Source organism: Gordonia sp. OPL2 (assembly GCF_003797825.1).
Lineage (GTDB): Bacteria > Actinomycetota > Actinomycetes > Mycobacteriales > Mycobacteriaceae > Gordonia.
Genome location: NZ_RKME01000006.1, coordinates 1 through 57,671 on the forward strand (window position 1 = coordinate 1; position 57,671 = coordinate 57,671).

Here is a 57,671-nt window from a genome sequence, read left to right on the forward strand (position 1 = left end):
GACCCGATCTACCCCCGACTGCCCGCCAATGCTCGCAGGAAGAAGCCGAGGTTGGCCGGGCGCTCCGCGATGCGGCGGACGAAGTATCCGTACCACTGCTCGCCGTAGGGGATGTACACCCGCACCCGGAAGCCGTCGTCGGCGAGCCGGCGTTGTTCGTCGGCGCGAATCCCGTAGAGCATCTGGTGTTCCCACGAATCGGGGGTCCGCTGCGCCTCGACCGCGATGGTCCGGGCGGCAGCGATCATCACCGGATCGTGGCTGGCGACCATGGGATATCCGTTGCCCTTCATGAGGATTCGCAGGCACCGCTGGTACGCCTCGTCGACCAGATCACGAGTGGGGTAGGCCACGGACGGTGGCTCGGCATATGCGCCCTTGCACAACCGGATTCGCGCCGCGGTCTCCGCGAACTCCGCACAGTCGTCCTCGGTGCGTCGCAGGTAGGCCTGCAGGACGGTGCCGACGTCCGGGAAGTCGCGTCGGAGGGCACGGACGATGGCGAGGCGTTCGTCGACGGTCGTGTGGTCCTCGGCATCCACGGTGACGAGCACCCCCGCCTCGTCTGCGGCCGCGGCGATGGTCCGCGCGTTCTCCTCGGCGATCTTGGCTCCGTGATCGGCAAGGGACTGACCGAGGGCGGTCAGTTTCACCGAGACCTCCAGCCGGGCCGTGGCGACGCCCGATTCCGGCAGGGCGCCCAGCGCGCCGATGAGGTCGAGGTACGCCTCCACCGTCGCCGTGGCCTGCGACTCGTCGGTGGTGTCCTCGCCGAGGACGTCGACGCTGACCGACAGCCCGGCATCGAGTTGTGTACCGATGGCGCCCAGCACATCTCGCTGCGTCTCGCCGGGCACGAACCGTTCGACGACACGGCGGGTCACGCCGAGTCGCTGGGACGAGTTCTTGATGCGGTCGCTGTGGGATGCCGCGACGATCACCGGTCGCATCGCGGTGTCGAAGAACGTCATGAGCGATCGGCCTCCATGTGCGGATAGGCCGACGACGTCGGCGGCACGAACGTCTCCTTGATCGTCCGGGTCGACGTCCAGCGCATCAGGTTGGCCTTCGAACCGGCCTTGTCGTTGGTGCCCGACGCCCGCGCCCCACCGAACGGCTGCTGACCGACGACGGCCCCGGTCGGTTTGTCGTTGACGTAGAGGTTGCCGGCGGCCTGACGCAGTAGATCCGATGCCGTGCCGACGGCATCGAGGTCGGTGGCGATGATCGATCCTGTCAGTGCGTAGCGCGCGGTGGAATCGACCAGCCGCAACGTCTGCTCGTAGTCGGCGTCGTCGTAGACGTGCACCGACAGGATGGGCCCGAAGTACTCGGTGGAGAACGCCTCGTCGGTCGGGTCGTCGGACAGCAGCACCGTCGGCCGCACGAAATACCCCACACTGTCGTCGCAGGCACCACCGGCCGCAACGGTCATGTGCGGGACGGTCTTCGCGCGGTCGATGGCGGCGACATTCTTGTCGAAGGCCCGTCGATCGATCAGCGCGCCGCCGAAGTTGGACAGATCACGGACGTCGCCATACCTCAGGTCGTTGGCCTCGCCGAGGAAGTCATCGCCCATGCTGTCCCACACCGACCGTGCGATGTACGCACGGGAGGCCGCAGAACACTTCTGTCCCTGGTATTCGAACGCCCCGCGGATCAACGCCGTACGCAACACATCCGGATCGGCCGACGAATGCGCGACGATGAAATCCTTGCCGCCCGTCTCGCCGACGAGCCGTGGGTAGTTGCGATAGCGATCGATGTGGGTGCCGACCTCGCGCCAGAGGTGCTGAAACGTGGCTGTTGAGCCGGTGAAATGGATGCCCGCGAGATGGTCGTCGGCGAGGACGACCTCGGACAGGTCCACACCGTCGCCGTGAACCAGGTTGATGACGCCCGCGGGCAACCCGGCGGCCTGCAGCAACTCCATCGTCAGTGCGGCGGCATGCGCCTGCGTCGGCGACGGCTTCCAGATCACCGTGGTGCCCATCAGCATCGGCGCGGTCGGCAGATTGGCTGCGATGGCGGTGAAGTTGAACGGCGTGATGGCGTAGACGAATCCGTCGAGCGGACGGTGATCGAGCCGATTCCACACACCCGGCGACGACACCGGCTGTTCCGCGAGGACCTGCCGGGCGAAGGCGACATTGAAGCGCCAGAAGTCGATGAGTTCGCACGGGGCGTCGATCTCGGCCTGCTGCACGGACTTCGACTGGCCGAGCATGGTCGCGGACGCGATGCGTTCGCGCCACGGTCCGCTCAGCAGGTCGGCGGCCCGCAGGAGCACACCGGCGCGCTCGTCGAAGGACGTCTCGGCCCAACCCGGTGCAGCCGACCGCGCGGCGTCGACGGCGGCGCGTGCATCGTCGTGGGTCGCGTTCGCGATGGTGCCGAGCACCTCGTGATGCGCGTGGGGCTGGACGACGTCGATCGCTTCGCCCGTCCCACGGTGCTCGCGTCCGCCGATCACGTGCGGCAGCTCGCGGGGAGCGGCCGTGCTCTGCCGATCGAGTTCGGCGACGATACGACGGCGTTCGGCGGTACCGGGGGCATAGGTGTGCACCGGCTCGTTCGATGGCTGTGGGGGAGAGGTGATCGCATCCATGGGTTCAGTCCACCCGGCCGGCGGCGACGAGAACATGTCCGATCGGTCATCTCGGCCTCCGATTTCTTGTCCGATCGGACAAACCGGGCGATACTGTCGGGATGACGGCACCGGTGGGAGTGACTCTCGGTCGGCTGCTACTCGCGCTCGATCGCACGCTGGCCACTCTCTCCGTAGCGCCGGCAGGCCTGGACGTGCGCGTCTGCTCGCCCGCCCTCCTCGACGTCGACGATGTCCGATTGGGACTCGGTCGGGCGGCGCGCGGCTCGGATCTCTTCCTCGTGGTCGGTGTACCCGATACCGACGTTCTCGCCTGGCTCTCCGGACTGGGAACCCGCGTGCCGGTCGCGATCTTCTGCAAGGAACCCTCCGATGATGTGATCGTGCGTGCGGAGAGCTCGGGCATCGCCGTGGTCACGATCGATCCGCACGCCCGATGGGAACGCATCTACCACCTGGTCATGCGCGTGCTGGAATCCGCCGACGCCGATCCGCTGCACGCATCGGGCGAGTCGATGCGATCGGGGGCGACCGGCGACCTGTTCGACCTGGCCGGCGAGGTCGCCCGACGAACCGGCGGCCTGGTCAGCATCGAGGACGAGCGTGCGCACGTGCTGGCCTACAGCAGCGCGGGTGACGAGGCCGACGAGCTGCGCAGGCTCTCCATCCTCGGACGCGAAGGTCCGCCCGAGATGATGGCATGGCTGCGCCGATGGGGCGTGATGGATGTGCTGCGGACGACGACGGACATCGTGACGGTCGCCGCGCATCCCGATCTCGGGGTGCGGTCGCGTCGGGCCGTCGCGATCCGCGGACCTGCGATGGGATCGTCGGCGTTGGGTGAGTTCCTCGGTGTGTTGTGGTTGCAGAGTGGGGGTGACGATTTCGCCGACGACACCGACGAAGTCCTCGTCGGTGCGGCCGCCGTCGCCGCGCGGATGATCTCGCGAGGCCGGTCGCGGGGGGATGCCCACGCCGACGTCGTGCGCAGATTACTGGGCGTGCGAGGTGAGGTCATCGACGCCGATCACCTCGGCGCAGGCCTCGGCATCGCGCCGGAGGCGCCGGTGGTGGTGGTCGGACTGGCGCCGACCGACGGCTCCTCACCCCCGCTCGGTGGGGCGGTCGAGTTGTCGGCGCTCACGTTGCACGCCAGCGCCTTCAGCCCGTCGTCGGTGACGACCACGCACGGAGCTCGCGCGTATGTCGTTCTCCCGCAGGCGTCATCGGCGGCGACAGTCGCATGGGCGCACGCGGCTCTGGCGGCGGCGGAACGCCAGTTCGGTGCACGGCTGCGGGCGGTCGTCGCGGGGCCTGCGACGGGACTGGCCGCGGTCCCGACGTTGCGCGGACAGGTCGATCGTGTGCTCGACGCGGCCGAGCGTGAGGGTGAATTGATCGGCGACGTGGCCACCGTCGAGGAATCGCAGATCGGTGTGTTGCTGGGGGAGATCGTCGCCCACCTCGCGACCAACCCCGAGCTCGTGGACAGCCGCGTCGTGGAGTTGGCCGAGTCCGACGCCCGCACCGGCACCGATTTCACCGGGTCCCTGCGGGCCTATCTGGACCATTTCGGTGACGTGCGGTCGGCCGCTGCTGCGCTGCACGTGCATCCGAACACGTTGCGGTATCGCATTCGTCGCGTGCGCGCCCTGACCGGGATGGACCTCGACGACCCGGCGACCCGCCTCGTCGTCGCGCTGTCCCTGCGAGTCATCTGAGAGTGGAGATCCTGACATGACCGGTCGAGACGAAACCATCCGGACTGCCCTGCGCGGCGAACGGGCCGAGACCGTCGGCCTGATCGAGCAGTTGTCGTCGCGGCTCGAGGCGGTGATCGAGGCGACCGCGGATTCCAGCTCCGACGACGAGCACGATCCGGAGGGCTCGACGCTCGCGGTCGAACGCGGACAGCTGGTCGCGCAGCTCGAGCGTTCCCGCGTCCGGCTCGACGAACTCGACGCGGCTCTGGACCGGGTGGGTGCCGGCACCTACGGTCGGTGCGAGATCTGCGGTCGGGGGATCGGCGAGGCGCGGCTCGAGGTGCTCCCGGCCGCGCGGCTGTGCGTCGACTGCGCGACGAGGAATCCGTCGCGCCGATGGTGACTCCACCGAAACACATGGGGAGCCGACATTCACGGTGGGCATCGCCCCTGTGAATGTCGGCTCCCCATGTGGATGCGGCCGGACCGGCTGCCCGGGATCAGAGGATGGTGAGCATCTCGTGGTAGGTCGGCAGCGGCCAGAGATCGTCGGCGACGACGGTCTCCAGCTTGTCGGCGACCGTTCGCACGTCGGTCATCGCCGGGATCAGTGACTCCAGCGCGTACGCGGCTTCCGCTTCGACCGTCTCCCCGTGGAATCCGTCGATCGCGGACTCGAGTGTGAGCATCGCGGCGTACAGGTCCTTGGTCGACTTGGTCAGCGACAGCAACACCGGGTGATCGGTCTCGATCCCGGCGGCCTTGAGGCTGGCCGCGGTCCCGGCGAGCTCGCCCTGATAGCGGTTGGCAGCCGGCAGGATCATCGTCTTCGCGATCTCGAGCGTCTCCTTGGCCTCCACGAGCAGGGCGAGTGCGTACTGTTCCAGCACGACCTCCTTGCGTGCCAAGAGCTCCCGGTTGCTGAGGATGCCGTAATCGTTCATGACGGCCTTGATCGCGGGCTCGTCCAACTGGGCCATCGCGTCGACGGTCGTGCGCAGGTTGAGCAGACCGCGGGAGGCCGCCTCCTCCTGCCACTCGTCGGAGTACCCGTTGCCGTTGAACACGACCTTGCCGTGTTCGACGATGATGTCCTCGAGCAGTTTCTGCACCGCGGAGTTGAACTCGGTGCCCTCGGACAGCTGCTTCTCCAGGAAGGTCGCGGTGTAGTCGAGGGAATCGGCCAGCATCGCGTTGATGGCGATCATCGGATCGGCGATCGACTGATTGGAGCCGGGTGCGCGGAACTCGAACCGGTTGCCGGTGAACGCGAACGGGCTCGTGCGGTTGCGGTCGCCGGCGTCGGCCTTCAGCGGCGGCAGGGTGTCCACACCGAGTTCCAGGACACCGGTCTGCTTGCTCTCCTTGGCTCCGCCCTTGGCGATCTGGTCGAACACGTCGGCCAGCTGATCGCCGAGGAAGATCGAGATGATCGCGGGCGGTGCCTCGTTCGCGCCGAGGCGGTGATCGTTGGATGCCGAGGCGATCGACGCCCGCAGCAATCCGCCGAACTTGTGGACACCGCGAATGATCGCGGCACAGAACACCAGGAACTGCTCGTTCTCGTGCGGGGTGTCACCCGGGTTCAGCAGGTTGCCCTGATTGGAGTTGCCCAGCGAGAAGTTGACGTGTTTGCCGGAACCGTTGACCCCGGCGAACGGCTTCTCGTGCAGCAGGCAGACCATGCCGTAGCGTTCGGCGACCTTCTTCATCGTGGTCATCATCAGCTGCTGATGATCGTGGGCGAGATTGGACTTCTCGAAGACGGGGGCGAGTTCGAACTGCCCGGGGGCGTCCTCGTTGTGCCGTGTCTTGGCAGGGATGCCCTGCTTGAACAGTTCGCGGTCGAGTTCGATCATGTAGGCCAGCACCCGGTCGGGGATCGCGCCGAAGTAGTGGTCGTCGAACTCCTGACCCTTGGAAGGCTTGGCGCCGAGCAGGGTTCGGCTCGCGGTCATCAGATCGGGGCGGGCGAAGTAGAAGTGGCGGTCGATCAGGAAGTACTCCTGCTCGGCGCCCGCATACGAGACAACGGTGTCGATGTCGGTGTGGCCGAACAGACTCAGCACACGCATCGCCTGCTTGCTCATCGCCTGCTGGCTGCGCAGGAGCGGGGTCTTCTTGTCCAGGGCCTCGCCGGTCCAGGAGATGAAGATCGTCGGGATGCAGAGCGTGTTGCCGTTCGGGTTCTCCAGGATGTATGCGGGGCTCGTCACATCCCATCCGGTGTATCCGCGCGCCTCGAAGGTGCCGCGCAGTCCGCCGTTGGGGAAGCTCGACGCATCCGGCTCACCCTGCAGCAGCGTCTTGCCCTGGAACTCGGCGAGCGATGCGCCCGAGGAATCCGGTTCGAGGAACGAATCGTGCTTCTCGGCGGTGAATCCGGTCAGCGGGTAGAAGACGTGCGCATAATGCGTCGCACCCTTCTCGATGGCCCAGTCCTTCATGGCGACGGCGACGTAGTCGGCCAGCGTGGGGTCGAGCGGAGCGCCCTTGTCGATCGTCGCCGCGACAGCCTTGAAGACGTGCTTGGGCAGACGGTTCTTCATCACCGACAGCGAGAAGACGTTGCGCCCGAAGGTATCGGCCAGCGGTTCCGGGAATCCGTCGGTCTCCACCTCGTAGGTCGTCACGGCCTCGATGGCCTGACGGCGGGACATACTGCCACTCATGGTCACTCCTGGGATCGTCACCTCGTCCTCGGCGTCGGGAGTGCATCGAGGGCGGTTCGTGGTGTTGCGAGCGATACGACGCTATGGTCGCCACGTACCCGCACCGTTTCCCCTGTGTGACGTGCGTGAAAACAGCTACGGCTCAGCGCAGGGAGGCCTCGTCGCCCATGACCGCGCCCTCGCGTCGCGGATCCGCCCCACCGATCCAGCCGCCGCCGTCGCGCATCAACGCACTCAGGCCACTGGACTGATCGTCGACGGACACCTGCTCGCCGCGTTGCCGGAGTCCGGTCACCAGCGGATCGTGGGCGCCGTCGTCGGCGGTGTCGACCAGCGGATGCTCACCGCCCACGTTCGACTCGGGGGTGTTGGCCGAGCCGAAGTCGATCATCGACACGGCCTGTTGCGGATCGAGTCCCCAGTCGAGCATCCCGACCAGCGCCTTCACCACGAACTGGATGATCACCGCACCGCCCGGTGACCCCAATGCGCCGACGACCGCGTCTGGCTCGCCTCCGGTGCCCGGCGCCATGACCAGCGTCGGCGCCATCGACGATCGGGGCCGTTTGCCGGGCGACACGCGATTGGCGAGCAGTGCCCCCGACTCGTCACGCGGTTCCGCCGAGAAGTCGGTGAGCTGATTGTTCAGGACGAAACCGTCGACCATGTGGAAGCTGCCGAACGCCGATTCGACGGTCGTGGTCATCGACGCCACGTTGCCGTACTTGTCGGCGACGGTCACGTGGCTGGTGCCGTGCTCGGTTCCGGGATGGCTGCCCAGCGGGACGTCGCCGAGATCGCCCGGTTCGGCCTCGCCCAGCGATGTATCCGGTCTGATCAGCGCGGCACGCTGTTTCAGGTAGGCCGGATCGAGCATGGTCGCGACACCGCGACCGGGCAGCGGGACGTAGTCCGGGTCGGCGATGTATTTGTCGCGGTCGGCGTAGGCGAGTCGTTCGGCCTCGTTGACCAGGTGTACCGCCGCAGGATCGGGGCGGCCCCCATCGCGATCGAGCGCGGTCGGACCCATCGACGGGAGGTCGAAGTTCGAGAGGATGCCCATCGTCGACGCGACCGTGATGCCGCCCGACGACGGCCCGGGCATCGCCACGATCCGGTGGCCGCGGTACAGGGTCGAGACCGGTTCGCGGTCGACCGCGCGGTACCCGCGGAGGTCCTCGGTGGTCATCAGGCTCGGGGTCATCCCGCCCGCGGTGGAGCGGGACTTGTCGACGATGGCCGTCGCGAGCGGTCCGTTGTACAGCGCGTCGGCGCCGTCGGCGGCGAGCGCGCCGAGGGTCTTCGCGTAGGCAGGGTTGACCAGGCGGGTGCCGGCAGCCTTGGGCGAACCGTCGGGGTTCAGGAAATATGCCCGCGCGTCCTCGTCGACGGCGAGGTCGTCGGCGGACTCGGAAATCGCCGACGCGAGTCGAGGGGAGATGTCGAAACCGTTGTCGGACAGCTCGGTTGCCCGATCGAAGAGCTGCCGCCAGTCGAGTCTGCCGTAGCGCTCCTGCACCATCTCCAGCATCCGGACGGCGCCCGGGACACCGATCGAACGGCCGGACGCGCGTGCATCGGGCACAGGTGCGCGGCGGTCGGTGTCGCTGATGAAGCGCAGGTAGTCCTCGGTGGCCGCGGCCGGGGCGGTCTCGCGCCCGTCGAAGGCCCGAACGGTGTGCGAGGCGGCGTCGTAATACAGGGCGAAGGCCCCGCCGCCGATACCCGAGGACTGCGGCTCGACGAGACCGAGCACGGTCTGTGCGGTCACCAGGGCGTCCGCCGCGGTGCCACCGTCGCGGAGCACGGCGCATGCGGCCTCGGTGGCCAGCGGGTTGGCGGTCGCAGCGGCATACGTCGCGGTGGCGACCGGCCGCATCCCGGTGCGGTAGCCGGTCGCCACCTCCGGCCGAGTCGCGATGTCGGCGGTCGCCGAAGCGGTTGCGGAGGAATCGATCTGACGGCCGGTGGGGATCTCGCCGCAGGTCACCGGGGTGGCCTGGTCGTCGGGAGTGTCCGAGCACGCGCCGAGGAACAGGCCGAGGCAGAGCGCGGCAGCCGCCCATCGGCGACCTCTCACTCGTGATGCGCGTGCCATGGGTTTCCACACTATCGGCGCGAGTCCACCTCTGTCCGGTGGTTGGGACTGCGGTTGAACGGCCGCAGAGATCAGTCTGCGGCGGTACGCAGTTCGGATCCGGTGATGGTCACCGCTGCGATGACGATCCCGACCACGATGCCGATGAGGGTGTCCACGACACGATCGATCGCCGCCTCCGGCGTGAGCCCCGCACTCAGCGCCGTCATCAGCAGTGCCATCGGGGTGACCGCGGTCGAGGCGATCGCATAGTTGACCGGCGCCCAGATCTCCGCGGCGATCTGGCATGCGACGATCGCGACGACCGCGCCCCAGTAGCCGAGCCCGAGGCCGAGCAGGGCGGCGGCGACGACCGCGCCCGCGATGTTGCCGAGCAGCCGCTGCAGTCCGCGCTGCACGGTGATGTGATAGCTGACGCCCTGCATGGCCGCCATCGCACCCATCGCCGCCCACATCGGGTGGGAGAGTCCGACCGCCATGGCGATCGCGGCGCTCGCGGCGATCGCCGCGGCGATCCGGGCCGCGTTGACCAGGAGGGCGTGGTGCGGCCGGCGGCCCAGCGTCGTCCAGATCGATTCGTACCGTACCGTCGCCGAACCGGCATCGAGTGCATCGTCGACGCGGCCGCGGATGCGGTTCCATGCACCGCGCACCAGCCAGGGGGACAGCGATGCCACCGCACCGCAGACCGCGCCCAGAAGCGACGCCACCGCCGCTCGGGACAGGTCGGACAGATCGGCGGCGAATCCCATCGCGCCGTTGGCGGCGAACACGAAGACGACTGCTCCCGGGCCGGCGACCCGCAGGGTGCCGATCAGCAGGGCGGCGACTGCGCCCCACAGCGCGATCGTCGTGACCTCGATCGTCGGGGAGGCGTGGGTGACGCCGAGAACGCTGCCGATGAGCACCGATGCGACGATGCCGATGCCCAGCGCGGCGAGGCGCCCCACCCGCACGGGGTAGGGGTCGGGTCGGCAGAACGCCGACACCAGTGCGCCGAGCGCCGCGAACCCAGCGACGTCGCGTGCACCGACGAGTCCGCCGACGACCAGGACGAACCCAACGGCGATCCCCACCCTGATCGGGACCCCGACGGACGCGCGGCTCATGTCGACGGCCATCGTCGAGCGCCACGCGTGGGGACTGACCGCGTGCGCTAGGGCGCCCCGGCGGTGACGGACGTGCTCGACGACGGTGGTGCTCATCGCCGGTACTTTATCACTATTTTAGTAGTGAAATAAATGTGAACACGCTTACGATGGCAGCGTGAGCACGCCAGAGGCGCCCGACCTCGTCGACCGGATCCAGGAGGAATGGGCGCGCTCCTATCCGGACCTCGATGTCGCGCCGATCGGTGTTCTCGGCCGAATCCAGCACATCGCCACCGCGAGCAGCCACCGGCTCGACCGGGACCTCGAGCCGCTCGGGGTGTCGAGGTCGGAGTACGACGTGCTGAGCGCGCTCGCGCGGGTGGATCGTCCGTTGCGTGCCAGCGAGGTGGTCTCGACGACGCTGCTCAGTGGCGCATCCATCACCAAGATCACCGAGAATCTGTCCCGTCGGGGTCTGCTGCACCGTCGTCGGTCCGAGCGTGACGGCCGAGTGGTGCTCCTCGAGGTGACCGACGACGGACGAGAGCTGGTCGACACCGAACTGCCCCGTCGACTCGCCGATGACGAGCGCGCGCTGTCGGGTCTGACCGCGGCCGAACGCGACTCGCTGGCCGCACTCCTGCGGAAGGTGTCCCGCGCTGTCGGGGGCTGACGCGCGGCCCTCCGACGTCGGCGCCGGAGGGCATAGTGGGGACATGGAGTTGTACGACGTCATGCGGACCACCTTCGCCGCGCGCGAGTTCACCGACGATCCTCTGCCCGACGAGGTGCTGGCGCGCATCCTCGACAACGCCCGATTCGCACCGAGCGGTGGCAACCGCCAGGGTGCGCACATCGTCGTGATCCGTGACGCGGCCACCAAGCGCCGGCTGAGCGAGTTGGGTGAACCGACGGTCCGTCGATACGTCGCGCAGAAGAAAGTCGGCGAGAATCCGTGGAACCCGGTCCATCCCACCACGGTCACCGACGACGTCATCGAGAACACCTCTGTCCCGGCGAGTTTCGTCGAACCCATCCGTACGGCCCCGGTGGTGCTCGCCGTTGCGGTCGACCTCACCCGCGTGGCGGCCGTCGACCAGGACCTCGATCGTGTCGGTGTGGTCAGCGGCGGATCGGTGTATCCGCTGGTCTGGAACATCCTGCTGGGTGCGCGTGCGGAGGGGTTCGGCGGGACGATCACGACGATGGCGGTCCTGCAGGAGGATCAGGTCCGCGACCTGCTCCACATCCCGGACACCTTCGCGCTCGCGGCAGTGGTGCCACTCGGCAAGCCCGTGAAGCAGTTGACGAGACTCCGCAGGCAGCCGGTCGAGGAGTTCGTCACGCGAGAGTCGTTCTCCGGACCGGGCTTCGGCGTCTGAGCCTCTCACCTGCCGCCACAGCTCACGACGTGCTCAGCGCACCGCCCGACCGTATCCAGGCGGTGAGGCCTCCCTCGACGACGGTGGCGTCGCGGTCGGCATCCATCAGTGCGCGCGCCGCGGCCGGCGACGCGAGACAGTACGGCCCCTGGCAGTAGGCGATGATCCGTGCGTCGGCGGGCTGGGTGTCGAGCAACTCGCGGATCTGGTCCTGCGGCACCGAGATGGCCCCCGGGATGTGCCCGCGCTCGAACTCCTCGCGGTCGCGGACGTCGACGATCAGCACGGAGTCGTCGTCGAGCATCGCGGCCAGATCGCTCGCGGTGACCGGGACCAGGTCGCGGTGATCGGAGAAATAGGCGTCGATCTCGGCGCGGACCGCGCTCACGTTGTCGGCGGCGAACCGTGCGAACGTCCCGAGGATCGCGGACACCTGCGGTGAGGCGATGCGGTAGTGGATCCGCACGCCGTCGCGTCGATTGGTGACCAATTGTGCAGATCGGAGGATCTGCAACTGCGACGAGGTGTTCTTGAGGCCGAAACCCGATGCGGCGGAGAGATCTTCGACGGTGCGCTCGCCCTCCTCGAGGATGTCGAGCAGCCGGAGGCGGACGGGACTGGCCAGCGCCTTGCCGACGCGGGCGAGCTCGGTGTAGATGCCGAGTTCCGGAAAGCCGTCGTCGGCGGCGCGCTCAGACATGACGGCCCCGGGTCGTCGTCTCGGGCAGCGGCGGGTCGTCGGCGGGGGCTGTCGCCGGGCTCGAGCGGCGCAGCGACGCGAGTGCGGTCGCGACCCCGACGGCGGCGAGTGCGGCAAAGCCGAACGCGAGGAACCGGGCGGACACCACATCGGGGTCGCCGTCGGCGCCGACGATCGCGCCCACGGACACCAGCAGTCCGGCGATCGCCGAACCGAAGGTGTTGGCGACCATCTGGACGGTGTTGACGCCGGCCGATGCCCGTGCTGCCTCGGCGTCGTCGGTGGTGATCGTCATCGCGGCAGTTGCGATGTGCGGGAACGCCATACCGATCCCGGTGCCGGCGATGAACAGGGCGACGAACCATCCCGCGACGGCGATCGGGCTCGAGGACATCTGCAGGATGCCGTAGGTGGCCAGTCCGCCGGCTAGGAGGCCGGGACCGATGACGCGCACCCGCCGTGATGCGCGCGCCCCGTCGGCCCACGTGGTACTGGCGATCTGCGCGCTCGACCATCCCCACGACAGCGCCGCACCGAGCATGCCGGCGACCAGCGGTCCCATTCCGGCGATCTCCTGCCCGAACAGCGGGATGAAGGCCTCGGTGGTCGAACCGACGGCCAGCAACGCGAGCGACACGTACAGCCACTTGAGCGGGTTGGTCCTCGTGTAGGCGAGCCGGGGCAACAGGCCGGTCGCACGACGTCGGTCGACGACGACGAAGCCGACCATGGTGAGCGCGGCGACGCAGACCAGCACGACGACCGTGCCGGTACCGTCGATCACCCCGGCCACCGAGACCGCGATCGTCGCCGCGGCGACGAGCAGCAGCGACAGCACGGGCAGCGGACTCACATCGGCGGCTGCCGATCGGCGGGACGGCAGCGCGCGTGTGGCCGGGACGACGATGATCGCGGTCACCACCACCAGCAGCCAGAAGGCGCCGCGCCAGAACCCGATCTGGGCGAAGAGTCCGCCGAGGATGGGACCGATCAGATTGCCGATGCCCCACATCGCGGAGGTGAGTCCGACGGCTCGGACCCAGAGGCGTTCGGGCAGCGCGACCCGGATGACCGCGAAGGCGAGGCCGGTGAGCAGGCCGCCGCCGAGGCCCTGCACCGCGCGGCCGGCGAGCATCACCGACATCGTCGGGGTGAGGGCGCACACGAGGGAACCGACTCCGAACAGGCCGAAGGCGATCAGGTAGGCGCCGCGCGCACCCCAGCGTCCCAGCGATCGGGTCACGAGCATCGATGCGAAGACCGAGGTGATCAAGAAGACCGTCATCACCCAGGCGTAGAGGCGCTGGCCGCCGATGTCGGCGACGGCGCTCGGCAACGATGCGGCCGTGAGGTAGGTGCTCACCGCGTACACGGCGATGCCGCCGGCGAACACCGAGACCGCTGCGCGGTGGTCCCGAGCGAACAGTTCGCCCCACGTGCCCGGTGTCGGGGCTACTCGTTCCGCCATATTCCGAGGATCGTCGGAATATGGGTGCCGGGTCAAATCGGGACCCGCGCGGCATCTCTGTGGTTGAGACGATCAGCCGATAGGGTCTCGGTCAGGTGTCCCGGTCGGCGTGCGCCCGGGACGACACGAAGGGGAGAGCCACATGGGGACGATCAGGCAGCGGTCGGCGGTCGAGGTGCCGCGTGAGCAGGTGTTCGCCTATGTCAACGACTATCAGAACGTGCCGAAGTTCATGTTCGGCGTGACACGGTTCGCGCCGACGTCGGAGAAGACCTCGGGGCTCGGATCGACGTTCGACGTCGCGATGGACCTCGGGCCGAAAACCCTCAAGTCGACCGTGGAGACCGTCGAATGGGTGGAGAACGAGTTCATTCGGCTCGAGTCGGTCAAGGGCTTCTCGGCGAACACCACGTGGCGGTTCGCCGACGACGGTGACGGAACAGCGGTCGCGGTCGAGTTCGAGTACACCCTGCCGGGCGGGATCGCGGGCCGCGCTCTCGGCGCCGTCATCGAGCCGCTGCTCGGTCAGGCGATCAGGCAGACCGAGGCGAACCTGACGAAGCAGGTGTCAGAGTTGGCTTGACGTCGCTGCCGGCGTCACCGGTGCTGCCTGGACCGAGGGCGCTGCCTGGCCCGAGGGCGCGAGCGGCACCGGGATCGCTGGGGTGGTGACCTCGACGTCGGCTCGCTTCCGCCGGATCGGGACCCGTGAGCGGGCGACCAGCCAGCGGCTCATCGGCGTGCGCAGGGCGATGTCCACGATGACCAGCGATGCCGCCAGTGTCACCGCGACCAGCACGGTGGTACGGATCGCCGCCGAGTGCGGGAACCAGTCACCCAGGTCGCCGAAGAAGCCGACCCGCGCCAGGATGTCGAGCACGAGCGGGTGGACGGCGAACACGCCGAACGCCCGGAACGTCGCGTACTGCACGGCCCCGGCGGCCGCACGTTTGTCCGCCGATCGGCGGTCGTTCCACAGCATGGCCAGCATCCACAGCATGACCAGCCCGCTGACCAGCCACGGGAGGAGCAGCGGGTTCCACGGTGTGTTGGACTGCAGCGGAACGTTGCCGGGTGACGTGGCGACGACGTAGGCGCCGACGCTGAATGCGGTACCGGCCAGGCATGCCGCGACGATGGGCACCGCGTGCGCACGCAGTCGACGCTCGACGGATTCGTGGTGAACCGCGGCCAGGGCGCCGATCGCCACGAAGAGGGCATACATCGGCAGCGTCTTCCACAGGTTGTCGAACGCGACGTCCCAGGCGTGGCCGGCCGGTCGCGGGACATATTGATAGAGCACGAACATCGCCATCTGAATGGCAGCGGCACCACCGAGGACGTGCCACGGCCGGTGCGTGGTGCGATCCAGGAGCCACGAGATCGCGGGGAAGAACAGATAGATCTGCATCGAGATCAGCAGGAAGTAGAGCTGATACTTGCCCTCCCCGGTGACGATGTCATGGCCGAGGACGCCCAGAAAAGCCCCCGGGGACGGGAACGGGTTGCCGTCGATCACGACGTGATCGGTGATCGCGTAGGTGACCGTCCAGACCAGGTAGGGCGCGACGACGAGCCCGAACCGTCGTCGCCAGAACGCCAGTGGCGACATCGACCGGCCGCGCGTGCTGAGTACGAGCACGAAGAGGGTGACCGCGACGAACCCGTAGCGGGTCAGGTGCAGGAGGGTGCCGACGAGGTTGGCCGACCGGATCACGTCCGGCGACGTGTTGATCGAGTTGACCGCATGAGCGATGACGACCCCGGTGAACAGCAGGACCCGGAGGAAGTCGGCGGTGTGCGCCCTGCTCTTCGAGGCGGCCTTCTCGGCAGCCGACGGTGCGGCGGCCACCGCCGCGGCTTCGTCGACCGACTGCGCGGCATCCTCGGTTCCGCGTTCGGACTCGGCGACTGACTGCACAACACCCCCGTGTGATCGATTCGCTCTTTCTCGCGCCCGGCAGTCTAGGGACCGTTCCTGGCAATAACCTGACCGTCGTCGGCGGCGCAGGCGTCACCCCTGGTCATCGTTCGACACGCCGTGATGATTCTCACTGGATGGGCCGTCGGCTCCCGGACGCCGGTCGTCTCAGGCGCCGTGGGTCCACTCACTTCTCGACGCCGGTCGACTGCTCGCGCGAGCCGAACCGACCCGTGTGCCCGGAGTCGGTGTCGGAGTACACGCTGAGCGCGTCTGTCAGCTCGCGCGCGTAGTCGAGGTGTCGCGACAATCTCGCGCAGGCCTGCTCGGCCCGCTGGTGGAAATCCGCGAGCCTGCTGCTGGCGGCGGTCCGCTCCTCGTCGGACGTCCCGGGGGCGTCGAGAACGTCCTGTGCGTCGAGCAGCTCTCGCATGTCGTCGAGGCTGAATCCGACTGGCTTCATCCGGCGGATGGTCAGCAGGCGTGCCACGTCATCGGTCGTGTACAGGCGGAATCCGCCCGCCGACCGGGCAGACGGCACCACGAGTCCGACCTCGTCGTAGTGGCGGATGGTCTTGATGGAGAGTTCGGTGCGGGCGGCGACCTCACCGATCTGCAGATGGCCGCCGCCCTTCGAGGTGTCGCTGTCGCTCACGGTGCTCCTTCGGCCGGTCAGTGCGCGCCGGTCAGATGGCCGCTGAGGCGAGCGTGTCGGGCGGCGCTGTTGTCGTCGAGACCGATGATGGTCACCGAGGTGCCCTTGGCCGCGTACTTGGTCGTGATCGCGTCGAGGGTGGCGACCGTCGAGGCGTCCCAGATGTGCGAGTCGCTCAGATCGATGACGACGTTGGGTGGATCGCCGACATAGTCGAATTGGTAGATGAGGTCATTGCTGGACGCGAAGAACAACTCGCCGCGCACCGCGTACGCACGGGTGTCCTCATCGGGATGCGCGATCTCGACGACCTCGGTGACATGGGCGACGCGGCGGGCGAACAGCACCATCGCCGTGATCACGCCGACGATGACGCCGTAGGCGAGATTGTGCGTGACGACGGTGACGACGACGGTCGCGAGCATCACGGCTGTCTCGCTCTTCGGCATGCGCCGCAACGTCTTCGGGTTGATGCTGTGCCAGTCCATGGTGCCGACCGACACCATGATCATGACGGCGACCAGCGCCGCCATCGGGATGAGTGCGACGATGTCGCCGAGCCCGACGACGAGGATCAGCAGGAAGACGCCGGCGAGGAACGTCGAGATCCTGGTGCGCGCGCCCGACACCTTCACGTTGATCATCGTCTGTCCGATCATCGCGCAGCCGCCCATGCCGCCGAAGAACCCGGTCACGATGTTGGCGACGCCCTGCCCCAGTGCCTCGCGGGACTTGTCGGAATGCGTGTCGGTCAGGTCGTCGACGAACTTCGCCGTCATCAGCGACTCGAGAAGACCGACGAGCGCCATCGTGAAGGCGTACGGCGCGATCACCGTCAGCGTGTGCCAGGTGAACGGAACGTCGGGGATGAGCAGGCTCGGCAGGCTGTCGGGCAGTGCGCCCTCGTCGCCGACGTCGGGGACCGAGAAGCCGATCGTCACCGTCGCCGCGGTCAGCAGGACGATCGCGACAAGCGGCGCAGGGATGACCGTGGTCAGTCGCGGCAGTCCGACGATGATCACCAGCCCGATCGCCACGAGGGGGTAGACCAGCCAGGGGACCCCGATCAGATGGGGGAACTGGGCGGTGAAGATCAGGATGGCCAGCGCGTTGACGAAGCCGACCATGACGCTGCGCGGGATGAACCGCATCAACTTGGCCACTCCCAGACCGCCGAGGATCATCTGGAACACACCCGCGAGGATGACCGCTGCGATCAGATAGTCGAGGCCGTGGCTCTTCACCAGGGGCGCCACCACCAGAGCGACCGCACCGGTCGCCGCGGAGATCATGGCCGGCCGGCCGCCGACGATGGCGATCGTCACCGCCATGGTGAACGACGCGAAGAGGCCGACGCGCGGGTCGACGCCGGCGATGATCGAGAACGAGATCGCCTCGGGGATCAGGGCAAGCGCCACCACGAGTCCCGCGAGCACCTCGGTGCGCAGACGTCGTGGCGACCGCAACGCGGCGAGCACCGACTGCTCGCGCGCAGGACTGACCTCGGTGGGGGTGGGCACGTCAGGACTCCGATCCGCTGATGAACGGATCGGAACTCTACCCTCACGGGAGGGTAGGGTTGCAACTCGCGATCAGATCAGGGTGGACCAGTAATCCCAGAACTCGACGCCGATCGCGACGATGATCACCGCGTACCAGACGGGCAACAGCACCCACAGCCACTGCCGGATCTCCTGACCGCGCCGGGTGTCGTCGACGAGGCGTCCGATGCTGATCACGAGGATGATCGGGGTCACCGTCCAGACCACCATGCAGTAGGGGCACAGTGCGTGGATGTTGTAGACGCTCTGGAACGCCAGCCAGTTGATCATCACGAAACCCGCTGCGGTGGCGAGACTCTGGCCGAGCCAGTACCAGCGGGGGAGTTCGATGCGCGCGACCGACAGGACACCGGTCACGACGATGACGGCGAACGCGGCGATGCCGATGAGCGGGTTGGGGAATCCGAAGATCGCCGCCTGCGGCTTCACCATCACCGAACCACACGAGATGATCGGGTTGATGCTGCAACTCGGTGTGTAGTTCGGATCGGTGAGCAGATGGAACCGTTCGACGGTCAGGGTGGCCGACGCCACGAGGCCGATGATCCCGGAGAGCAGCACCGCGATGGACGCGCCCGGCCCGACCCGACACAAGGCCGTGAACCACGGTCCGCTGCGCTCGGTCGTCGACGCGACGGACTCGTCGTCGGCGTGGTCGTCGGCGACGGGCGGTTCGATGTTCGGGCTGACGGTCATGTCGTGCGGTACTTCCTGGGGTGGGTGATCAGTTCTGCGCGGCCTGGTCCACGGCCTGCAGGAGCGCCTCCGGCGTGGACAGCTGGACCGGCTTGCCGTTGATGGACACCGTCGGTGTCGCGGTCACGCCTGCCTGCTGGGCCTTCTGGGTGGTCTCCTGCACGAAGTCGGCGTACTGCCGGTCCTCGATGCACTGCCGGACGTTCGGTGCCCCGGCCTGCTTCGCGTAGTCGTTGAGCTGGCCGTCGGTCAGACCGGCGCCGCCCTCTTCGGGCTGATTCGCGTACAGCAGGTTGTGGAACTTCAGCCAGGTGTCGAAGTTGCCGCCGCCCGCGGTCGCCTGCGCGACGCACGCCGACGCGTTCGCCGACCGGGTGGAGTACTCCGTCGACGACATCCGGTCCAGGAACGCGATGGGCTGGTAGTCGACGGCGACCTTCGGGTTCGCTCGCAGCTGGCCCAGCACGTCGCTGAACTGTTCCTCGAACTGGCGGCACGCGGGGCACTGGAAGTCCTCGACGATGTTCACCGTGACCGGCGGCTCGGTGCCCTGCGGGGCCGCAGTGATCCGATACGCGTTGTCGGTGGCGACGGTGACGTCGGCGGAGGAGCCGGTGGCCGACTTGTTCGACTGCACCACCCACACCCCGATACCGACGGCGAGTGCGATGAGCACCACGGCAGCGCCGATCTTGATCAGCAGCGACCGTCGCTTCTCGGCCTCGCGCGGATCCACGATTGGTGTCCGACCGTTCTTCGCCATGTCTCCCTCGGGTCGTCGTCGGTGCGCTGTGTACGTCCGTGACGTCGACAGCTGTCGACGGACAGCCTACGGATCCCAGGTCGCGTGTGCACCGATCCGTCCCGTGAGCCGCATTACGCCAGGCCCGTGGCGCCCGGCGAGTCCGCAGCCCGCCCGACCGCCCGGCCCCGACCACATCGGGAGTTGCCCTCTCACATGGGGGGATGCCCATCGTGGATGACAGTTGCCCATGTGGCTGTCCGCCGAGCGTCAGTCAGGCGGGGAATGGCGACACGGTGCGGGGCCGCGGTCGTCGGGACGTGTCGTAGACTTCCGGTGAGCCGAATGCCGCGCAGTGGCCGGCCTCCGCTCTCGTAGCTCAGGGGATAGAGCACGGCTCTCCTAAAGCCGGTGTCGCAGGTTCGAATCCTGCCGGGAGCACACTGACATCCTTGCCGCCCTCCGGGTGGTGTGCGCCCCACTGTGTGGTGTGAAAACGATTCATGCTGGCGCACGCGCGCTCCGACGGATCTTCGTCCATCGTCGGTCCCCGCCCACTCATCGTGTGTGCACCGATTGGCCTGTTCTCCGCGTTTCGTTGTCCGATTCGTCGTTGCCGGGTGTTCTATGGAGGACGAAACGGTGTTTCGCGCGGATTCATCCGCCTGTTGATGACACGAGGTCACGGGGACATGACGACATCGACGAGACGCACACTCATCGCGCTCGGCGCGCTCGCGACGGCGGCGACCGCGCTGTCGGCGCCTGCCGGGGCGACGACGCGCACGCTCACGGCCCAGGAGGGCGACGAGTCCGATTGGTGGTGGCTCCTGGTTCCGTTCGTGCTGATCCTGGTGGGATTGGCGCTGATCTGGATGTTCCGGAAGGTTCGGGGCGGGTCGTCGGTCGTCGAACGGTCCACGCGTCCGGTGACACGTGAGGGCTCTGCGTCTGCTGTGGCCGCTGAGCCGTCGGTTCCCGTCGTCTCCGAGGCGGCTGGGCCGTCGGCTGGTGTTGATGTGCCGACCGCCGTCGCCGCCGAGGAGCCGTCGCCGGCGAGCCCGGAGGGTCGTGACGCCCCGGCAGGTACGCCCGCGGCCGCAGGTGCCGCTGCGGTCGCGTCGCCTACCGGTGCCGAACCGACATCGACCTCGCCGTCCGAACCTGCGGGACCAGGCGAGACCGGCGAGATGTCACCCGCCCTGCCGCCGATTCCCGACTTCGCCGACGACGTGATGACCGGCCCCGACCTCTCCGTGCCGGCCGATCACCACGGACACGGCGACGGTGTGGGTTCCTACCGTCGTGGTGGCGAGTCGGTGCCCGTGCCCATCGGCGCGCACCTACCCGTCGTGGGATCCGGCGAACCGCCCGAGGGATATTCGATCAAGGCGGATGCCGAGTCGGGTACGTATCACACGCCCGACCAGTCGACCTACGACGAGCTCTCCCCGGACATCTGGTTCGCCAGTGAGTCCGCCGCGGAGTCGGCGCACTTCCACAAGGCGGGGCGCGAGCCGGATCTCGCCTGATCGCGGGCCCCGGGCGACGGACACGCTACGGTGTTCGACGTGGCTGATGCAGCAGGATCTCAGGTCGTTCTGGTCACGGGTGCGTCGAGCGGGATCGGGGCCGAGGTGGCCCGCCTGTTCGTCGAGCAGGGACACACGGTGTACGGCACCAGCCGTCGGCCGGAGTCCGTCGCGAATCCCGTACGCGGCGTGAACTACGTCGCACTCGACAACGCCGACTACGACAGCGCGGCGCAGTGCGTGCAGAAGATCGGGGTCGTCGACATCCTGATCAACAACGCGGGCGAGAGTCAGGCCGGCGCGCTCGAGGACACATCGATGGACGCCATCGAGAAGCTGTTCGCGGTCAACGTCTTCGGGCCCATCGCGCTGACCAAGGCGGTGCTGCCGGGTATGCGCGAACGTGGACGCGGCACTGTCGTCATGGTCGGATCGATGCTGTCGAGTTTCCCGGTTGCGTTCCGATCCAACTATACGGCAACCAAATCCGCGCTGAAGGCGTTCGCGTTCGCGACGCGCCGTGAGGTCGCGCCGTACGGTGTGCGGATGATTTCCGTCGAACCCGGAACCATCGCAACGGGAATCGGCGATCGCCGCAGTATCCACATCGGAGAGTCGTCACCGTACCGTGAGGAATACCAGACCCTCGCCGCCGCGACGCGGTCGAACGAGGACGCCGGGATCGACGCCACCACGATGGCACGCGTGATCGTGGACGCCGCGTTGGCCGATCATCCGAAGCCTTTTTACGCCAAGGGAAATCAGGCAGGCGTCGTCTTTCTCCTGCGTCGCCTCATGCCCCGGCAACTGATCCTGGACATGACCGCGCGCAAGCACGGCCTGCGCAAGGTACGGGTCTGACCCGGCGATGCGGATCACGCTGCGGGTCATCGGGATCGGCCCCGGGAACGCCCGTCAGATAACCCTGGAGGCGATCGACGCACTCACCGACGTCGATGTCTTCCTCGTGCTCGACAAGGGGGGCGACAAGGACTCCCTCGCCGCCCTGCGCCGCGACATCCTGGATCGACATGCGTCGCCCAACCATCGGGTCATCGAGATCGTCGACCCACCACGCGACCGCGATCCGGCCGACTACGACGCGGAGGTTCGACGCTGGCACGCCGCCCGTGCGGCCGTCTTCGGTGATGCGCTGCGGGCCGAGGTACCCGACAGCGGGGTTGCCGCGTTTCTGGTCTGGGGCGACCCCGCCCTCTACGACAGCACCCTGCGTATCGTCGACGACCTGACCGAGCACTCCGATCTCGACCTCGACGTCGAGGTGATACCCGGGGTGACCAGCGCGAGCGCGCTCACCGCGGCACATCGGATCGCGGCCAACCGAATCGGTGAACCCATCCACATCACGACGGGTCGTCGGCTGGCCGACACCCCGCACGGTGCGGACACCAATCAGATCGTCATGCTCGACGGCGATCTCGCCTTCCGCCGGACCGCCGACCCCGACGACCACATCTGGTGGGGCGCCTATGTCGGCACCGATGACGAGATCCTGGTGAGCGGCCGAGTGGGCGACGTCGCCGACCGTATCGCCCGACTCCGGTCGGAGGCCCGCGAACGCATCGGCTGGATCATGGACATCTACCTGTTGCGCAAACCCTGACCCACCGCACCGCCGGCGTCTCGTCGCACCGGCCGGCGCCCCTCACCGCGCCGACGGCCGCCCCCTCACCGCGCCGAACCCCTCGAACAGACGAACCCGCATCTCGCCGACCGTGTCCCGAAATTCGCCGATCGTGCCCTGAATCGCGCCGATCGTGCCCAGCGCCGACACCTCGGATGGCGGTTTCACCCACTCGGCGATGTGCTGGGCACGCTCGGTGAATTCAGGGCACGATCGGCAGATCCAATGGGAGGCACGCTCGGCGATGTGCAGGGCACGCTCGGCGAAATCCAGGGCACGGTCGGCGGGTCCGACGGGAGGAACGCTTGGCGGCGCCCGCGGCGGCCGCTCAGCCTCTCACCACACTTCGTCGAGCGCGGCCATCAGGTCGTCGCGGATCTCTTTGCGGCAGATGACGAAATCCGGCATGTACGGCTGCGGCTGGTTGTAGACGATCGGGGAGCCGTCGAGGCGGCTGCAGTGCAGGTCGGCAGCGAGTGCCACACCGACGGGTGCGCAGTTGTCCCACTCGTACTGGCCGCCCGCGTGCACATAGGCGTCGACATCGCCGCGCACCACCGCCATCGCCTTCGCACCGGCCGAGCCGATGCCGATCATGTTCAGCGACAACCGGCGTGACACCCACGCACTCTCGTACGATCCGCCGCGACGCGAGGCGGCCATCCGACGGGTGAGTGGCCCGCTCGGCGGCTTGACGGTGTCGGAGCGGAAGACCTCGCCGACGGCGGGCAGGGAAACGGCCGCCTCGGTCACCGACCCGTGCTCGGTCAGCGCGACATGCACCGCCCAGTCGGCCGTCCCGGACGAGAACTCACTGGTCCCGTCGAGCGGATCGATGATCCACACCCGATCCGCGGTCGACCGGTCGCCGATGTCGGCGCCTTCCTCGGACAGGACCGCATCGTTCGGCCGATGGCGCACGAGCACATTGGAGATCCACGCCTGCGCCATCGCGTCGCCGACGTCACCGAGGTGGCGGCCCCGGAGGAGCCCGCGGTGACGTACGCCGACCAGGATCTGACCGGCACCGTCGGCGAGCTGTGCCGCCAGGTCGGCATCGGAAAGACGCGAGATCATCCTCCAACTAGAGCACACTGGACTCATGCCTGAGCTTCCTGAGGTGGCGGCCATCGCGGAGTACGTGGACGGACGCGCGGCCGGCTTCCCCATCCGACGGGTCGATGTCGCATCGCTCGCCGTGCTGAAGACGGCCGACCCGCCGTACACGGCGTTGACCGGTCGCATCGTCGAATCTGCCGGCCGGATCGGAAAATACCTGGTCATCCGCACCATCCCGGGTCCCGACGGCGGCGGGGCCGACCCGGTGATCAACCTCGTCATCCATCTGTCCCGCGCGGGATGGCTCAGGTGGAGCGACCACCTCTCACAGACGCCGCCGCGACCGGGAGGCAAGGGGCCCATCGCCATCCGTGTGCACTGCGGTCTCCCGGGCGAGGGATTCGATGTCACCGAGGCGGGCACACAGAAACGGCTGGCCGTCTGGATCGTGCGGGACGTCGGCGACGTCGATCGGATCGCCGGTCTGGGACCCGATGTGCTGTCGTGTTCGCGCGACGAGTTCGGCGCGATTCTGGCAGGCACGACCGGTCGCATCAAGAACGTGCTGACCGACCAACGCACGATCGCCGGGATCGGCAACGCCTACTCCGATGAGATCCTGCACACCGCAAGGCTCTCGCCGTTCGCCTCTGCGAAATCGTTGTCTTCCGAGCAGGTCGACACGCTGTTCGAGACGACGCGCTCGGTGTTGACCGGTGCGATCGGCCGCCTCGAGGGCCAAGAGGTGGCTCGCCTGAAGTCGGAGAAGCGAACCGGATTGCGGGTGCATGCGAGGACCGGACTGCCGTGCCCGGTGTGCGGGGACACGATCCGCGAGGTGTCCTTCTCCGACCGGTCGTTCCAGTACTGCCCGACGTGTCAGACCGGCGGCAAGGTGTTGGCCGATCGCCGGATGTCGCGGTTGCTGAAATAGCCGCCGTGCATGCCCTCATCGTCGACGACGACACCCGGGCCGCGGAGACCGTTCGGCGCATGCTGGTCAGCGACGGGTGGGCGGTGACCGTGGCACACGACGGAACCGATGGCCTGTGGCGTGCGACCGAGGCGCATTTCGACGTCATCGTGCTGGACATCATGATGCCGGGGTTGAACGGTTATCAGGTCCTGCAGCGCCTGCGAGAACAGCAGGTGTGGACGCCGGTGTTGATGCTCACCGCCAAGGACGGTGAGTACGACGAGGCAGAGGCCCTCGATTACGGTGCCGACGACTACCTCGTCAAGCCGTTCTCGGTCGTCGTCCTCAAGGCGCGGCTCCGAGCGCTCCTGCGCCGTGGCGCACCGGAGCGGCCCGCCCAGCTCCGCGCGGGCGACCTCGTGCTCGACCCCGCGGAACATGTCGTACGCCGTGGAGACGTACCCGTCACGCTCACGCCGCGGGAGTTCTCGGTGCTCGAGTACCTGATCCGCAACGCCGGGACCGTCTGTTCCAAGTCCGACATCCTGCACTCGGTGTGGGACGAGCACTTCGAGGGTGACCCGAACATCGTCGAGGTCTATGTCGGCTACCTCCGTAAGCGCGTCGACGTACCGTTCGGCGTCCGGAGCATCGAGACCGTCCGGGGCGCGGGCTACCGTATCCGGCCCGACTGATCGGCCGTTCGCCTCACGGCGAGGGAGGCAGGACGAGCGCGGTGCTGATCGCGCCGTCGCGGGTGCCGTCGGGCTGTGCGGTCGTCGTGGGCAGCGTGATGACGAAGGTGGCCCCGTGCGCGAACCCCGAGGGCGGGTCGCCGACGGTGACAGTCCCACCGTGTGCGCGGACGATCTCGTGGACGATCGACAGTCCGAGCCCCGAACCGCTTCGATTGCGGCGGTCGACGTCGAGACGCGTGAACCGCTCGAAGATGATGGAGCGCTGGTCTTCCGGCACGCCCGGCCCGTCGTCGGTCACGCTGATGGAGGCGATGCCGGTGGCCTCGTCGAGTGCCATCTCGAACCGGATCGTCGACTCGGCGTGGTGGACCGCGTTCTCGGCGACATTGCGAAGAGCACGACCGAGTTTGTCGGCGTCGGCCGACATCCGGATCGGCACGATCGATGTCTCGACACGTGCCAAGCCCAGCGACCGAAGCCGATGCGCCTCGGCGGACACGACATCGTCGAGGTCCACGTCCCGGATGCGCAGCGGCACACCGTGTTCGTCTGCCCTGGCCAGCAGCAGGAGGTCGTCGACCATGCTCCGCAGCCGGTGGGCCTCCGGCAGCAGGATCGTGCGCACGGTCTGCAAGTCGACCGCCGAGTCGGTGTCGTCGGCGAGGTCGAGGATGCCGACGACGGTGGTCAGGGGACTGCGCATCTCGTGCGAGGCGTCGCCGACGAAACGCAGTTGCGCATCGCGACTCTGATCCAAGCGCGCGAGCATCGCGTTCATCGTGTCGGCGAGCCGGGTGATCTCGTCGTCGGTGCTCGGCACCGGAACCCGCAGGGAGAGATCGGAACCGGTGATCGTGGTGACCTGCTCGGTGATCTTACCGACAGGGCGCAGGGCGCGGCCGACGAAGTAATAGATGGCCAGACCGGACAGGATCACGAGGATCGGGAGTTCGAGTGCCAGCAGTAGCGCGGTATTGACGAAGCCCTGCCGGTAGGCGGTGGTGGAGACCGCTGCGACGACGGTGAACTCGTCGTCACCGTGCCGCGCGCCGGCGATGGTCGCGCAGAACTCGTCGTCGTCACCAGGGACCAACGGGCCCTCGGTCGAGGTGGAGGTCCACGGCGCCGGTCGCTCCGAGGTCAACGGGACCGCCGGGGCGCCGGGCGACGCTGCGACCACCTGCCCGTCGCGGTCGATGACCTGGAGCACGTCGACCCCCGAACCGACCATCAGTTCCTCGGCCGGAATGCCCGCGATCCCACCCTGCCGGATGTAGTCGGCCATCTCGTAGGCGCGATAACTGGTGGAGTCGTACATCGATCGGTTGTCGGCGCGGTGGAGCATGAACAGCATCACCCCGGCACCGATCACGAGGGCGAGCGCGACCAGACAGGTGCCCACGATGGTGGATCGCATGCGGACGCCCTGCCGTCGGCGGAACAGTGCCCGCCAACCGTTCGTCGCGTCGGACAGCCCAGACATCACAACTCCTCGAGGTGCTTCGTGTCCCGACGCCACGTCGGCCCCGACGACCGCACCTGCTGTGGGCTTCATCGTAGGTCGTCATGCGAATGCACGACAGGGGCCGATGGGACGCGGATTTCAGCGGACCTTCAGGTTCGGCAACGCACTGTTGCTCCATGACCGCGATCGCGAATCCCGCGCACCCGACGGGACCGCAGGAACACGACGATATGGACTGTCGGCGGTCGGTCGCTGATTACGTTGTCCGCCAGCTTATCTCGATGTCGATCACCACTGTGTTCGGAGTTCACGGCGCCAACATCGAGGATCTTTTCGACGCGGCGGTGCGCGTCGATGAGATGACCCCGGTGATCGCCAAACACGAGTTCGCCGCCGGGGCCATGGCCGACGGGACCGCCCGGATCACCGGTCGACCGACAGTCGTGATGACCACCTCGGGTGGCGGCGCGATGAACGTGATCCCCGCGCTCGCCGAGTCCTACGACAGCCGGGTGCCGGTCATCGCACTGATCGGCACCGCGCCGTCGTCGTTCGTCGGGCGAGGGGCATTCCAGGACATGCTGTCTCCGCCGGACACGGTCGACATCGCCGGGGTCGTCGGCGGCGTCACCGGCTCGTGCTCGGTCGTGACGCGGCCCGACGATGTTCCCGCGGCACTGGCGACGGCGTTCGCCACGACGCGGCGCGGACTGCCTGCAGCCGTGCTCCTTCCGAAAGATGTCCAGTCCGCGCAACTGCCGGACGTGCACGTGTCGATCCACCCCGCGATCGCGTCGCCCCCGACTACCGACGACGTTCCGGCGGCATTGCTCGCAGCTGTCGCCGACGAGCTCTGCAGCACCGCCGAATCCGTTGGCGACGTGGTGATCTGGGCCGGTGACGAGGCGTCGGTCGCGGGCATCGGATCGGCGATCGATCGACTCGCGCAGGCGTTGTCGGCCGTGGTGGTAGTCGCCCCCGGGGGACGCGACATCCTCCGGGACGCTCCCGGATACGCCGGCGTCACAGGGGTGATGGGTCATCCGTCGGCGCACCGTGCGCTCGCCGCAGCCACAGTGTGCCTCGTGATCGGCTGCCGGATGTCGATGACCGACCGCGCCGGCCTCGACGATGTCCTCGCCGACAAGCGGGTCGTCCACCTGGGCTTCGAGCCGCCGCGGATGCCGGGCACCGCCGATCACATCCGCTGTGGCGCCATCGAGCCGACCGTCGACCATCTGACGTCGGCGGTACGGGAACGAATGCGCGGGAGACCGCGTCGGCGGACGACGATGGAGATCACCCACCTCGGCACGCGGCCGCCGACCACACACCTCGACATGCGGACGGTCATCGACGAACTCGGCGCCGCCCTCCCGGCCGGCACGACGGTATTTGCCGACGCCGGGAATGCGGGTGCCGCGGCCATCCACCATCTCCCGTTCGGGCACGGACGTTTCGTGGTCGCACTCGGCATGGGCGGTATGGGATATGGCGTAGCGGCCGGCATCGGCAACGCGATCCGGTCTGTGGCCGACGCCGATCCCCGCCGGACAGTGGTGATAGCGGGGGACGGCGCGTTCTTCATGCACGGCATGGAACTGCACACCGCGATCGAACACGATGCGCCGGTCACCGTCGTCGTTCTGAACAACAATGCCCATGCCATGTGCATCACCCGTGAGAAGCGGTTCTTCCCGGGCACCCCCAGCATCAATCGGTTCCGGTACACCGACGTCGCGGCGGGTCTCGCGGCCATGTTCGATGGCCTCACCGTCGTCCACGTCAGCGATCGCGACGCACTGCGTCCCGCGGTCGCGGATCTGCTGTCGCGAGCCGGCCCGAACTGTCTCGTGGTCGATGTCGACCCCGACGAGATCCCCCCGTTCGCACCGCTCCTCGAGAGAGAAGATCACTCATGACCGCTGTGTTGCCCGCCCTCTCCGACCTCGGCGACGCCGTCGCGACCCTCGACGGATTGACCCGTATCGAGTCGCATCCGCGCAAGGTCGCGACGCCGATCCTGATGGACAGACTGCGATCGGTCTATCCACACGAGGCGATCTACGGCGATTTCTGCCCGGTCCAGGGCTTTGTCGACGCCCCGCCCCGTGACCTGTACGCGTGGCTTGCCGATACCCGGTCGCTGGAGGAATGGACCTACAGTCTGCGCGGGTTCGCGGAGACCGAGGAGGACGGGCTCTGGGTTGCTCAGGACCGGCTCGGCTCGGACACCGCGATCTACACGCGCACGGTTGCGAATCCCGGTGCGATGACCGTGGATTACCACTGTGCCTGGGACCAGGGGCGCCACCTGTGGATGATCTACCTGATACGCGTCGTCGACGCCCAGGTCGTCCTCGACAAGCCGGGTTCGGTCGTGCTCTGGGTGAACTGCCGTCATCCGTTCTACGACGAGAACCCGTACCCGGACACCGCCCCACCCGAACGTCCGGTCTGGGTGGGTGACTTCTGGGACACCTTCTCTGCCGGGCATCAGATCGAACTCGACAATCTCACCGCGATCGCCGAATACCGACATCACCACGGCCTGCCCATCACTCCTGATTGGATGCGACGATGACCGCCACCCGGACCAGTCTGATCGACCTCGCCACCTATCTCCCCGAGAACCGCGTTCCGGCAGAGTATTTCGCACAGTACGCCGCCGACGACGACCTGATCGACAACGTGATGTTCCGTGCGCCCGCCTTCCGCCATCATGCGGCTGACGGTGAAACGTCGGCGGACATGATCCTCGAGGCTGCCCGGGCTCTGACCGACCGGAACGGCGGCGACTTCCTCGACGACGTCGACGTCGTCCTCACCCACAGTCAACTGCCGGAGGTACCTGTGCGGGGGTGCGGTGGGGAGGTGGCGCATCGGCTCGGCCTGCGACCGTCGACCGTGCTCGATGTCCACAACGGCGGGTGTGCGGCCTTCATCCACATGATCGACGTCGCTGGCGCGTTGCTGCGGGCGGGCGGAGGCCGAAAGGCGCTGCTAGGCCTGGCCCAGAACAGCGCCGCCCAGGTCTTCACCCAGGTGCAGGTGCGGGGCAAGCCGCAGGCGTCGATCCCGGGCGACGGTGCGGCGGTCGCGGTCGTCACCCTGTCCGACGACACGGGCAGCTCTGTACTCGGACTCGCCTGTCACTCCTACGGCCAGTACGCGGGCGACATGACGGGGGTGTCGTCGCCGCCGCGCAAGTACTGGGAGGCCGGTTCCGGACAGATCCACATCGGCTTCACCGAGGCCAAGATCGCGAAGGTGTTGGCCCGGGGCAACCGGATGGTGCCGGAAACCGCGATCGAGGTGGCCGACGCCATCGGGGTGAGGCCCCCCGACCTCGACTGGTTCATCACCAATCAGCCCAATCGGATCTTCCTGCGGAACTGGCGCGAGGCGATGGAACTGCCCGAGTCGCGACACCCGGACACCTTCGACGAGTGCGGCAATCTCTTCGCGGTCGGGATCCCGGTCACCCTCGACACGGCCGTCACCGACGGGCGAATCCGCAAGGGCGACACCGTGATGACGGCCGCGTTCGCACATGCGGGGGACTTCGCGGCGGCAGCGGCGCTGCGGTGGGGTGGGCGCCCATGACCCACCCAGGAGGTCCTGACCGTGGATCGTCGGATCGTCTCCGTCTCGATCTCAACGAATCGGCCTATCCGCCGCTCCCGTCCGTTGCCGACGCAGTGCGACGGTCGATCTCCGCGTTGAACCGGTACCCCGATTTCCTGCCCGACGACACGCGAACGGCCATCGCCGCACACCTGGGCCTCCCGTCGGGACAGGTCACTGTCGGGCCGGGAGCCACCGGGGTCGCACTGGCGGTCCTGCACAGCGCGATGCGACACGCGCAGTCGTCGGGAATCATCACTCCGACCCTGGTGACGCCGATACCGACCTTCGACGGCTACCCGATCCTCGCGGGCATGGTCGGCATGCGGGTGACACCGGTACGTCTCGCCGACGACGGAACCGTCGACCTCAACCGGGTGCGCACCGCCATCACGCCCGACACCGCCGTCGTGGTCGTCTGCTCTCCGCACAACCCGACGGGCGCCGTGGTCGAGCACGAGGACTTGTATCGCTTCATCGACGGTCTGCCGTCGCACGTCGTCACCGTCGTCGATCAGGCCTACATCGAGTTCGCCGAGAACGAGCCGGACCTGAACCGGCTCATCGATCACCGCAACCCCGTGGTGGTACTGCGGACCTTCTCGAAGGCCCACGGACTGGCAGCCCTGCGGATCGGATACGGGATCGGCCGTCGCGACATCGTCGGGTTGCTGCGCGGCCACGAGGTCCCCTTCGCCGTCAGCCGCTCGGCCATTGCCGCGGTTCCGGCCGCGCTGGCGGCCGACGCCGAACTCGCACAACGGGTTCGGGCCATGCGCGCGGAGCGGGAGCGGCTCGAGGGGATGCTGCACGCCATCGGCGCTGCGACCGTCCCGACGCAGGCGAACTTCGTGTTCCTGCCGGGACCGGACGGTGTGGCGTTGGGAGACCTCCTGCGAGCTTGTGGGATCGATACCAAGCAGTGCGGCGACGCCGGCACGCGGATCACCATCGGCGATCGTGCTGACACCGACCGTGTGGTGCAGGCCCTGCGGCTGACCGCACAGACGGCTTGACCCCGACGGCGGCCGATCGCGGGCCGGTAGGTTGGACCACCATGAGCGCAACGACACGGCAGAAGATCCTGATCACCGGCGCGAGTTCGGGACTCGGCGAGGGCATGGCGCGGAGATTCGCCGCCGACGGACGGTCACTCGCGCTCTGTGCTCGCCGCACCGACCGCCTCGACGCACTGGCCGACGAACTCCGCCCGACCGCCCGCCGGGTCGCGACGGCGCGCCTCGACGTCACGGACACGGATTCGGTTCCCGGGGTCTTCACATCGCTCGCCGAGCAGCTCGATGGGCTCGACCGGGTCATCGTGAACGCCGGGCTCGGTAAAGGGGCGCCGATCGGAACCGGCAAGGCGGCGGCGAACATCGAGACCGTGCAGACGAATCTCGTCGGTGCGCTCGCGCAGATCGAGGCGGCACTCGAGATCTTCCGCGCACAGGATCACGGCCACCTCGTGTTGATCAGTTCGATGAGTGCCATCCGCGGGCTGCCGAAGTCGCAGGCCGCCTACTCCGCGTCGAAAGCGGGGCTGTCCGCGCTCGGGCAGGGGTTGCAGGCGGAATTCGCGAAATCGCCCATCACGGTGTCGGTCCTGCTCCCCGGCTACATCGAGACCGACATCAACCGTGGGGTGAAGACCGCGATGATGACCAATACCGACACCGGTGTCGACGCCATGGTGGCGGCGATCGAGAAGGAGTCGTCGTGGGCTCCGGTTCCGCGTTGGCCGTGGTGGCCGATCGCCACGGCGCTGCGGTACCTGCCGTCGGAGATCAGCCGCCGGCTGGTGTGATCGATAGGCAGGCGGTCAGCCGGCCGGAGTGTTCGGTGCCGCCGGTGTCGATGCGGGACCGGGCAGCGACCAGGCGACCGGAGTCGACTTGTAGTCGAGTGCAGGATCGTCGGTGGTGTCGGCCCAGTAGATGACCTGCTGCAATCGCTGGCCCTGGTCGGCGACGGAGACGAGGCACGCGGTGTACGACTGTCCGCGGCGCATCCGTTCGGGAGGTGTCGCCTCCGGACACGCGGTCAGACCGGGAGTCGGGGACATGGTGAGTGCGGGTGTTCGGCCGTCGGCGCTCCCACTGAGTCCGACGACACGCGGGGCCGGTGCGGGACGCGAGGCCAACGAGGTGACCGTCACGTACAGGAAATACGGCGTGCCGCCCTGGGCGGTGTCCTCGGGTACTCCCTCGGCGGGGGTGATCCCCGTGACGGTGAACATCGCCGGCGATCCGTTCGCGGCGAACGCGTTCGCCGGCAACACCGCGCTCTGACCGAACGTCAGGGCCGTTCCGGGTGACGAGCGGGCGGGCTGACCTGCCGGGACGGTGACCGTCGCACTGGTCGGGACGGACGTGGGCGTCACGTCGTCGGTCGGGGTCGAACCGGTACAGGCGGCGACTGTCGCCAGCGCGACGAGCACGCCGATCGGCAGACACACACGCCGGGCCGCACCCGGCACCCTCGAGGAGGAACTCACCCTGCGTAAGGTATCCGATGTGTCGACCAAGCAAGGGCAGGTTGTGGCCCATGGCGCGTTCCAGTTGTTCTCCGAGCGCCGTCGGGGCGAGGTCAGCGAACTGTTGATCGACGTGTTCGGTCGTGGCGATGTGACCGCACTCGGCGCCGACTGGCGCGGCATCGTGTATTTCACGCTCGACGACGATCCGGAACTCGACGCGGACACCGTGGTCGGGTTCGATCCCTCGAGCGGCAGCAGCGGTCCGCTCACGTCAGTGGACGAGGTGCTCGAGGCGGTCCGTACCGGCGACATCGCCGAGGCGGTCGACGCCGCGAGTTTCGACGCCTGGCGGACGGCGACGGGTCAGCGTTCGATCGACATGGGTGACTGCGTGCCGCCCGCGCTGCACGAGTTCATGGGCGGTGATCCCGCCGAACGATCGACGGAGACACAGGATCTCGTCACCTTCATCGCGGTCGCCGCAGCGCTGATGGGCCGGCTCGAGGAACTCGGTGTGCAACCCGGCGACGAGATCCCCGACGAGGTGTTCGACGAGTCGCGCTGGGGGTAGGCGCCCGCCGATCCCCGTGGAGCCTCCGGGCGCCCCGACCCCTGAGGAGGGGGCCGCGCGTCCCGACCCCTGAGGAGCAAGCCTGCGAGCGTCTCGAAGGGGTCAGGCCTTGCGTCCCCGGTGCTCTCGGTACCAGCGCACCAACTCATCGGTCGACGAATCATCCTGCGGCGCAGGTGATTGCGCGTCGACGATGATCCCGAGGAGTTCTTTGGCCTGGGTCTTGCCGAGTTCCACACCCCATTGATCGAAGGGGTTGATGCCCCAGATCATGCCCTCGACGAAGACCTGGTGCTCATAGAGTGCGATCAGCTGGCCGATCACCGACGGTGTCAGTTCGGGGGCCAGGATCGATGTGGTTGGCCGGTTTCCGGGCATCACCTTGTGCGCCACCACATTCGGTGCGACGCGCTCGGCCGCGATCTCGTCGGCGGTCTTGCCGAAGGCCAGCACCTTGGTCTGCGCGAAGTAGTTGCTCATCAGGAGGTCGTGCATCGAGCCGGTGCCGTCCGCGGTCGGCAGGTCGTCGGTGGGCTCGGCGAAGCCGATGAAATCCGCGGGAATCATCCGCGTCCCCTGGTGCAGGAGCTGGTAGAAGGCGTGCTGACCATTGGTGCCGGGTTCGCCCCAGAAGACCTCGCCGGTCTCGGTGGTGACGTGATGCCCGTGAGCGGTCACCGACTTGCCGTTGGACTCCATCGTCAGCTGCTGCAGGTATGCGGCGAATCGCGCCATGTCATTGGAGTACGGCAGGACGACGCGAGACTGCGCATCCCAGAAGTTGTTGTACCAGAGGCCGATCAGGCCAAGGATCACCGGCGCGTTCTGCTCGAGGGGAGCGGTCCGGAAGTGATCGTCGACGAGGTGGAATCCGGCGAGGAACTCGGCGAACTGTTCCTTGCCGATCGCCGCCATCACCGACAGGCCGATCGCGGAGTCCACCGAGTACCGGCCGCCGACCCAGTCCCAGAACCCGAACATGTTGGTGGTGTCGATGCCGAACTTCGCGACCTCGTCGGCGTTGGTGCTGACGGCGACGAAGTGCTTGGCGACGGCGCTCTCGGGGGCTTCGCCGTCGCCGGCGAGTTCCTCGAGCAGCCATCGTCGTGCGGCGGCGGCATTGGTCAGCGTCTCCAGCGTCGTGAACGTCTTGGAGGCGATGATGAAGAGGGTGGTCTCGGCGTCGAGGTCGGCGAGGGTGGCGACCATGTCGGCCGGGTCCACGTTGGAGACGAAGTGGCAGCGAATGTTCGCGTCGACGTAGTGGCGCAGCGCCTGGTACACCATGACCGGTCCGAGATCAGACCCGCCGATCCCGATGTTGACGACGTCGGTGATGGCCTTGCCGGTATGGCCCTTCCACTCGCCGCTGCGGAGCCTGTCGGTGAACTCGCCCATGGCCGTGAGGACTTCGTGGACGTCGGCGACGACATCCTGTCCGTCGACGTGCAGCGTGGCGTCAGCGGGCAGTCGTAGCGCGGTGTGCAACACCGCGCGATCCTCGGATGTGTTGATGTGTTCGCCGGCGAACATGTCGTCGCGGCGATCCTCTAGACCGACCTCACGGGCCAGGCTGAACAGCAGTTCGAGGGTCTCGCGCAGGACACGATGCTTCGAGTAGTCGATGTGCAGGTCGCCGACGTTGACGTTCAGTTCGCGTCCGCGATCCGGGTCCACTGCGAAGACCTCGCGCAGATGCATCGCATACACGTGCGGTTGGTGGGCGGCGAGCGCCTGCCAGGACTGCGTTGCGGTGATGTCGTCGTGATCGCTGGTGTCGAAGTCGCTGCCGGAGACGTCACTCATGATGTTCACCCTATGTGGTCCATGCGTCACATGTGGCGCTACCTCAGCCGTCGAGGAGCAACGGCGGGACGATGCCGCGGGCGAACCAGGCGCGAGCCTCAAGCGTGAACGGTCCGTCCGGGAGGAGCGGACGACAGAGTTGGCGGATCTGCTCCTGGTGATCTGCGGGCAGCGCCGCCAGGTATGCGCCCGCGGGCCCGACAGCGAAGGTGAACGGCTCCCAGAAGTCGTCGAAATCGGCGTAGTCGGCCCGGGCGGTCAGAGCGCCGTCGGCCACGTCGCGCAGACCGATCGCACGCAGTCGGGTGGCGATGTCGCCGCGCCCGACACCCACGCGCATGCGTTCGCCGACGACGTCGGGGTCGAGGCGACGGGCCGCCGCCCAGAATGTCTCCAGCATCGTCATCCCGCCCTCGTCGAGATCCCACATGCAGGCGGCGACGACTCCACCCGGCCGGGTGACCCGGGCCATCTCCCGCAGGCCGTGGTCGGCGTCGGTCATGAACCCGACGACCAGGCACGACAACGCCGCGTCGAAGACGCCGTCGGGCCAGGGCAAGGCCTCGGCCATCCCCTCACGGACGTCCGCGTCCGGATGACGCTCACGGCAGGCCGCGACGAACTGAGGTGCCGGGTCGATCGCGGCGACGTTCTGCGCTCCCACGTGTCCTGCGAGCACGCCGGTGAGGCCGCCCGGCCCGCATCCGACGTCGAGGACCCTCGCGTTGCGGTCGAGTCCGGTCGCGTCGACGAGTTCGGGTGCCAACGTCCGCGTGTAGCGACCCATGAAACGGTCGTAGCCGTCGGCGGGTGACGTGAACATGAGGTCCACTCAACTCCGGTGGGTGTGCGGGGTCAATCGTGTCGACCGTCGGACACCGGTCGTCGGTGCTGCGGTGCGCCAACGGTGCTCAGCGGCAGTGTCTTTCGCTTGTGTCCGTCGTCAGCGTCCGAGCGGGCCGCGCCCCAGCCGCAGCAGCAGCATCGCGAGAGTGTGACCCTCCTGGCCGAGCTCGGCGAAACGATCGAGCACCTTCACCTCGCGGCTGTGTACCAGGCGCGGGCCACCGGATGCCATGCGTGCCGCGCCGATCTTCTTCGACACCGCAGATCGCCGCTTGATGGAGGCGAGGATCATCGCGTCGAGCCGATCGATCTCTTTGCGCAGTTCGTCGATGTCGTCGGGCAGCCCGGTCACGTCGGAGGACAGGTTGTAGGAATCCACGTCGAACGGCGGCGCGGCACCGGACTTCTCGTCAGGGCTGTTGGCGTCAGTCACGCGACCGATTTTGCCACGGGAGCCACCGGCCGTGAGACTGGACCGCATGCTGAGCAGGGGGAGGTTGTGGTGGGTGGCCCTTGCGCTGATCACCGCACAACTCGTGATCCGCGGATGGCTGGCCGCCACCGGGAACTTCTACTGGGATGACCTGGTGCTGATCGGTCGCGCGTCGTCGCATCCGATCCTGAGCTGGGACTATCTGGGTCACAGCCACGACGGCCATTTCATGCCCGCAGCGTTCCTCGTGGCCGGAGTGTCCACCGTGATCGCCCCGGTCAACTGGATCGTCCCCGCCATCACGCTGATCGTGATGCAGGCACTGGCCTCACTTGCCGTCTGGCGGATGATTCGCATTCTGGCGGGACCGAGGGTGGGGGCCGGGGCGTTGGCGGCACTGGCCTTCTATCTCTTCACCCCGATGACGGTGCCGGCCTTCACCTGGTGGGCCGCCGCTCTGAACTCGTTGCCCATGCAGGCGGCGATGGCCTGGATCGTGGCGGACGCCGTCCTGCTGGCGCGCTCGCGCGGGCGGCGTCCGGACGCGACGCTGATCGTCGTCCGCTCATCGGTGATCTTCGTGGTGGCCTTGGCATTCTTCGAGAAGTCACTGTTCATCCTCCCCGTCGCGTTCGCGGCGGCGGTGCTGGCCGTCCGGTTCGACAGCGCGCGTCCGCAGAGCGCGAGCGCCGACGACGAGATCGATCGTCCCGTACCGGACAGTCCGCTGATCCGCGCGTTCACCGGGGCGCGCGCGCTGTGGGTATCCACAGCCGTGATCTTCGCGGTGTGGGTGGTCGTCTTCTTCTCCGTGTCCGATGCCACGGCAGGTCAGCATTCCATCGCACAGACGGCGCGACTCGTGTGGCGCTCGATCAACGATGCGGTCATCCCTTCGCTGATCGGTGGTCCGTGGGAATGGGAGCGCTGGGTGCCCAGCCCGCCCATGGGATTTCCGCCGGTGTGGATGATCGTCCTCGGCTGGGTGGTCGCCGCGCTCCTCGTCGGCTGGGCGGTGACGCGTCGGCGCGGTGCTGCGGCCGTGGTCATCTGTGCGGCCGTCTACGCGGTCGTCGCGCAGATACCGGCGATGTGGAACAGGTCGAGCGCGAACACGGCGTTGGAATTGGCGCAGACGATGCGCTACCTGCCGGACACGGCCGTGGTGTTCACGATCGCCATCGCCCTCATCGTCGCCGCCCCGGCGACCTCGACGAAGGACGCGGCCGGACGCCACGCCGGGACCCCGGAGCGCAGCCGGGGCGCTCACCCGGTCGGCGTCGTCCTCGTCGCGGCCCTCGCGATCGCGTCCGCGATGATCTCACTGGTGTCGTTCGCGGACTCCTGGCGTGACGATCCCACCGGCGACTATCTGGCGAACGCGAAACGAGCACTGGCGCAGAACCGCGACATCACCATGTTCGACCAGTCGCTCCCGCTGGAGGTCCTGCTCCCGGTCGCCTATCCGAACAACCAGATCAGCCACACCTTCGGCCGGGTGACCGAACGGCCACGGTTCGGCGTCACCACCGACCGGCTACAGGTGCTCGACAACAGCGGGAACATGGTCCCCGGCGCCGTGACACCGGCGCGCACCATCCGGCCGGGCCGCGGCACCTGCGCCCGTCCCGAGCTCGACGGCCCGGGCCGACTGTTGTTGAACGGGCCGTTGATCCAGTGGCGCTGGACCGTCGCGGTGAGCTATTGCGCGAACTCGGGCGGCGAGATCGAGGTGTCGCTCGACGGCGGCCGCGCGGTGCGGGTGCCCGTGCAGGCCGGACTGCATGTCCTCTACGTCCAGCTCGAGGGTCGCGGGCGGGCGGTTGCGATCAGGCCGGTCACCGACGGCTTGGCGTTGCACACCGGCGAGGGCAGGGTCGGTGAGGTGGCCGAGGCCCGACTCGTCGGCTGAGTTCTCGGGTGGACCTCAGGCCCGGTCGAGCGGGGTGGAGAACACCTTGAGCTTGTCCGGACTCACGCCCTGTGAGATCGCGAGCAGGCGCAGAGCCGTCGCGAGCTCGGGTTCGGATGTCATGTAGGTGATCTCGCGATCACCGGACGCGGCGAGCTGCTTTTTGAGCTGATCGGTGATCAGCTGGGTACCCGACCAGCTGGGATCCAGCCGGGCCCCGGTGATGTGACTCGCGTACCCGGGCGCGAACGCGACGAAGAGATTGCCCTCGGGCCCGACGCCGTCGAACACGTAGTCGCCCTGCCGGACCCCGTAACTGCTCGGGAACCCGGCGACCTGGTCGTTGTAGCGAGCCGCCTCCGCCTTCTTGGATCCGGTGCGCACCAACGTGATCGGCATCGTGCTCGACTTCTCCTGGCTGGAGATGTACTCGGTCAGGTTCTCGGCCGACTCGTCGATGAACGGCAGGTACTGGATGGCGAGGTCGGTCCTGACGTTGCGCGACCCCGGCGGGAGGGCGGTGGCCGTGCAGGTGGTGTCGGCACGACCGCCGAGCGGCGCCGTGACGACTCGGGTGCAGCTGCCGCCACGGGCACCCGGCGGCAGGTTGTCGACGACGAAACGGATCGTCAGGCCGAAGTTGACGTGCCCGGTGACACCGCGCAGTTCGTTCGCGACATCCGGATCCACCGTGCCGCCGGCGGTGATGGTGAACCCGCACGCCTCGGTGGTGCAGCCCCCGGTGGGACGGGAGGTCACGGCATTCGACGCCAGCGGGATGGCCGGGGCCGGGACGCTGGTCAATTCGGGCACGAGCGCGCGTTCGCCGGCGAAGAGGCCGGCCAGGTCCGCTGAGCCGAGCAGGTCGACGTCGGTGTCGACGGTGACCTTGTATCCCTCACGGCTGAAATCGCCCTTGATGTGGGTGACCTTCTTGCTCGCGGGGTCGAAGGTCGTCTCCATGGTGCCGACTCGCACCTTGTCGTCGCCGACGGCGGTGATCTCCGGATCGCTGGTGGGCCAGTACCGAGCATCGGGCAGCCCCTTGTTGGGAGCGGGGAGCTCGAGTCCCGGCGCAGGTGCCCGCACCCGCTCGGTGTTGCCGATCCGTCCGGACAGGAGAACCGGGGAGAGCAGATATCCCAGATCGGGGAGTCCTGAATACCGCAGGTTCGTCCACTTGTTCTCGATCGCGGCGAGATCGATCTGCTGGGCGATCCGCGCGCCTGAAAACAGGTCGGTCCAGATTCGGGACGGGCCCTTGAGATAGCGATAGTTGCCGATCTGCAGATACTGCGCCTGTGTCGAGTTGAACGTGATGGTGCCCTCGGCGTTCTTGGTCGACGCGACCGTCAGATCGGAGAACTCGACCGTGCGCGGCTGACCGCCGTCGTCGCCGGTCGTGGTGAGCGTGCCCGAGTACCGCGCGCCCGGACTGGCGCCCAGCGCGAAGGCCACCTCGTCGAGCTTCTGCTGGGCGGTGAACGCCGCCGTGGGTGCGGATGCGCCGCTGGTGGGGAACGGCACGAAGCACAGGATGAGCGCGACGACCAATGCGAGGAGCCCGGCTCCGAACGCGAACGCCGGAAGAGTGACGGACTGACGTTGCATCGCGGACCCTCTCGACATGCCGGGCGGGAGGACCACGGCGACCGTGCACGACCAGAAGATCATGTTCGGTGGGGTCGGCGACATGCGCCGACCGAATGACCCCCGCGAGACCTCCCGATTCGGGCATATCGTAACCGCCGCGGACGACGAGAGGGCATCGCGCGGGTCGTCGGCGGCGCGCGCGGGCCGGGCCGGGAGCGTGCAGGGAGTCTGTCGTGGCGCGGTAGTAGCCTTGATTCCTGATGACTAGCCCCACCCGCCAGACCTCTCCGCCCGCCCCGTCGGCCTCCACGGCCGCGTCGTCGGCCGACCGCACCGCCCGCCTGCTCGACGGTCTGAACCCGCCGCAGCGTGCGGCGGTGCTCCATGCCGGGTCGCCCTTGCTCATCGTCGCGGGTGCGGGGTCGGGCAAGACGGCCGTGCTGACCCGGCGGATCGCGTACCTGCTGGCCGAGCGGGACACCTCGCCCGGCCAGATCCTCGCGATCACGTTCACCAACAAGGCCGCCGCAGAGATGCGTGAGCGGGTGATCGACCTGGTGGGGCCACGCGCCAACTTCATGTGGGTGTCGACGTTCCACTCGACATGCGTGCGGATCCTGCGTGCGCAGTCAGCGTTGCTGGGCGCGCGCAACTCGAACTTCTCCATCTACGACTCGGATGACTCGAAGCGCTTGCTGGGCATGATCATCCGAGATCTGGAACTCGACCCGAAGAAGTTCAGCCCGCGCGGCGTCGGCGTCAGCATCTCGAATCTGAAGAACGAACTGATCGGTCCCGACGAGGCGCTGGCCGCTGCCACCGACGGCGAACCGTCGGTGCTCGTCGTCGCGCAGATCTACGCCGAGTACCAGCGTCGGCTCCAGTCGGCGAACGCCTTCGACTTCGACGACCTGATCGGTGAGACGGTCTCGTTGCTCCAACGTCATCCCGAGGTGGCCGAGTACTACCGACGCCGTTTCCGTCACGTCATGGTCGACGAGTACCAGGACACCAACCACGCGCAGTATGTGTTCATCCGGGAACTCGTCGGTGACGAGCAGACGGAGTCGCCGGTCGCACCGTCGGAATTGTGTGTCGTCGGCGATGCCGATCAGTCGATCTACGCCTTCCGAGGTGCGACGATCCGCAACATCGAGGAGTTCGAGCGTGACTTCCCGAATGCGGAGACGATCCTGCTCGAGCAGAACTACCGGTCGACGCAGACGATTCTGTCGGCGGCCAACGCGGTCATCGCGCGCAACGAGAACCGCCGCGACAAGCGGCTGTGGACCGACTCGGGTGACGGTGAGCTGATCGTCGGGTACGTCGCCGACTCCGATCGTGAGGAATCGCTGTTCATCGCCAAGGAGATCGAGGACCTCACCGATTACTCGATCGGCGGGTCGTCGAGTCACTCCTACTCCGACATCGCAGTGTTCTATCGCACGAACACCGGTTCACGGTCTCTGGAAGAGGTGTTCGTCCGTCACGGCATCCCCTACAAGGTCGTCGGCGGGACCAAATTCTATGAGCGCAAAGAGGTCCGCGACGTCGTAGCCTATCTGCGCGTCGTCGCGAACCCGGACGACTCGGTCAGCCTGCGGCGGATTCTGAACACCCCCCGTCGCGGCATCGGCGACCGCGCCGAGGCGTGTGTGGCCGTGCATTCGGAGAACCGGGGGATCAGCTTCTACGAGTCCCTGCTGGAGGGCGCCGAGGGCAAGGTGCCGATGCTGAACACCCGCGCGGTCAAGCAGATCGGCGGATTCGTCGAACTCATCGAGGGGTTGCGCAACGACTTCCTCGCCACCTTCGGTGCGGCTGGGGAGTCGGCAGAGGATGTCGCCGTCGTCGACGCCACCGAGGAGGGCGCTGACATCGGCGAACTGGTGGACGCCATCGTCGAACGCACCGGCTACCGGGCTGAACTCGAGGCCTCTCGGGATCCGCAGGACGGTGCACGGCTGGACAACCTCAACGAGTTGGTGGCTGTCGCAAGGGAATTCAGTGCTGAGGCCGCCGGACTCGCTGCTGGGGATGTGGACCTCGACGACCTGGAGGATCTCGACGAGGTGCCGGACAACGACGGTGAACCCGAGCCGGGTTCGCTGGCCGCGTTCCTGGAGAAGGTGTCGCTGGTGGCCGATGCCGACCAGGTGCCCGACGAGGGCGACGGTGTCGTCACGCTCATGACGTTGCACACGGCCAAGGGCCTGGAGTTCCCGGTGGTCTTCGTGACCGGTTGGGAGGACGGGCATTTCCCGCATATGCGGGCGCTCGGCGACCCGGCCGAACTGAGTGAGGAACGGCGCCTCGCGTACGTCGGCATCACCCGCGCCAAGGAACGGTTGTACGTGACGCGTTCGGTCACCCGCGCGTCGTGGGGTCAGCCGGTGTCGAACCCGGAATCCCGCTTCCTGCAGGAGATTCCGCAGCATCTGGTGGATTGGCGTCGTACCGAGCCGCGTCGGTCGGCGAGTCGCCATCTGGGGTCATCGGGCGGAGTGTTCGGGCGCGGAGATTCGGGCGGATTCGGCAGAGACGGTCTCGGCCGTTCCTCGTATTCGACCGATCCGACGCGCGGCCGCAACAAGCAGGTGAATTACGACGTCGGGGACCGCATCAATCACCCGAAATACGGTCTCGGCAAGGCGGTCGAGAAGCAGGGGAACGGGGCGACCGAGCGGATCACTTTCGACTTCGGCGGCAAGGTCGGGCGCGTGACGCTCCTGACCGCCGGTGGGCTCCCCGGCGACAAGCTCTAGCCCCCCGCCCCCGCGCTCCCGACGCGAACAGAACGGCGGCCGGGCCGCCACCCGCGCTCCCGACGCGAACAGGACGGCGGCCGGGCCCGCCACCCGCGCTCCCGACGCGAACAGGTCGGCGTACGCCGTGAGCGACCGGAGGGGAACTCGGCGTACGCCGAGAGCGACCGGAGGGGAACTCGGCGCACGCCGACAGAGGCCGAGAAAACCGGCCCGGGGAGTCGAGGAACTAGCCGCCGACGTACGGCGACAGGCGAACGCCGTGCTCGGCGAGCCAGGGGGCGGGATCGACCTTCATGGTGCCGCCCTTCCACACCTCGAAGTGGCAGTGCGGGCCGGTGGAGAACCCTTCGCTGCCGACGAGGGCGATGACATCGCCGGCGGTGACGTGCTGGCCCTTCTGGACGAGCACGCCCGACGACGACATGTGGCCATACATCGTGACCGTGCCGTCGGCGGCGCGGACCTGGACCCAGTTGCCGTATCCGGAAGCCGGGCCGGCCTCGATCACGACACCGTCGGTCACGGCGTGGATCGGGGTGCCGAGCGGAGCGGCGAAGTCGATGCCGCCGTGGAAGCTGCCCCAGCGCATCGCGAAGGTCGACGTGAACTGGTACTGCCCGATGGGCAGCGGCGAGTTGTAGAGGGGGCGACGGAGAAGATTCTCGCGTTGCGCCTCGGCGGCCGCCATCTGCTTGCCGACGGCGAGTTGGTCGGTGAACGTGCTCATGTCCTTCGCCGGCGTGGCGGCGGCGAGGCCGGGGCCCAGATCGGGTGCGGTGCCCGCTGCGTCCACGTTGGCGGCGTTGGTGGGCGTGCTGGTGGTGTCCGGGGTGCCGACCTGTGCGACGGCGGCGACGGCCGCACCGGCGGCCATGGCGATGAGCGCGGCCCGCCCGCCCTTGAGGGCCGCGGGAGGGGCGCTGATGCGATGACGCCCGCCACGGCGGGGGGTCCCCTGGGTGGCGGGCTTGGTGCGGAACGGCTTGTCGTCGGTGTCGAGTTCGGGAGCGTCCTCGGTACTCGTCAGCGCGAAGAAGTCGGGGCGTGCGCCGTCGACGTCGAACGGTTCGTCGTGCTCGTAGGCGTCGAACTCGCTTTCGGGGATCAGGATGTCCTGAGTGATCTCCGAGCGGGTCGGCCGGTAGTAACGGTCCCAGCGGTCCGAGTCCCAGGTGGTCTCGTCGGCGTACGCGTCGATCGGGATGATGGTGGTCACTTCGGCGTCAGAGACGTCGTCGGCGAAGCGGGTGGTGGACTGCCCCGTGGCCGAACGGCCCGGATAACCACGTCCCGACAAATCGTCCACCTCATCTCTTTGCTGGCGCGGATCTCGGTATTGCCCCTGTGATCCTTTTGTGACCTGACAGCCGACGGTAACGAAATGATTGCGGCAAGTCCAACGCTGGGAACCCAAAACCAGGGGATCTGTGAGCCGCATCACAGATGGGTTGCAGTGCGCACCACCTGCGTGAACTTCGAATTCGCGATCACAAATGAGCCTCGTCGTCCCGGCGACGGCCGACAGTCATCGAAGCATGGGGACAGACACCTGCGCCAGTCGAGGTCCCGGCCCAGGTCGTGACCGTTACCGAGCGAGTGATCTGTCGCACAAGCATCGGGTGCGCTCACCAGCGAGGAATGGAGCAGGTTTAGAGTCCGATATGGCCCGCATTACACCCAACGGTGTTACACCCCTCCTGCGGACAAACCTACGAGATGGTGAGCTGAATGGATCTCTTCGAATACCAGGCGAAGGAACTTTTCGCCAAGCACGAGGTGCCCACCTCTGCCGGCCGTGTTACCGACACGGTTGCTGGGGCACGCGAGATTGCCGAGGAAATCGGTAAGCCTGTCATGGTCAAGGCCCAGGTCAAGGTCGGCGGCCGCGGCAAGGCCGGCGGCGTGAAGTACTCCAAGGACGTCGACGAGGCCGTCGCGAACGCCGAGTCGATCCTCGGCCTCGACATCAAGGGCCACGTCGTCAAGAAGCTGCTGGTTGCAGAGGCGAGTGACATCGCCGAGGAGTACTACATCTCCTTCCTGCTCGACCGCACCAACCGCACCTACCTGGCCATGTGCTCGGTCGAAGGTGGCGTCGAGATCGAGGTCACCGCGGAAGAGAACCCCGACGCCCTCGCCAAGATCCCCGTCGACGCCGTCAAGGGCGTCGACCTCGCGTTCGCGCGCAGCATCGCCGAGGCAGGCAAGTTGCCCGCCGAGGTGCTCGACGCCGCAGCCGTCACCATCCAGAAGCTCTGGGAGGTGTTCATCAAGGAAGACGCCCTTCTGGTCGAGGTCAACCCGCTGGTGCGCACCCCCGACGACCAGATCCTCGCCCTCGACGGCAAGGTCACCCTGGACGCCAACGCCGACTTCCGTCAGCCCGGTCACGAGGCGTTCGAGGACAAAGAGGCCACCGACCCGCTGGAGCTCAAGGCCAAGGAGAACGACCTCAACTACGTCAAGCTCGACGGCCAGGTCGGCATCATCGGCAACGGTGCGGGTCTGGTCATGTCGACCCTCGACGTCGTCGCCTACGCGGGCGAGGATCACGGCGGCGTGAAGCCGGCCAACTTCCTCGACATCGGCGGCGGCGCCTCGGCCGAGGTGATGGCTGCCGGTCTCGACGTCATCCTGGGCGACGAGCAGGTCAAGAGCGTGTTCGTGAACGTCTTCGGCGGAATCACCGCCTGCGACGCGGTGGCCAACGGCATCGTCGGCGCCCTCGACAAGCTGGGTGCCGAGGCCAACAAGCCCCTCGTCGTCCGCCTCGACGGCAACAAGGTCGACGAAGGTCGCAAGATCCTGGCCGACGCGAATCACCCGCTGGTGACGCTGGCCGAGACCATGGACTCGGGCGCTGACAAAGCCGCCGAGCTGGCGAGCAAGTAAAGGGAGCAGCCAACAATGTCCATCTTTCTGAACAAAGACAACAAGGTCATCGTCCAGGGCATCACCGGTGGCGAGGGAACCAAGCACACCGCGCTGATGCTGAAGGCCGGCACCAACATCGTCGGCGGCGTCAACGCACGCAAGGCCGGCACCACGGTCAGCCACGACGGCGGCGTCGAGCTGCCCGTCTTCGGATCGGTCTCCGAGGCCATCGAGAAGACCGGCGCCGACACATCGATCGCGTTCGTCCCACCGAAGTTCGCCAAGGACGCCATCATCGAGGCCATCGACGCGGAGATCCCGCTGCTCGTGGTCATCACCGAGGGAATCCCGGTGCAGGACAGCGCCTATGCGTGGGCCTACAACGTGTCCAAGGGCAACAAGACCCGGATCATCGGACCGAACTGCCCCGGCATCATCACCCCGGGCGAGTCGCTGGTCGGCATCACCCCGGCCAACATCGCCGGAACCGGCCCGATCGGTCTCGTGTCGAAGTCGGGCACGCTGACCTACCAGATGATGTACGAACTGCGCGACATCGGCTTCTCGACCGCGATCGGCATCGGCGGTGACCCGGTCATCGGCACCACCCACATCGACGCCATCGAGGCTTTCGAGAAGGACCCCGACACCAAGGTCATCGTGATGATCGGTGAGATCGGCGGCGACGCCGAGGAGCGTGCGGCCGACTACATCAAGGCCAACGTCTCCAAGCCGGTGGTCGGCTACGTCGCGGGCTTCACCGCGCCGGAGGGCAAGACCATGGGTCACGCCGGCGCCATCGTGTCCGGTAGCTCGGGTACCGCCCAGGCCAAGAAGGAGGCCCTCGAGGCCGCAGGTGTGAAGGTCGGCAAGACGCCGAGCGAGACCGCCAATCTGGCGCGGGAGCTCTACAAGAGCCTCTGACAGCCGTCGCATCGCCGACTCCGCAGCCGTTGTCCCCGTTGATCGGGGGCAACGGCTGCGTCGTTGTGACCGGGTCTTGACCTGCGCACGACTACGATTCACACGTGGGCCAACACGAAGAGGTGCCGCGGGAAGTCGTCCTCGCGACCGGGGCGATCGCGCTGGGCGTGCGCGCCGCGGCGGTGTCCGCACACGTGGCGGCCTCCGGGGTGCGCCTGGCCCTGCGATTGCCCGTCGTCGGTGCCTGGGGGCGGCGAGGCGTGGATCGGCTTGCCGCCGAGGGGGAGCGGGTCCTCGACCGGGCACCGGACGTCATCGATCGTGGACGTGCGATCGTCGCCGTCATCGTGTCGGCGGTCATCGCCGACCTGGATCTCACCACCTTGGTCCGTGAGAACGTCGACCTCGACGAGGTGGCCACCGGTATCGACATCATGGCGATCCTCGACCGCGTGGACCTCGACGCCGTCATCCGTGACCGAGTCGATCTCGATGCGGCCGTCGCACATGTCGACCTCGACGGGGTGGCACGCTCCATCGACATCGATGCCATCGCCGCCCGGATCGACATCGCGGCCATTCTCGATCGTGTCGATCTGATCGGGCTCGCCAACGACATCATCGACGGCGTCGACCTCACCGACATCATCCGCGAGGCGAGCACGTCGGTCACCGCCGACGTGATGACCGATGTGCGCAGCAGTGGCGAGCGAGCGGACGACGCGGTGGCCAACCTCGTCAGTCGCGTGTTGCGTCGACGCGTGAACGGCGCACCCGCCGACCCCTCGCTGAACGGCGACCGGACCCATGAGTGAGTTGACCGGGCCGGGCGATGGTTCCGTCGTGCCCGGGGAGCATCGGCACGCGCACCCGCACCACGTGGTCCACGACACCGACAAGGTGGCCGGGATCGTCAGTCGCGGTATCGCCGCATTCATCGACCTGCTGACCGTGGCCGCACTGCTCGGCGGCGCCTACATCGGACTCGCCATCGCGATGCTGGTGGTCAACGCCGCGCAGTTCGAGTTCCCCAACCCCGGCCCGCTGTTCACCGCGACCGGACTCATCGCCGGTTCGATCACCTACAACACGTTGTGCTGGGCCATCTCCGGTCGCACCCTCGGCTGCGTGGTGATGGGCCTGCGCGTCCGGGGGCGGCGCCGTGACCGGATGCGCCCGACGATCGCGCTGTTGCGCGCCGTGTTCTACACCTTCTTCCCGGTCGGGCTCGCATGGGCCGCGATCGACCTGCGGCGGCGTTCCGTCCAGGACGTGGTCCTGGGCACACGGGTGGTGTACTCGCGGTAGCGTCGTCCCGATCAGATCTCGGCTTCGGATTTCAGTGCGGTGAGGCCCTTCTCGAAATCCTTGCCCAGCATCTTGTCGAAGATCCCGAGCGGCGCCGCGATCCGCGAGAACAGCGAGTGCGGTCCCGTCATCGTCCAGGTCACCTCGGTCTCTGCGCCACGCGGCGCCAACGTGAACACGCTGGTACTGGTGGACTTCATCGGCTTTTCGAACGCGACGGCGACGGCGACACGGGTCGGTTCGGTGACCTCGGTGATCTCCATGGTGCCCTTGCCCGCCTTACGATTTCCCGACCACGCGTATCGGGCTCCGACCCCGCTCTCGGCGCCGGAGTAGTCGCGGTCGAGGCCGTCGTCGAGGCCCTCCCACGGTGACCACCGCCGCCATTCGTGCAGATCGACGATGAGCGGATAGATCCGCTCCGGCAACGCCGCAATCGTCTCGGTCCGCGTGATGGTGTACTCGCCCATGGTTCTCTCCTGTCAGGGGATCGATGTCCTGCAGTATGACCCAGGACGACCCCGAAGATCATCGGTCGTGAGTTCATGTCGTGGACTCGCCATTAGGGTGGGACCGTGACCGAGCGCGACGTGACCGCGGCGAGCCTGATCGATGTCATCGTGGACCACGCCACCTGGGAGTCGTGGGATGCGCCCGTCGGCACCGATCCCACCGACGACGGCTACCGTGCGTCGCGCAACCGCGCCCGCGAACGAACCGGCGCGGACGAGTCCGTGCTCACCGGCTGCGGCCGGATCGGCGGCATCGACACCGTCCTCGTGGTCAGCGAGTTCGGTTTCCTCGGTGGCTCGATCGGTCATGACGCCGGACGACGGGTGGTCGCAGCGCTGGAGCGGGCGACCGCCCGGGGACTGCCCGTGCTGGCACTGCCCGCATCCGGTGGGACGCGCATGCAGGAGGGCACCGCGGCGTTCCTGCAGATGGTCGCCATCACGGGAGCGGTGATCGCCCACAAGTCAGCAGGCTTCCCGTATCTCGTGTATCTCCGTCATCCGACGACCGGAGGAGTGTTCGCGTCCTGGGGATCGCTCGGACACATCACCTGGGCGCAGCCGTCGGCGCTGGTCGGCTTCCTCGGCCCACGGGTGTACGAAGGGCTGTACGGCGAACCATTCCCCGACGGTGTACAGACTGCGGAGAATCTGTGTCGTCGCGGACTGGTGGACCGGGTGCTGGCGCCGGACGATCTCGCCGCGACCGTGGCTCGGACACTGCAACTCGTCACGCAGAGCGGTCGCGGTCCCCACCACCCGACAGGGTCTTCCGATCCCTCTGGCGACACGACCGACTCTGCTTGGGCCGAGGCCGGTTCGGCGTGGGACGCCGTCACCGCGACCCGCGCCGACGACCGCCCCGGTCTGGCCGAGTTCCTCCACGAAGAGAGCGCGATCCTGGTCCGGAACGATGGACCGATGTGGTTGGCGCTCAGTGACTTCGGCGGCACCACGGCCGTGGTCATCGGACAGGACCGCCGACGGCAGGCAGCAGGTGAGCTGATCACGCCGAGGGACCTCCGGGTCGCGCGGCGGGGCATGGCGCTCGCGGCAGACCTCGGTCTCCCCGTTCTGACCGTCATCGACACCCCGGGTGCCGAGTTGTCGGTCGCCGCCGAGGAGGATGGGCTCGCCACCGAGATCGCGCACTGCACTGCGGATCTGATCGGTCTGCGGGTGCCGACCGTGTCGCTGTTGCTCGGTCAGGGTGCCGGTGGTGCGGCACTCGCGCTCTTCCCGGCGGATCGGCGCGTGGCCGCGAGTGACGGTTGGTTGTCGCCGTTACCGCCCGAGGGCGCGAGCATCATCGTCCACCGCGACACCCGGCATGCGCCGGAGCTGGCCGACGATCAGGGCATCACCGCAACGGCGTTACTCGCCGACGGCACGGTCGATCGACTCGTCGACGTCGGCGGCACTGACGGCATCGCGCTCGTGCGCACCGTGGTCGCCGAGGAACTGGCGGGCACATCGAAACCTGTTCCGGCGCAGCGAACACGGACACCGCATCGTCCCCGGCAGCACTCGAGCGCAGCAGTTGTCCCTGAGGAGCGGAGCGACGATGCTGCGGGTGCCTCTGAGGGGCAGCGCTCGAGCGCAGCGGGCGGGCCTGAGGGACGGAGCGGCAATGCAGCGGTTGCCTCGGTCCCTGAGGAGCGGAGCGGCAGTGCAGCGGTTACCTCGGTCCCTGAGGAGCGGAGCGATAGCGGAGCGTCACGAAGGGTTGTCGGCGTCGGTGCCGTCATCTGGGACGACGCCGACCGCCTCCTGTTGGTGAAACGTGGTCACGCACCGCAGGCGGGACGGTGGACGGTTCCCGGCGGGAAGGTCGAGCCCGGTGAGACGTTGGAGGCGGCGGTCGTGCGGGAGACCCTGGAGGAGACCGGCCTTCACGTCGATGTCGTCGCGCGGGCGTGGGTGGTCGACATCCCCGGCGACGACGATGTGGTGTTCGAGGTCCACGACTACGTCGCCGAGGTGCGGTCCGGCACGCTGCACGCCGGGGACGACGCCGCCGACGCCGGCTGGTTCGACGTCACAGCGATGGGCGAGCTGGAGTTGACCGACGGCCTGATCGATCATCTGGAGCGGCACGGACTGATGCGGTGAGTCGATGGCAGGATGGGGTCATGACTGACCTGTTGCCCCTCGACCCGGACCAGCTCCTCACCACGACCCGTTCGGTGCGCAAGCGCCTCGACCTCGAACGGCCGGTCCCACTGGAGATCGTCAAGGAGGCCCTCGAGGTGGCGCTGCAGGCCCCGACCGGCAGCAACAGCCAGACCTGGCACTGGATCGTCCTCACGGATCCCGAGATCAAGCAGAAGGTCGCCGACCTGTACGCGAAGTCGTTCGGCACGTACTCGGCCGGGCAGAAGCGCGCCGACGACACCGCTCGCCGCGTCGCCTCGAGTGCCCAGTATCTCGCCGACACGATGGCGCAGGTTCCGGTGCTGGTGATCGGCGCCATCTACACCGGCGGCGAGCTGCCGGCAGGAAACCAGGCCGGCGTGTGGGGTTCACTGCTGCCCGGCGCGTGGAGCCTGCAGTTGGCCTTGCGGGCGCGCGGGCTGGGGTCGGCGTGGACGACGCTGCATCTGACGTACGAACAGGAGGTGGCTGAGATCCTCGGCATCCCGTCGTCGGTCCATCAGGGTGTTCTCCTTCCCGTGGCCTACACGAAGGGGACCGACTTCAAGCCTGCCGGCCGCAAGCCGCTCGACGACATCTTGCACATCAACGGCTGGTGAGCGCCGGACGCCGCGGTGTCCGGCGCCGGCGCCGGTAGAGTGCGACATCACGATGACCACTTCTCCCGCGCCCGAACCGGCCGCCCGCACGCGCCGCGGCCAGGCCAAGGCGGCGCGCCGGGCCGAGATGTTGGAGGCCGCCGCCCGCCTGATGGCCGAGCGCGGCTTCACCGGGGTCACGCTCGAGGACATCGGCCGAGCAGTCGGCGTGAGCGGCCCGGCGATGTACCGGCACTTCGCGTCGAAGACCGACCTGCTGGACCAGATGCTCGTCGACATCAGCCAGCGACTCCACGACGGTGGAGCGGAGGTTGTCGGTCGCGGTGCCGGTCCGGCGCAGACGCTGCGTGAACTCATCCGGTTCCACATCGACGTGCTGGTCACCAAACCGGATCTGATCGCGGTGCAGGATCGGGATCTCTCGTCGATGACACCGGGAGCCAACCATCAGGTGCGTTCCCTGCAGCGACGCTACGTCGAACAGTGGGTGGACGTGCTGCTTGCAGTCGCCGAGGCCGATGACACCGGCCTCTCGCGCGAGGAGGCACGCGTCCGGGTGCACGCTGCGTTCGGTCTGCTGAACTCGTCGCCACGACTGCCCTCGTTCCCGGAGACCGAACTGCGATCGGTGTTGTCGGCGATGGCGTGGTCGGCGCTGTTGGCGGCGCGATAGATCCGCTTACGCGGGTGCGGTGGTCTCGATACGCTCGCTCGTCCTCTCCAGCTACTCGACCAGCGGGCGCAAACACCGGAACGTGAACCCACACCGCTGCTCGCTCAGCGGCGGGGCGTGATCAATCACGACTTTCGTCGAGACAACCGAGACCCCGCATGAGGGTCACGTCAGCGCGGAGGAAAGTGGATTATCCACTTTCCTCCGCTCTCAGGTGACCCTGATGCGGAAACCGGTCGACAAGCGCCGGGGCGTGACCGCACACCGCTATTCGCTCAGCGGCGGGACGTGACCACACCGCTGGTCGAGTAGCGCGAACGGAGTGAGTGCGTATCGAGGCCACCGAGCTCAGATCCCGAGCGCGGCCCGCTGTTTCGCCACCTCGTCGCGATACCTCCCGACATTGGCCATCTTGACGTGCTCATAGCCGCGCACCATGTCGGGCAGATCTGCGAGCGCGACGGCCGCCGGGACCTGCTCGACGCCGATACGCCCGGTCGACAGTCCCGTCAGGATCGCATCGACCATCTCGCGGTACTCGACGATCAGGGCGCGTTCGGTCTGCCGGATCTCGCTGCGGCCGAACGGGTCCAGCTTCGTGCCGCGCAGTCGCTTCATCTTCGCCAGCGACGACAACGGTCGGTTCGCCCAGGAGCCCAGTGACATCTTCTCCCGCATCCCCAAGCTGCGCAGTGTCGGAGGGTGCAATCGCACCGCGACTCTGGCGTCATCGCCGAACTGTTCGGCAATCGTCGCGGCGAACTCCGGATCCTGTGTCAGTCGGGCGACCTCGTACTCGTCCTTGTAAGCCATCAGCTTGTGGAGATTGCGGGCCACCGCATCGGTCAGGGCGTCGCCGTGACCACTGCGATGGACGTGGGTGATGGTCTCGAGATACTCACGCGCATAACGCTCGTCGGCGTAGGCGGTCAGCTCGTCGTAACGGATGGCGATCGTTCGTGCCAGATCGTCGTCGACGTCGAGCACCGCTACCGCCGTCACCGCACGATGAGTCGGCTCGACCTCGGCCGACGGTGCGCCGTGCAGGTCCCGGAGTGCGTCGGTCACGGCGTCCGGATCGACGACGACCTGCCGGCCTCGTCGGAATGCCTGGACATTGGCCTCGACGGCCACGCCGTTCAGTTCGATGGCGTGTTCGATACTCGACGCCGAGATCGCCAGCGCGCCGGACTGATATGCCGCGCCGACCATCAGCATGTTTGCGTACTGTTCGTCGCCGAACAAGTCTGTCGACAACTCCCCGGGATCGAGGTACACCGCGCGCGACACCCGCGCATCGATCGCCGAATGCACCTGCGCCTGCGCCGGGAAACCGACCGAGGTGTCGATGACCATGGCGCCTGTGGGGATCTCGGTGGTCGAGACCACCGCGACCGTCTTCTCCGGCGCGGCCACCGTGAGATTGGCCGGGTCGGTCCCGACGAGCGGATCGCACACCAGGTACAGGTCACAGTCGTCGGAGGCGACCTTGCCGGCCTGCTCGAGCGCATCGGTCGTCACCTTGACGTCGCTGACCACGGCCCCGCCCTTCTGGGCGAGTCCGGTCATGTCGACGGTGCGCGCCGCGTGGCCGTCGAGCACCGCCGCGGTGGCCAGCACCTGCGACACGGTCACCACGCCGGTGCCCCCGATACCCGTGACCCGCAACGAGAACGAGCGATCCACGGCAGGTACCGCGGGGAGGGGCAGGACCGAATCGGCGATGTCGTCGGCTCGGACATGACGGCGCCGGGCGCCCGGTGTGACCGTCACGAACGACGGACAGTCGCCCTTGAGGCAGGAGAAATCCAGGTTGCACGAACTCTGATCGATCTGCGTCTTCCGTCCGAACTCGGTCGTGACGGGGTGCACCGACAGACAGTTGGACTTCTCCCCGCAGTCGCCGCATCCCTCGCAGATCCGCTCATTGATGACCACCCGCGTCGTCGGGGTCTCCATCGTGCCGCGCTTGCGCTTCCGCCGCTTCTCGGCGGCGCAGTGTTGATCGTGGACCAACACGGTCACTCCGGCGACGCGCGCCAGTTCGGTTTGGACATCCAGCATCTCGTCACGGTGGCGTACGTCGACTGCGTTCGGCAATCCGAGAGACTGGGTGCGTCCGGGGTCGTCGGAGGTCACCACGATCCGTGCCACTCCTTCGTCGAGCAGCAACGACGTCAGCCGTGGCAGATCCATCGCTCCCACCGGATCCTGGCCGCCGGTCATCGCCACGGTGCCGTTGAAGAGCAGCTTGTAGGTGATGTTCTCGCCGGAGGCCACCGCCGCTCGCAACGCCAGCGACGCCGAGTGCATGAATGTCCCGTCACCCACGTTCTGGACGAAGTGCTCCGCGGTGACGAACGGGGCCATGCCGATCCACTGCGCTCCCTCACCGCCCATCTGGGTCACCCCGGCGACGTCGCCGACCTGACGTTCATCCATCAACAACACCATTGCGTGACAGCCGATCCCGGCTCCCACCAATGTCTCATCGGACACCTTGGTGGAACTGTTGTGCGGACATCCCGAACAGAAATAGGGTGTCCGCACGGCCAAGGGCAGTTCGATCCGCGTGCGGCGCCGGGACTTACGGTCCAGCCAGTCCTGGGCGGCGTCGACGTGATGGTGCTTTGCGAGGCGATTCGCCAGCCCGCGCGAGACCGCGTCGACGTCGAGTTCGCCGAATCGGGAGAACAGTGTTGAGCCGTCCTCGTTGGTCTTGCCGACGATGCGCGGGGCCCGCGGATGCCGGAACAGGATGTCGCGCATCATCGTCTCGATGAAATCTCGCTTCTCCTCGACGACGATCACCTCGTCGAGGTCGCCGGTCGCGGTGTCGAACATGAAGCGGTTGACGATGTCACGCTCGAGGGGATAGACCATCCCGAGTTTGAGGATGCGGATCCCGAGTCGGTGGAGGTCGGCGTCCTCGATGCCGATGAGCCGCAGGGATTCCCGGAGATCGAGGTAGGTCTTGCCGGAGGCGACGATGCCGATGCGGTCGTCGGGACTCGATACGACGATCTTGTTCAGGCCATTGAGGCGGGCGTACTCGAGCGCTCGGGGCAGTCGGATGGTGAGCTGGTTCTGTTCGAGTTCCATCAGGTTCGAGCCGAGCAGGCGACCGCTCGGCACGTGAGGGCTGCGACCGAGATCACCGTACACGGGCATGATCCGCGTCGGGTCGACCTCGGCGGTCGACGCGCCGTCGGCGACGTGCGCAGCCACCTTCATCGAGGTCCACAGACCGCTGACCCGGCTCATCACGGCCGCGTGGACACCGAGGTCCAGGATGTCCTGGGAATCAGCGGGATACAGGATCGGCATGTACAGATCGGCGAGTGCCATCTCCGACGCACACGGCACCGTCGAGCTCTTCGCGCCGGGATCGTCGCCGACCAGCGCGACGGCTCCACCGTTGGGGTGCGTGCCGATGAGGTTGGCATGGCGCAACGCGTCAGTCGCACGATCGAGTCCGGGCGCCTTCCCGTACCAGTACCCGACGACGCCGTCGAGACGACCCTTCGTGACGCTCGCAAGCTCGCTCCTCAGGGACCGGTCAGACGATGTGGCATCGCTCGCGAGCTCGCTCCTCAGGGGCCGATCACGCGATCCCGCGTCTCCGCCGGTCCCTGAGGAGCGGAGCGCCAGCGGAGTGTCACGAAGGGCCGCCACCTGCGCAGCGACCTGTGATCCCATCACCGACGTCGCTGCGATCTCCTCGTTCAGGCCGGGGCGGTGGACGATGTCGAACGGGTCGAGGTAGTCGCGGCGGCGGGCGATCTCCAGGTCGTAACCGGCGAGGGGGGAGCCCTCGTAGCCGGAGATGAAGGAAGCGGTGCGCAGATTCTGACGACGATCGATCCGGGCGCGATCGCGAACCATCCGCACAAGGGCTTGGATGCCGGTCAGGTAGATGGTGCCTGACTCGCGGGTATAGCGGTCGTCGAGTGAGAACGAGGCGCCGGTGAACGGCGCGGTTCCGGTGGCGGTGGGCGCACCGGTGCGATGGGCACGGTCGTCTGCGAGGGTCATGGGGTCACCTGGCCTTCTTCATATGTCGGTCCGCGGCGACCGTGGGTGGTGGTCACGCGGGCATCGGTTATCCGGGCCCGGGGGTGGTGGGCCTGCTCCCCACAGTAACGAATCCTCGTGACCCACGTCACGTCGGCTGGGACAATGAGATCGCGGCCGCCCGCGGGCGTGACAACACCGGGGAGCGTGTCGTACGATGCATTCAGTTAATGGCTACTAACTGAAAGGTCGATGGTGACCAGCACGTTCAGTACCGAATCGGATGTCGGGGCGGATCAGCCCGGCGGCTTCCGGGCAACCCACCTGGCGAATGTCGATCGACTTCGTGGCCACCTGGCCGAGGCCGGGCGCGGGGGCGGCGACACAGCCCGCGAGCGCCACATCGCGCGCGGCAAACTTCTGCCCCGCGACCGCGTCGACCGGCTGCTCGACGTCGGTTCGCCGTTTCTCGAGGTCTCGCCGCTCGCTGCGATCGGGATGTACGACGACCGCGTCCCGTCGGCCGGCGTCGTCGCGGGCGTCGGCCGGGTCGCAGGCCGCGAGTGCATGATCGTCGCGAACGACGCGACCGTGTCCGGCGGCACCTACTACCCGATGACGGTGAAGAAGCACCTGCGGGCGCAGGAGATCGCGGCGGCCAATCGGCTGCCCTGCATCTACCTGGTCGACTCCGGCGGCGCGATGCTGCTGCAACAGGACGAGGTGTTTCCCGACCGCGACCACTTCGGCCGGATCTTCTACAACCAGGCGACGATGAGCGCCGCGGGCATACCCCAGATCGCCGCGGTCCTCGGGTCGTCGACCGCGGGTGGCGCGTATGTGCCGGCGATGAGCGACGAGACGGTCATCGTGCGCAATCAGGGAACGATCTTCCTCGCCGGGCCGCCGCTGGTGAAGGCTGCCACCGGTGAAGATGTGACGGCCGAGGAACTGGGCGGCGGCGCAATGCACTCGTCGGTGTCCGGGGTGACCGATCACCTCGTCGACAACGACGAACAAGCACTGGCCAAGGTGCGTGAGATCGTCGCGACCCTTGGGCCCCGCGAGGAGCCCCAGTGGGAGACCGTCGGCCCACGGGAGCCGCTGCGCCCACAAACCGATCTCTACGACGTGGTGCCCACCGACTCCCGTACCCCCTACGATGTCCGGCAGGTCATCGAGATCATCAGCGATGCGGGGGAATACACGGAGTTCAAGGCGAACTACGGCACCACCCTGGTCACGGCGTTCGCTCACGTCCACGGCCATCCGGTCGGATTCATCGGCAACAACGGCGTGCTGTTCAGTGAATCAGCGCTCAAGGGAGCGCATTTCATCGAGCTCTGCGATCAGCGTCGTATACCCCTGGTGTTCCTGCAGAACATCACCGGTTTCATGGTGGGTCGCGCCTACGAGGAGGGCGGCATCGCCAAGAACGGCGCCAAGATGGTCAACGCCGTCGCCTGCGCCCGCGTCCCGAAGTTGACCGTGATGGTCGGCGGCTCGTTCGGGGCGGGGAACTACTCGATGTGCGGCCGCGCCTATTCGCCCCGCTTCCTCTGGATGTGGCCCAACGCGCGCATCTCGGTGATGGGTGGACCGCAGGCCGCGGACACGCTGGCCACGGTGCGGCGCAACCAGATCGAACGCTCCGGCAAACAATGGGGGACCGACGACGAAGAGTCCTTCAAGGAGCCGATCCACGAGCAGTTCGAACGACAGTCAGACGCCTACTACTCGACCGCACGCCTCTGGGACGACGGCATCATCGATCCCGCCCAGACCCGGACCATCCTCGGCCTCGCGCTCGAGACGTGCCGCCACGCCCCACTCACCGACCCGCGCTACGGCGTCTTCCGGATGTGATCGCCACCATGGACACCAGCCCCCGCCCCATCCGCAGCGTCCTGATCGCCAATCGCGGCGAGATCGCCTGCCGTGTCATCGACACCCTGCGGCGCATGG

General features: G+C 67.6%; 49 protein-coding genes and 1 tRNA gene (1 of these 50 running past the window's edge). 28 read left to right on the forward strand and 22 right to left on the reverse strand.

Annotated features, from left to right (window positions below):
* Positions 1 to 8: 8 nt before the first annotated feature.
* Both EEB19_RS08100 and pruA read right to left on the reverse strand, forming a co-directional pair.
* Positions 9 to 971 (reverse strand): proline dehydrogenase family protein, encoded by a 963-nt coding sequence (locus tag EEB19_RS08100; RefSeq protein WP_187584974.1) that lies wholly within the window; start codon positions 969 to 971, stop codon positions 9 to 11.
* The gene (gene pruA / locus EEB19_RS08105) at positions 968 to 2,608 is read right to left on the reverse strand and encodes an L-glutamate gamma-semialdehyde dehydrogenase (protein ID WP_187584976.1); all 1,641 of its coding nucleotides are present in this window, start codon (positions 2,606 to 2,608) and stop codon (positions 968 to 970) included. Before pruA ends, EEB19_RS08100 begins: the two co-directional genes overlap by 4 nt.
* 101 nt (positions 2,609 to 2,709) lie before the next feature.
* Here pruA and EEB19_RS08110 point away from each other — a divergent pair, with 101 nt between their 5' ends.
* Positions 2,710 to 4,329: a CdaR family transcriptional regulator gene (locus tag EEB19_RS08110; protein WP_187584978.1), complete on the forward strand. Its 1,620-nt coding sequence runs from the start codon at positions 2,710 to 2,712 to the stop codon at positions 4,327 to 4,329.
* Positions 4,330 to 4,345: 16 nt separating this feature from the next.
* Positions 4,346 to 4,714, forward strand: coding sequence for a TraR/DksA C4-type zinc finger protein (locus EEB19_RS08115; RefSeq protein ID WP_187584980.1), 369 nt, complete (start codon positions 4,346 to 4,348; stop codon positions 4,712 to 4,714).
* A gap of 97 nt (positions 4,715 to 4,811) precedes the next feature.
* Here EEB19_RS08115 and EEB19_RS08120 read toward each other — a convergent pair whose 3' ends face one another.
* The 3 genes from EEB19_RS08120 to EEB19_RS08130 all read right to left on the reverse strand — a co-directional run bounded on the left by EEB19_RS08120 (position 4,812) and on the right by EEB19_RS08130 (position 10,286).
* Positions 4,812 to 6,983: a glutamine synthetase III gene (locus EEB19_RS08120; RefSeq protein WP_187584982.1), complete on the reverse strand. Its 2,172-nt coding sequence runs from the start codon at positions 6,981 to 6,983 to the stop codon at positions 4,812 to 4,814.
* Between the two features lie 142 nt (positions 6,984 to 7,125).
* Positions 7,126 to 9,081 carry a gamma-glutamyltransferase family protein gene (locus EEB19_RS08125; protein WP_187584984.1) on the reverse strand — a complete coding sequence of 652 codons (1,956 nt, stop codon included), beginning with the start codon at positions 9,079 to 9,081 and terminating at the stop codon, positions 7,126 to 7,128.
* Positions 9,082 to 9,152: 71 nt separating this feature from the next.
* Positions 9,153 to 10,286, reverse strand: a complete 1,134-nt coding sequence (locus EEB19_RS08130; RefSeq protein WP_187584986.1) for an FUSC family protein — start codon at positions 10,284 to 10,286, stop codon at positions 9,153 to 9,155.
* Positions 10,287 to 10,347: 61 nt separating this feature from the next.
* Here EEB19_RS08130 and EEB19_RS08135 point away from each other — a divergent pair, with 61 nt between their 5' ends.
* Positions 10,348 to 10,845: a MarR family winged helix-turn-helix transcriptional regulator gene (locus tag EEB19_RS08135; RefSeq protein ID WP_187584988.1), complete on the forward strand. Its 498-nt coding sequence runs from the start codon at positions 10,348 to 10,350 to the stop codon at positions 10,843 to 10,845.
* Between the two features lie 43 nt (positions 10,846 to 10,888).
* Positions 10,889 to 11,554 (forward strand): nitroreductase family protein, encoded by a 666-nt coding sequence (locus EEB19_RS08140; protein ID WP_187584990.1) that lies wholly within the window; start codon positions 10,889 to 10,891, stop codon positions 11,552 to 11,554.
* 22 nt (positions 11,555 to 11,576) lie between these two features.
* Here EEB19_RS08140 and EEB19_RS08145 read toward each other — a convergent pair whose 3' ends face one another.
* Positions 11,577 to 12,254: a metalloregulator ArsR/SmtB family transcription factor gene (locus EEB19_RS08145; RefSeq protein WP_187584992.1), complete on the reverse strand. Its 678-nt coding sequence runs from the start codon at positions 12,252 to 12,254 to the stop codon at positions 11,577 to 11,579.
* Positions 12,247 to 13,722, reverse strand: a complete 1,476-nt coding sequence (locus EEB19_RS08150) for an MFS transporter (protein ID WP_187584993.1) — start codon at positions 13,720 to 13,722, stop codon at positions 12,247 to 12,249. The genes EEB19_RS08145 and EEB19_RS08150 overlap by 8 nt, the downstream gene beginning before the upstream one ends.
* A gap of 142 nt (positions 13,723 to 13,864) precedes the next feature.
* On the opposite strand from EEB19_RS08150, the gene EEB19_RS08155 reads away from it, so the two are divergent.
* A complete protein-coding gene (locus tag EEB19_RS08155; protein WP_187584995.1) occupies positions 13,865 to 14,305 on the forward strand; it encodes an SRPBCC family protein in 441 nt (146 codons plus the stop codon).
* Here the strand turns inward: EEB19_RS08155 and EEB19_RS08160 are convergent.
* The 5 genes from EEB19_RS08160 to EEB19_RS08180 all read right to left on the reverse strand — a co-directional run bounded on the left by EEB19_RS08160 (position 14,291) and on the right by EEB19_RS08180 (position 19,319).
* A complete protein-coding gene (locus EEB19_RS08160) occupies positions 14,291 to 15,574 on the reverse strand; it encodes an acyltransferase (protein ID WP_262365529.1) in 1,284 nt (427 codons plus the stop codon). The genes EEB19_RS08155 and EEB19_RS08160 overlap by 15 nt on opposite strands.
* Before the next feature lie 256 nt (positions 15,575 to 15,830).
* The gene (locus EEB19_RS08165) at positions 15,831 to 16,298 is read right to left on the reverse strand and encodes a MerR family transcriptional regulator (RefSeq protein ID WP_187584999.1); all 468 of its coding nucleotides are present in this window, start codon (positions 16,296 to 16,298) and stop codon (positions 15,831 to 15,833) included.
* Between the two features lie 17 nt (positions 16,299 to 16,315).
* Positions 16,316 to 17,818 carry a SulP family inorganic anion transporter gene (locus EEB19_RS08170; protein WP_187585000.1) on the reverse strand — a complete coding sequence of 501 codons (1,503 nt, stop codon included), beginning with the start codon at positions 17,816 to 17,818 and terminating at the stop codon, positions 16,316 to 16,318.
* Between the two features lie 72 nt (positions 17,819 to 17,890).
* The gene (locus EEB19_RS08175; RefSeq protein ID WP_187585002.1) at positions 17,891 to 18,556 is read right to left on the reverse strand and encodes a vitamin K epoxide reductase family protein; all 666 of its coding nucleotides are present in this window, start codon (positions 18,554 to 18,556) and stop codon (positions 17,891 to 17,893) included.
* A gap of 28 nt (positions 18,557 to 18,584) precedes the next feature.
* Positions 18,585 to 19,319: a DsbA family protein gene (locus EEB19_RS08180; RefSeq protein WP_187585004.1), complete on the reverse strand. Its 735-nt coding sequence runs from the start codon at positions 19,317 to 19,319 to the stop codon at positions 18,585 to 18,587.
* A 347-nt stretch (positions 19,320 to 19,666) separates the two neighbouring features.
* Between EEB19_RS08180 and EEB19_RS08185 the strand changes: the two genes are divergently transcribed.
* The 4 genes from EEB19_RS08185 (at position 19,667) to cobF (ending at position 22,454) form a co-directional block, all read left to right on the forward strand.
* A tRNA-Arg gene (locus tag EEB19_RS08185) sits at positions 19,667 to 19,739 on the forward strand.
* Positions 19,740 to 19,990: 251 nt separating this feature from the next.
* Entirely contained in the window at positions 19,991 to 20,830 is an 840-nt protein-coding gene (locus tag EEB19_RS08190; RefSeq protein WP_187585007.1) for a hypothetical protein, read from the forward strand.
* A gap of 39 nt (positions 20,831 to 20,869) precedes the next feature.
* Positions 20,870 to 21,691, forward strand: coding sequence for an SDR family oxidoreductase (locus tag EEB19_RS08195; protein ID WP_187585009.1), 822 nt, complete (start codon positions 20,870 to 20,872; stop codon positions 21,689 to 21,691).
* Between the two features lie 7 nt (positions 21,692 to 21,698).
* The gene (gene cobF, locus EEB19_RS08200) at positions 21,699 to 22,454 is read left to right on the forward strand and encodes a precorrin-6A synthase (deacetylating) (protein ID WP_187585010.1); all 756 of its coding nucleotides are present in this window, start codon (positions 21,699 to 21,701) and stop codon (positions 22,452 to 22,454) included.
* A 357-nt stretch (positions 22,455 to 22,811) separates the two neighbouring features.
* Here the strand turns inward: cobF and EEB19_RS08205 are convergent, their stop codons facing one another.
* Positions 22,812 to 23,552 (reverse strand): 3'(2'),5'-bisphosphate nucleotidase CysQ, encoded by a 741-nt coding sequence (locus EEB19_RS08205; RefSeq protein ID WP_187585012.1) that lies wholly within the window; start codon positions 23,550 to 23,552, stop codon positions 22,812 to 22,814.
* 25 nt (positions 23,553 to 23,577) lie between these two features.
* Here EEB19_RS08205 and EEB19_RS08210 point away from each other — a divergent pair, with 25 nt between their 5' ends.
* Positions 23,578 to 24,468, forward strand: a complete 891-nt coding sequence (locus tag EEB19_RS08210; RefSeq protein WP_187585014.1) for an Fpg/Nei family DNA glycosylase — start codon at positions 23,578 to 23,580, stop codon at positions 24,466 to 24,468.
* Between the two features lie 5 nt (positions 24,469 to 24,473).
* A complete protein-coding gene (locus EEB19_RS08215; RefSeq protein ID WP_187585016.1) occupies positions 24,474 to 25,145 on the forward strand; it encodes a response regulator transcription factor in 672 nt (223 codons plus the stop codon).
* Between the two features lie 13 nt (positions 25,146 to 25,158).
* Here the strand turns inward: EEB19_RS08215 and EEB19_RS08220 are convergent, their stop codons facing one another.
* A complete protein-coding gene (locus tag EEB19_RS08220; protein WP_187585018.1) occupies positions 25,159 to 26,631 on the reverse strand; it encodes a HAMP domain-containing sensor histidine kinase in 1,473 nt (490 codons plus the stop codon).
* Between the two features lie 263 nt (positions 26,632 to 26,894).
* Here EEB19_RS08220 and EEB19_RS08225 point away from each other — a divergent pair, with 263 nt between their 5' ends.
* From EEB19_RS08225 to EEB19_RS08245, 5 genes are read left to right on the forward strand one after another with little or no spacing between them, the layout of a single operon-like run.
* Positions 26,895 to 28,535: a thiamine pyrophosphate-binding protein gene (locus EEB19_RS08225; RefSeq protein WP_262365516.1), complete on the forward strand. Its 1,641-nt coding sequence runs from the start codon at positions 26,895 to 26,897 to the stop codon at positions 28,533 to 28,535.
* The gene (locus EEB19_RS08230) at positions 28,532 to 29,197 is read left to right on the forward strand and encodes an SRPBCC family protein (RefSeq protein ID WP_187585020.1); all 666 of its coding nucleotides are present in this window, start codon (positions 28,532 to 28,534) and stop codon (positions 29,195 to 29,197) included. The genes EEB19_RS08225 and EEB19_RS08230 overlap by 4 nt, the downstream gene beginning before the upstream one ends.
* On the forward strand, positions 29,194 to 30,219 hold the full coding sequence (locus EEB19_RS08235) for a 3-oxoacyl-ACP synthase III family protein (protein WP_187585022.1): 1,026 nt from the start codon (positions 29,194 to 29,196) through the stop codon (positions 30,217 to 30,219). Before EEB19_RS08230 ends, EEB19_RS08235 begins: the two co-directional genes overlap by 4 nt.
* A complete protein-coding gene (locus EEB19_RS08240; RefSeq protein WP_187585024.1) occupies positions 30,216 to 31,256 on the forward strand; it encodes a histidinol-phosphate transaminase in 1,041 nt (346 codons plus the stop codon). Before EEB19_RS08235 ends, EEB19_RS08240 begins: the two co-directional genes overlap by 4 nt.
* A gap of 41 nt (positions 31,257 to 31,297) precedes the next feature.
* On the forward strand, positions 31,298 to 32,047 hold the full coding sequence (locus EEB19_RS08245) for an SDR family oxidoreductase (protein ID WP_187585026.1): 750 nt from the start codon (positions 31,298 to 31,300) through the stop codon (positions 32,045 to 32,047).
* A gap of 15 nt (positions 32,048 to 32,062) precedes the next feature.
* On the opposite strand, the gene EEB19_RS08250 is transcribed toward EEB19_RS08245, so the two are convergent.
* The gene (locus tag EEB19_RS08250; RefSeq protein ID WP_262365517.1) at positions 32,063 to 32,737 is read right to left on the reverse strand and encodes a hypothetical protein; all 675 of its coding nucleotides are present in this window, start codon (positions 32,735 to 32,737) and stop codon (positions 32,063 to 32,065) included.
* A gap of 19 nt (positions 32,738 to 32,756) precedes the next feature.
* On the opposite strand from EEB19_RS08250, the gene EEB19_RS08255 reads away from it, so the two are divergent.
* Positions 32,757 to 33,290, forward strand: coding sequence for a hypothetical protein (locus EEB19_RS08255; RefSeq protein ID WP_187585028.1), 534 nt, complete (start codon positions 32,757 to 32,759; stop codon positions 33,288 to 33,290).
* Between the two features lie 102 nt (positions 33,291 to 33,392).
* Here the strand turns inward: EEB19_RS08255 and pgi are convergent, their stop codons facing one another.
* The 3 genes from pgi to EEB19_RS08270 all read right to left on the reverse strand — a co-directional run bounded on the left by pgi (position 33,393) and on the right by EEB19_RS08270 (position 36,375).
* The gene (pgi, locus tag EEB19_RS08260; RefSeq protein WP_187585030.1) at positions 33,393 to 35,096 is read right to left on the reverse strand and encodes a glucose-6-phosphate isomerase; all 1,704 of its coding nucleotides are present in this window, start codon (positions 35,094 to 35,096) and stop codon (positions 33,393 to 33,395) included.
* Between the two features lie 43 nt (positions 35,097 to 35,139).
* Positions 35,140 to 35,919, reverse strand: a complete 780-nt coding sequence (locus EEB19_RS08265; protein WP_187585032.1) for a class I SAM-dependent methyltransferase — start codon at positions 35,917 to 35,919, stop codon at positions 35,140 to 35,142.
* Positions 35,920 to 36,039: 120 nt separating this feature from the next.
* A complete protein-coding gene (locus EEB19_RS08270) occupies positions 36,040 to 36,375 on the reverse strand; it encodes a chorismate mutase (RefSeq protein WP_187585034.1) in 336 nt (111 codons plus the stop codon).
* Positions 36,376 to 36,421: 46 nt separating this feature from the next.
* Between EEB19_RS08270 and EEB19_RS08275 the strand changes: the two genes are divergently transcribed.
* Complete coding sequence (locus EEB19_RS08275) at positions 36,422 to 38,287, forward strand: hypothetical protein (RefSeq protein ID WP_187585036.1); 1,866 nt, start codon at positions 36,422 to 36,424, stop codon at positions 38,285 to 38,287.
* Positions 38,288 to 38,302: 15 nt separating this feature from the next.
* Here the strand turns inward: EEB19_RS08275 and EEB19_RS08280 are convergent, their stop codons facing one another.
* The gene (locus tag EEB19_RS08280; protein WP_187585037.1) at positions 38,303 to 39,982 is read right to left on the reverse strand and encodes a hypothetical protein; all 1,680 of its coding nucleotides are present in this window, start codon (positions 39,980 to 39,982) and stop codon (positions 38,303 to 38,305) included.
* 158 nt (positions 39,983 to 40,140) lie between these two features.
* Between EEB19_RS08280 and EEB19_RS08285 the strand changes: the two genes are divergently transcribed.
* Positions 40,141 to 42,645, forward strand: a complete 2,505-nt coding sequence (locus EEB19_RS08285; RefSeq protein ID WP_187585039.1) for a UvrD-helicase domain-containing protein — start codon at positions 40,141 to 40,143, stop codon at positions 42,643 to 42,645.
* Positions 42,646 to 42,874: 229 nt separating this feature from the next.
* Here EEB19_RS08285 and EEB19_RS08290 read toward each other — a convergent pair whose 3' ends face one another.
* A complete protein-coding gene (locus EEB19_RS08290) occupies positions 42,875 to 43,945 on the reverse strand; it encodes a M23 family metallopeptidase (protein ID WP_262365530.1) in 1,071 nt (356 codons plus the stop codon).
* A 431-nt stretch (positions 43,946 to 44,376) separates the two neighbouring features.
* Here EEB19_RS08290 and sucC point away from each other — a divergent pair, with 431 nt between their 5' ends.
* The 4 genes from sucC (at position 44,377) to EEB19_RS08310 (ending at position 47,754) form a co-directional block, all read left to right on the forward strand.
* Positions 44,377 to 45,540, forward strand: coding sequence for an ADP-forming succinate--CoA ligase subunit beta (gene sucC / locus EEB19_RS08295; protein WP_187585044.1), 1,164 nt, complete (start codon positions 44,377 to 44,379; stop codon positions 45,538 to 45,540).
* Between the two features lie 15 nt (positions 45,541 to 45,555).
* A complete protein-coding gene (gene sucD / locus EEB19_RS08300; RefSeq protein ID WP_124708010.1) occupies positions 45,556 to 46,446 on the forward strand; it encodes a succinate--CoA ligase subunit alpha in 891 nt (296 codons plus the stop codon).
* 104 nt (positions 46,447 to 46,550) lie between these two features.
* Positions 46,551 to 47,261 (forward strand): hypothetical protein, encoded by a 711-nt coding sequence (locus EEB19_RS08305; RefSeq protein WP_262365518.1) that lies wholly within the window; start codon positions 46,551 to 46,553, stop codon positions 47,259 to 47,261.
* On the forward strand, positions 47,254 to 47,754 hold the full coding sequence (locus tag EEB19_RS08310; RefSeq protein WP_187585046.1) for an RDD family protein: 501 nt from the start codon (positions 47,254 to 47,256) through the stop codon (positions 47,752 to 47,754). The genes EEB19_RS08305 and EEB19_RS08310 overlap by 8 nt, the downstream gene beginning before the upstream one ends.
* A gap of 11 nt (positions 47,755 to 47,765) precedes the next feature.
* Here EEB19_RS08310 and EEB19_RS08315 read toward each other — a convergent pair whose 3' ends face one another.
* Positions 47,766 to 48,224, reverse strand: a complete 459-nt coding sequence (locus tag EEB19_RS08315) for an SRPBCC family protein (protein ID WP_187585048.1) — start codon at positions 48,222 to 48,224, stop codon at positions 47,766 to 47,768.
* A 105-nt stretch (positions 48,225 to 48,329) separates the two neighbouring features.
* On the opposite strand from EEB19_RS08315, the gene EEB19_RS08320 reads away from it, so the two are divergent.
* From EEB19_RS08320 to EEB19_RS08330, 3 genes are read left to right on the forward strand one after another with little or no spacing between them, the layout of a single operon-like run.
* On the forward strand, positions 48,330 to 50,378 hold the full coding sequence (locus EEB19_RS08320) for a carboxyl transferase domain-containing protein (protein WP_262365519.1): 2,049 nt from the start codon (positions 48,330 to 48,332) through the stop codon (positions 50,376 to 50,378).
* A 20-nt stretch (positions 50,379 to 50,398) separates the two neighbouring features.
* Complete coding sequence (locus EEB19_RS08325; RefSeq protein WP_187585050.1) at positions 50,399 to 51,019, forward strand: nitroreductase family protein; 621 nt, start codon at positions 50,399 to 50,401, stop codon at positions 51,017 to 51,019.
* Between the two features lie 52 nt (positions 51,020 to 51,071).
* Positions 51,072 to 51,692 carry a TetR/AcrR family transcriptional regulator gene (locus tag EEB19_RS08330; RefSeq protein WP_187585051.1) on the forward strand — a complete coding sequence of 207 codons (621 nt, stop codon included), beginning with the start codon at positions 51,072 to 51,074 and terminating at the stop codon, positions 51,690 to 51,692.
* Positions 51,693 to 52,040: 348 nt separating this feature from the next.
* On the opposite strand, the gene EEB19_RS08335 is transcribed toward EEB19_RS08330, so the two are convergent.
* Entirely contained in the window at positions 52,041 to 55,727 is a 3,687-nt protein-coding gene (locus EEB19_RS08335; protein WP_262365520.1) for an indolepyruvate ferredoxin oxidoreductase family protein, read from the reverse strand.
* A 231-nt stretch (positions 55,728 to 55,958) separates the two neighbouring features.
* Between EEB19_RS08335 and EEB19_RS08345 the strand changes: the two genes are divergently transcribed.
* Together EEB19_RS08345 and EEB19_RS08350 are read left to right on the forward strand one after the other, a co-directional pair.
* Positions 55,959 to 57,572, forward strand: a complete 1,614-nt coding sequence (locus tag EEB19_RS08345) for a carboxyl transferase domain-containing protein (RefSeq protein ID WP_187585053.1) — start codon at positions 55,959 to 55,961, stop codon at positions 57,570 to 57,572.
* Between the two features lie 8 nt (positions 57,573 to 57,580).
* Positions 57,581 to 57,671: the start of a biotin carboxylase N-terminal domain-containing protein gene (locus EEB19_RS08350; protein WP_187585055.1), read on the forward strand. 1,946 nt of this gene lie beyond the right edge of the window; 91 of the gene's 2,037 nt are visible here — the first part of the coding sequence; the start codon lies at positions 57,581 to 57,583; its stop codon lies beyond the right edge, outside the window.

What these genes read in the sequence shown, in the direction of transcription:
- EEB19_RS08330 (WP_187585051.1), top strand. Translation starts at nt 51,072, where the DNA reads ATGACCACTTCTCCCGCGCCCGAACCGGCCGCCCGCACGCGCCGCGGC.
- EEB19_RS08240 (WP_187585024.1), top strand. Translation starts at nt 30,216, where the DNA reads ATGACCCACCCAGGAGGTCCTGACCGTGGATCGTCGGATCGTCTCCGT.
- EEB19_RS08100 (WP_187584974.1), bottom strand. Translation starts at nt 971, where the DNA reads ATGACGTTCTTCGACACCGCGATGCGACCGGTGATCGTCGCGGCATCC.
- EEB19_RS08280 (WP_187585037.1), bottom strand. Translation starts at nt 39,982, where the DNA reads ATGTCGCCGACCCCACCGAACATGATCTTCTGGTCGTGCACGGTCGCC.
- EEB19_RS08115 (WP_187584980.1), top strand. Translation starts at nt 4,346, where the DNA reads ATGACCGGTCGAGACGAAACCATCCGGACTGCCCTGCGCGGCGAACGG.
- EEB19_RS08190 (WP_187585007.1), top strand. Translation starts at nt 19,991, where the DNA reads ATGACGACATCGACGAGACGCACACTCATCGCGCTCGGCGCGCTCGCG.
- EEB19_RS08220 (WP_187585018.1), bottom strand. Translation starts at nt 26,631, where the DNA reads ATGTCTGGGCTGTCCGACGCGACGAACGGTTGGCGGGCACTGTTCCGC.
- EEB19_RS08230 (WP_187585020.1), top strand. Translation starts at nt 28,532, where the DNA reads ATGACCGCTGTGTTGCCCGCCCTCTCCGACCTCGGCGACGCCGTCGCG.
- EEB19_RS08145 (WP_187584992.1), bottom strand. Translation starts at nt 12,254, where the DNA reads ATGTCTGAGCGCGCCGCCGACGACGGCTTTCCGGAACTCGGCATCTAC.
- EEB19_RS08140 (WP_187584990.1), top strand. Translation starts at nt 10,889, where the DNA reads ATGGAGTTGTACGACGTCATGCGGACCACCTTCGCCGCGCGCGAGTTC.
- cobF (WP_187585010.1), top strand. Translation starts at nt 21,699, where the DNA reads ATGCGGATCACGCTGCGGGTCATCGGGATCGGCCCCGGGAACGCCCGT.
- EEB19_RS08285 (WP_187585039.1), top strand. Translation starts at nt 40,141, where the DNA reads ATGACTAGCCCCACCCGCCAGACCTCTCCGCCCGCCCCGTCGGCCTCC.
- EEB19_RS08245 (WP_187585026.1), top strand. Translation starts at nt 31,298, where the DNA reads ATGAGCGCAACGACACGGCAGAAGATCCTGATCACCGGCGCGAGTTCG.
- EEB19_RS08265 (WP_187585032.1), bottom strand. Translation starts at nt 35,919, where the DNA reads ATGTTCACGTCACCCGCCGACGGCTACGACCGTTTCATGGGTCGCTAC.
- EEB19_RS08225 (WP_262365516.1), top strand. Translation starts at nt 26,895, where the DNA reads ATGTCGATCACCACTGTGTTCGGAGTTCACGGCGCCAACATCGAGGAT.
- EEB19_RS08310 (WP_187585046.1), top strand. Translation starts at nt 47,254, where the DNA reads ATGAGTGAGTTGACCGGGCCGGGCGATGGTTCCGTCGTGCCCGGGGAG.
- EEB19_RS08155 (WP_187584995.1), top strand. Translation starts at nt 13,865, where the DNA reads ATGGGGACGATCAGGCAGCGGTCGGCGGTCGAGGTGCCGCGTGAGCAG.
- sucD (WP_124708010.1), top strand. Translation starts at nt 45,556, where the DNA reads ATGTCCATCTTTCTGAACAAAGACAACAAGGTCATCGTCCAGGGCATC.
- EEB19_RS08235 (WP_187585022.1), top strand. Translation starts at nt 29,194, where the DNA reads ATGACCGCCACCCGGACCAGTCTGATCGACCTCGCCACCTATCTCCCC.
- EEB19_RS08110 (WP_187584978.1), top strand. Translation starts at nt 2,710, where the DNA reads ATGACGGCACCGGTGGGAGTGACTCTCGGTCGGCTGCTACTCGCGCTC.
- EEB19_RS08345 (WP_187585053.1), top strand. Translation starts at nt 55,959, where the DNA reads ATGGTGACCAGCACGTTCAGTACCGAATCGGATGTCGGGGCGGATCAG.
- EEB19_RS08275 (WP_187585036.1), top strand. Translation starts at nt 36,422, where the DNA reads ATGCTGAGCAGGGGGAGGTTGTGGTGGGTGGCCCTTGCGCTGATCACC.
- pgi (WP_187585030.1), bottom strand. Translation starts at nt 35,096, where the DNA reads ATGAGTGACGTCTCCGGCAGCGACTTCGACACCAGCGATCACGACGAC.
- EEB19_RS08335 (WP_262365520.1), bottom strand. Translation starts at nt 55,727, where the DNA reads ATGACCCTCGCAGACGACCGTGCCCATCGCACCGGTGCGCCCACCGCC.
- EEB19_RS08130 (WP_187584986.1), bottom strand. Translation starts at nt 10,286, where the DNA reads ATGAGCACCACCGTCGTCGAGCACGTCCGTCACCGCCGGGGCGCCCTA.
- EEB19_RS08180 (WP_187585004.1), bottom strand. Translation starts at nt 19,319, where the DNA reads ATGGCGAAGAACGGTCGGACACCAATCGTGGATCCGCGCGAGGCCGAG.
- pruA (WP_187584976.1), bottom strand. Translation starts at nt 2,608, where the DNA reads ATGGATGCGATCACCTCTCCCCCACAGCCATCGAACGAGCCGGTGCAC.
- EEB19_RS08150 (WP_187584993.1), bottom strand. Translation starts at nt 13,722, where the DNA reads ATGGCGGAACGAGTAGCCCCGACACCGGGCACGTGGGGCGAACTGTTC.
- EEB19_RS08175 (WP_187585002.1), bottom strand. Translation starts at nt 18,556, where the DNA reads ATGACCGTCAGCCCGAACATCGAACCGCCCGTCGCCGACGACCACGCC.
- EEB19_RS08315 (WP_187585048.1), bottom strand. Translation starts at nt 48,224, where the DNA reads ATGGGCGAGTACACCATCACGCGGACCGAGACGATTGCGGCGTTGCCG.
- EEB19_RS08325 (WP_187585050.1), top strand. Translation starts at nt 50,399, where the DNA reads ATGACTGACCTGTTGCCCCTCGACCCGGACCAGCTCCTCACCACGACC.
- EEB19_RS08120 (WP_187584982.1), bottom strand. Translation starts at nt 6,983, where the DNA reads ATGAGTGGCAGTATGTCCCGCCGTCAGGCCATCGAGGCCGTGACGACC.
- EEB19_RS08125 (WP_187584984.1), bottom strand. Translation starts at nt 9,081, where the DNA reads ATGGCACGCGCATCACGAGTGAGAGGTCGCCGATGGGCGGCTGCCGCG.
- EEB19_RS08205 (WP_187585012.1), bottom strand. Translation starts at nt 23,552, where the DNA reads ATGATCTCGCGTCTTTCCGATGCCGACCTGGCGGCACAGCTCGCCGAC.
- sucC (WP_187585044.1), top strand. Translation starts at nt 44,377, where the DNA reads ATGGATCTCTTCGAATACCAGGCGAAGGAACTTTTCGCCAAGCACGAG.
- EEB19_RS08210 (WP_187585014.1), top strand. Translation starts at nt 23,578, where the DNA reads ATGCCTGAGCTTCCTGAGGTGGCGGCCATCGCGGAGTACGTGGACGGA.